Here is a 56,781-nt window from a genome sequence, read left to right as displayed (position 1 = left end):
TGGCCGCTCCTCGTCCGAAGGCACGATCACGCCGTCGCGCAGCGCGATCACGCGGTCGGCCCGCCGTGTCAGGCGCTCGTCGTGGCTGGCGATCAGGAAGGCGGCGCCATGCTTGTGCGCGCTGGCCCGCATCAGGTCCAGCATCTGCCCGGCCGTGACCGTGTCGAGGCTGGCCGTCGGTTCGTCGGCGATCACCAGCGCCGGCTGCTTGACCAGCGCCCGCGCGATGGCCACGCGCTGCCGCTGGCCGCCCGACAGCGCGTCCGGCCGGTGGCGCGCATGCTCGCCCAGGCCGACTTCCTCCAGTATCGTCAGCACGCGCGCGCGCCGTTCCCCGCTGGGCACGCCGGCCACGAACAGCGGATATTCAACATTCTCAAAGACATTCATCACTGGTACGAGATTAAAATTCTGGAATACGAAACCGATGCCGTCGCGCCGCCGCAGCGTGGCCGCGATCACGTCGTTGACGTCCACGTGCTCGCCCTGGAACAACACCTGTCCGGCATCGGGCGCGTCGATCAGGCCGCAGATGTTGAGCAGGGTGCTCTTGCCGCTGCCGGACGGCCCCGTCAGCGCCAGCAACTGGCCCTGACGCACCTGCAAATCGACCCCCTGCAAGGCCGGGATCACGTGCTGGCCCATGCGGTAGGTCTTGCGCACCTGGCTCAGGGTGAGCGGCAAACCTGGTCCGCCCATGTCAGTGTCCCAGTTGCTTCAACAGCGCCTGCGCCTCGCCGGCCTGGGGCAGCTTGTTGCTGATCACGGCCTGCGCGTACTGGCGGGCCTGCTCGGTGCGCTTGCTTTGCCGGGCCTGAGTCGCGGCGCGCATCAGCAAGTTGGCCTGGAACGCGGGCGAGGCTTTGGCGAAAGCGGGACTGCGGATCGCGTCATCGAGCAGCCTGGCGCCGCGCGGCCCCTTGTGGAACGCTTCGGGCAAGCTCAGGAACGTGTTGGCCGCCGTGAAACGCACCAGCAGACTGGCCGGATCGCCGCCATAGCTGGGCGCGTCGTGGACCGGCTTCAGCATCGCCAGCGCCTTCTCGATCTGGGCCACGCCATCATCGACCAGGCCCAGCGAGGCCATCGGGTCGGTGGCCGTGGTGGCCATCCAGGCATGGGCGGCGCCCGTGTAGGCCAGCAGCACGGGATCGCCCGGCTCGGCCGCGCGCAGGGAGTCGAAGGCCTGGTAGGCTTGCTTGATCTCCGCATTGTCGTGTTCGGCCGCCGAGAAATGCCGGAACGCGGCCTGGTACTGGGCTTCCGTGGCCGCCTGGGCGCCGTACATGACGCCGCCGAAGGTCAGGGCCAGGACGGTGGCGGCGGCAAGCTTGCGGTGCATTGGAAAAGAATAGGGCATGGTATTAGTCCTCAGTGAGAATGGCAGGGGCGGGGTGGGCGGACGCCGGCCGGCGCCCGCAGTGTTGTCCAATGAAGGACGTAATCAGCGGCAGGAAGGGATTGCCGTCCAGCAGCACATCGAGGTGGTTGCCGCTGTCGAACTCGTGCAGGCTGGCCCGCGGCAGCAGCTGCGCCAGCCGGCGCGACTGCTCGGGATGGACCATGCGGTCGGCGCTGGTGGTCAGGATGCGCGTGGCACAGGCGAGGCGCGGCGCCACCGTCCTGGCATCGAAACTGGTGGCCGCGCTGTGGACCAGCGCATGGCGGCGCAGCAGCGCGAAGCGGGTGTACGGATGCAGGATGAACGGCGCCAGCTCGGCCGGCAAGCTCATGGCGAAGCCCGGTTCCAGCAAGGTGGCATGCAGCGTGCGCGCCTGCGCCTCGCTGGCGCAAATATCCTGCAACATGGTGTTGTATTGCTGCTCGAACGGCGTGGCCGGATCGTGGTCGCCGACCTTGACGGCGGCGTGGCAGATCGTCAGCGACCCCAGTTGCGGGCCCAGCGTCGCCGCCGCCACCAGCGCCGGCGCCGTCGCCGCGCAGATCGCCACCAGGTGCACCCGCTCCAGCCGGCGGGCCCGGATCACCGCCACCACCTCCCCGGCCAGCGCGCCCACCGGGTCGGCGGCGATGCGCGCCAGCGGATCGTCGCCGAACAGTGCGGGCGACTCCCAGCACAAGGTCGTGTGCTGGCGCGCGAGCGCGCGCATCACGGGCCGCAACGCGGCCATCGGCACGCCGCACAGGGGCACGAGCACGATGGTGGGCGCGTCCGGCGCCGGGCGCGGCGCGGGCCACGTTTCCAGCCGCGCCGGCCCGCCGCCGGTGGCGATGGTCTCGACCACCGGACTGCAAGCCGTCAGGCGCCATTGCGCCACCACGGCCCGCGCCTGGGCCGGCTCCGGCAACGCCAGGTCCGGGCCGAACGCCAGATAGCGGCTCAGGGCGAGATCGAGGCTGTTGACGTCGGACGGGCGGCGCGCGCAGCACCGGAACGGCGGCAACGCCAGCGCCTCGCACAGGGCCGCCAGCGCCCGCTCGGCCGCATCGAACGCCGCCTCGTCCATGGGCGCGCGCGAAAACACGCGCGGCGGCTGCTCGCAGGACGCGAGGAAGCCGCGGCAATCGTCGAGCTGCTGGACCAGGCGCATGGTCCGGGCGTGCGCGGGCACGCCGGCCGGGGACATGGAAAAGTCAGCCATGGCGCGTCACCGTGTCACCTGATCCGGCCCGCGCTGCTCGCGTATCGCCTGCGCCACCACGTTGATGGTGACGGGCGTTTCGTACACGTCGAGGATCAGCTTGACGCCGTACAGCGCATGCACGGCGCCCAGCATCTTCACCAGCGTGATGGAGGTGCCGCCCAGGGCGAAGAAGTTGTCGTCGTCGCCGATCCGCCCGCAGCCCAGGATGTGCGACCAGATATTGCGCAGCAAGCCATGCAGGGCGGCGTCGCCGTCCGGCCCCGGCGTGCGCGCCGCTTGCGGCGCGCGCACGCAGGCGGCGATGTCCAGCTTGCCGTTCTCGTTCATGGGGAACTGCCGCACCAGGTAGAAATGTGACGGGAGCATATAGTCCGGCAACTGCGCCGCCAGCGCCGCGCGCAGCCGCTGTTCCATGGCCAGCGGATCGCGCAGCCCCGCCTCGGTCGCGATCACGCAGGCGACCAGGCGGCGTTCGTGGTCGGGGAAATCGGCGGCCGTGGCGATGCAGTCCACCACCTCCGCGCAGGCCCGCAACGCTTGCTCGATCTCTCCCGGCTCGATCCGGTAGCCGCGAATCTTCAGCTGGCGGTCGGCGCGCGATACGTAGGCGAACGCGTTGGGCGCGATCCGCATGCCGACGTCGCCCGTGTCGTACCAGCGCAGCAGGGTGCCGTCGCCGTCGGGCGCCGTGTAGAAATGGGCCGCCGTCAGGGCTTGCGCGCCCAGATAGCCGGCCGCGACGCCCGGACCGCCCACGTGGATCATGCCCGGGGTGTCGAGCGGGGCGTCGCTGCCATCGGGCAGCACGATGCGCATGCGTAAATCGCCGATGGGCGCACCGATGGGGTTGGGGCCATCGCCATCCAGGTCGCGCTCGGTGACCAGGTGGTGGGTCGCGACGATGGTCGTTTCCGTCGGCCCGAACATATTGACCAGCGCCGGCCGCCGCAGGCCCACTTGCGCGGCCCAGGGGCGCAGCGCCTGGAAGTCCAGCTTCTCGCCGCAGAACACGATCATGCGCAGGCTGGCCGGACATCCGGCCGACAGCAAGGCCGGCATCAGGTTGCGGAACGCGGACGGCGTCTGGATCAGCTGGGTGACCTGTTCCCGATGCAGCAGTGCGGCGAAGCGTTCGGGATCGCGGGCCACGTCGCGCGGCGTCACCACATGACGGCCGCCATGTAACAGGGCCCCCCAGATTTCCCACCCCGACAGGTCGAACGATGGCGAATGGAAGCCGCACCAGACGTCGCTGGCCGCGATGCCGAATTCGTCACGGGTCGATGCGAACAGGCGCAGCACATTGGCGTGCGTGACCATCACACCCTTGGGCTTGCCGGTCGAACCCGAGGTGTACATCACGTACAGCAGGCGGCCGGCGCCGGCCGGCAGCACGGGGCGGCGCGACGGCTGCAGGGGCCGCACGGCCACGCCCGCGCCGTCGGCCACCACGGCGGCGCTGGCGCCGCAATCGCCGAGGATGTAGTCGCGCCGGCTGGCCGGATAACGGGGATCGATGGGCACGTAGGCCGCGCCGGTACGCACGATGGCCAGCATGGCCACGATCAGATTGATGCCCCGTTCGAGCGTCAGGGCCACGAAGTCGCCACTGCGCACGCCCGCCTGTTCCAGCGCGCAGGCGAGGCGCTCTGCGCGCAGCGCCAACTGGGCGTAGCTCACGCTTTGCTGGCCTTCCACCAGCGCGACGGCGTGCGGCCGGGCGGCCACGGCGAGCGCGAAACGCTGTCCAACCGTCTCGGCCTGCTCCCCTGTCACGTCATGATGATCGCGACGGTACTGCTCCTGACTGCATTGCGGTCCGACGCCAGCGGCGCCCGGATCGGTAAGATGACTGTATTCCAAACCTGCCTCTTTCAACAACGAAGTTGTACATCGAATTTGTTGCGGCCGGTCCGGGCCGCGCCGGCGCGGCCCGGACGCAACGCACCTCAGCCCAGCTCGTCCAGCAATTTCCGGGCGCCGTCCACGTTCCCCTTCAGCATGCCGGGCTGCTTGAGAAAGCGCTCCAGCAACTGCCTGGCCTTGTGCTTGTCGCCCTTGCCCGCATACGCCTCGCCCAGGCGCTGGTCGATGGGCAGCGTCGGCGCGCCGGCGAGGTTGCCGGCCTGGTCCAGTTGCGCGATCGCGGCATCGAACTGTTTCGCTTGCAGCGCGCAGCGGCCCAGGCCATAAAACCCTTCGGCACGGTCGGGGAAATCCTTGCTGAGCTCCGCGAACACGGCGCGGGCCCGCTCGCCCTGCCCATCCTCCATCAGGGCCAGGCCGAAATCCATGCGCGCCAAACGCAGGCGACGCGCCAGGTGCGCATCGTCGCCCGCGTTAACACTGCGGAATTCCTTGAGCGCCTGGTCGAACTGGTCGTCATGGGCGGCGATCTGGCCGCGCAGGATCTTGGCGTACTGGGCCTGTTCGGGCGGGGTCGCCGCGGCGGCGGCGCGCGCCTTGTCGGCGCCGCCGCCGACGATGCGCGGTGCGTTCAGATAAAACGCGACCAGGGCCGCGCGGGCCGGCAGATAGGCGGGCTGCGCCTGTACGGCCTGCGCGAAGGCCTGGCCGATGGCCGCGCCGTAACGGACGGCCGTCAGCGGGCTGCCGTTGGCGACCTGCTGGCTCATCAGCATGCCCAGCGCGAGCTGGCAGGGTGCGCCCTGGGGCTGCTGGTCGACGCAGCTGCGCGCCTGCGTCAGCGCCACCTCGCCCTGGTCCGCGTCCGCCTCGGCGGCCAGCGCCAGCGCCAGCACGGCATCGGGGTCATGGCGATGCGCAGCCAGATGCGTGCGCGCCTGACGTTGCAGTTGCGCCAGCTGGTCGGCCTCATACAGCGCCTGCCACTGGGGATGGGCCAGCTCCGTCACCTGGGCGTGCGCGCCGGTGGCCAGGGCGCCCAGCAAACACCAGCTCATACGATGCAATTTCATGCTCTTCACTCCCTTCATCCTGTGTTCAGGCGCGGCGCTGCAAGCCGAGCACAAAGCGGCTGCCGCCGGCGCTGTCCATGTTGAACAGCAGTAGCGCGCGCTGCGTGGCCCCGCTCAGCAACTGCTGCATGGCCAGCGGCAGCAGGGCCGCCGTCAAGTTGTTCATCGCGTTGGGCAGATTGATGGCGAGCCGCGCCGCATCGTCCCAGTCGCCGGGCAGCTCGATGGCCTCGCCTGCGGCGGCCTGCGCGCAGATCGCCAGTTGCCAGTGCTCCGATGCGGCCAGCGGCGCGCGCGTGAGGACCATGCCCGCCGCCCCGCTCACGCGAGGGCGGCCATCGCCCAGCGCCTCGAGCGCTTGCGCGTGCACGGGGCAGATCTCGTCGGCGCCGATCACGAGGAAGGCATCGGCGCGGCCGTGCAGGAACGACAGATACGCATACTCGAGCGCGGCGCACATGCCGCGCGCGCCATCGTCGAACGCGATGGCGGCCGCATGGGTGTCGAAGACGGCCGAGGTTTGCGTCGTGATGGCGCTCGGTATGGAACTGGGCAGCAGCATGGTGTCCGTCCGGTGCCAGCCATCGCGCACGCCCACCGTCTCGAACTCCAGCGAGATCCCGGTGGTGTCGGAGGTGGCGGCGATGGCCACGCCCAGGCGCTGGCCGTCGATGTGGGATGCGGCCAGGGTCTGGAGCAGGCATTTGCCCACCATGGCCGCGTACACCGTGCTTTTGGCGGCCGAACGGGAGCGCGCCACGCCGCTGCCACGGGCCACGGCGGGCGGCAGGTCGTCCGGCAGGCGCGGGCCGGGCCGCAGCGCATAGGCGCCGGCGCCGTCGAACACGACCGGATTGTCCGTGCCTTGCCAGGCCTCGCCCAGCGTGCGCGCGACGACGCGGTAGTCATGCTGGAGCCATCCCAGGGCATGCAGGTAAGGCCCATTGTGCAAAAGTTGCGCCTTCATTGAAGCTCCTGTACGGGAAAGATGACGGCGGCGGCATTGATGCCGCCAAAGCCCAGGGCGGTGATCAGCATGGGACCCGGTTCGATCGCCTGGGGCTGGCCCAGCACGAGCGACAGATTGGCGTACTCGGGACGGGTGGTGCCGGCCACGTGGGGTAGCACTTGCTGCCGGTTGGCCTCGCACGCGGCCAGCACGTTGAAGCCGCTCGACGCGCCCATGGTGTGGCCCAGCGATCCCTTGGTCGAGGTGCAGGGCGGCGAGCGGTCGCCAAACACCAGTTGCGCGACGGCCGCTTCGGTCTTGTCGTTCTGCCGCGTGCCGGTGCCATGCCAGAAGATGGCCCGCACGTCGGACGGTTGCAGGCGTGCCTGTTCGAGCGCGGCGAAGACGGCTTGCGACACCCCTTGCGGATTGGGTTCGACCATGTGCGCCGCATCGCAATTGGTGGCCGTGCCGGCGACGATGCCCTGCACCCCGCTGTGCGCCAGCAGGCTGCGGCGCGCGACCAGCATGGCGACGGCGCCCTCGCCCACGGTGGTGCCGTCGCGCTCGACGTCATAGGGCGTGCAGCCGCGCTCGGACATGGCGCCCAGGTTGCTGAAGCCGACCGAGGCCACGCGCGACAGCACGTCTATGCCAACGAGCAAGACCGCATCGCACAGGCCGGCATTGATGCGGTCGGCCGCATACGACAGGGCCACCAGCGACGAGGCGCACGCGGCCGACACGTCGATGCCCGGCAGCTGCCGTTCCAGTCCGGCGTTGATGGCCTCGGCCAGGCGCACGCTCAGCACGCCTTCCCAGGTGGGCGCCGCGAGGTCGGCGTCGGCGCGCTGCGCATGGCGGTGGTCGACGAGGGCCGACAAGGGGCCGGGGTCGAAATGGGAACTGGCGATCATCAAGGTGAGCCGGGCCTGCCGATGGTGGGCGCAAAACGCATCGACCGCCGCTTTCATTTGCTGGCCAACCACCGTGGCCAGGGTCCGGGCCCGGTACTCGTAGGCGGGCTGGCCCGGCAGGCCGGGGAAGGCGCCGATGGCCGACAGCGGCGGCGTGTCCGGCCACGCGCCGAGGATGTCCTTGCCGGCGACAAAGTTGCGCTGGCCCGCCAGCAGGGCCTGCCAGCATGCGGGCCAGGAGTCGCCGATATTGGCGATGGCGTAACATGGTCGCGCGATGGCGATTTCTTCACGATACTGTTCGATCATGGCGCTATCCCGCTGCAGCTGGTTGAGCAACGACGGACGGGCTCAGCGTGGCGCCTATGCCCGACACCTTGCACACCAGGCGCTCCCCGGCCTTGACGATGCCGTCGTAGATGGTCTTGCCGGCGATCTTGTCGCTGATGGTCACTTCCGCCGTGATGACTTCGCCGATGTAGGCGGGCGAGATGAATTCACCCTTGCAGCGGGCCAGCACGTCGGTCGCATGCTCGGCCGGCGCGGCCCCGGGCGCGTCCTGCCTGGCGCCCGTGAGCACGCCCAGCAGCATGGCGGCCTGGCCGACCAGTTCGATGTACAGCACGCCCGGCATGATGGACGGCCCGTCGGACAGGTGGGCCGCCATCATGGGGTCGGCGCCGGAAATGGCTTTTTGCACGACGATGTGCTTGTCGTCCCAGCGCAGCACCCGGTCCAGCAGCAGCCAGGGCGAGCGGTAGGGAACCAGGCGCACGATCTGGTGGTAGTCCAGCGTTTGCGGCAAGTTCTCCATGCGCATCACGCGGCCACCTCGTGCAGCGTCGCCGCGCCGCGCAGTTCGGCGACGATGGCGGCCAGCTGCTCGCCGGTGCGTACCTGCGGCATGCGCTCGTCGGGGATGCGCACGTCGCAGCGCTTCTGCACTTCCACCACGAGGGCGACGGCGCCCAGCGAATCCATCATGTATGCTTCGTAAAAATCGGCCGCCATCGAAAACGCGTCCAGTTCACGGTCCAGGGCGTATTCGACGATTTCCTTAATTTGAGCGATTGCGAGTTCCAATTCTTTTTCCTTCACGGTTATCTAGTGCGCCGTCAGGCCGCCATCGACCTGGATGGTCTGGCCGGTGATGTATTTGCCCCCTTCGTCGAGCAGGAAGCGCACCAGGCTGGCCACCTCGGCCGGCTTGCCCAGGCGCCGCAGCGGCGTGTTGCCGACCAGCCTGTCGATCGATGCCGTGGCCGTGTCATCGACCATCTTGCTGTCGATCACGCCCGGCGACACCACGTTGCAATTGATGCCGAAGCGGCCCAGCTCGACGGCGGCGACCCGGCACATGCCTTCCAGCCCCGCCTTGGCGGCCGCGTAGGCGAGCTGCCCGGGATTGCCTTTGCTGCCGGTGACCGAGCCGATCAGCACGATGCGGCCATCGCCGGCCAGCATCAGTGGTCGCGTCACGGCCCTGACGAAATGAAAGGCGCCAGTCAGATTGGTCTGGATCACCTGCGCCCATTCGTCGTCGGACAACAGGGGGATGGAGCGGTCGCGCGTGATGCCGGCGCAATAGACCAGGTCCGGCGGTGTGCCAAAGTCGCGCTCCACTTGCGCCACCAGCGCGGTCACGGCCGCGCTGTCGCAGACGTCGACCGCGTACCAGCGGGCGTTGGCTTCCTCGCCGGGATCAAGACGCGGCGCTTCGGTGCGGGGCGAATGCGTCATGGCGACGCGCCGCCCGCCGTGCAGCAATGCCTGCGCAATGCTTGCCCCTATATTTCCGCTGGCTCCCACCACCAGACAACAACGTGCCGACATGGCATCTCCTCAACGTTCGCAACAAGGTCTGATATGTTTTGATTGACGCCCTGGCAGGCGCCGCCCGTCGCCGGGCGGCGCCTGGATCAGCAAGTGGCGTCAGCCACCGGCATTACTTGGCGCTGGCGCAGCAACGGCTGCACGAGGTGGCCACCATTTCCAGACGGGTTTCCAGTTCCTCGATCGACAGCGCCTGGGACACGGCTTGCTCGTCGGCCTTGACTTCCAGGATCTCGACTTTCGCGACTTCGTTTTGCATTACAATCTCCTTGTTGGTAAATACCACTGGTCGTGGCTGGCAATTGCCCGGATAGCGCCGGGCAAATTGCCGGGTTATCGGGCCCCTGTGCGCTCGCATGGAAGGCCCGATGGTTGCATGCTCCCGTTCGCTATCACGCGAACGACGCGGCTGGCGGCGGGATGAGCGTTCCTGGGGCGATGTGTTCGGACATCGTGTTCAGGAGCGCAACCACCGCAGCCTCATTATTTGGAGCTGTTGGCGCAGCAGCGGCTGCACGAGGCGGCAACCATTTCCAGGCGGGTTTCCAGTTCTTCGATCGACAGCAGCTCCGAGACGGCTTGCTCGTCGGCCTTGACTTCCACGATCTCGACTTTCGACACTTCGTTTTTCATTGCAATCTCCTGATTGATAAATACCACTGGCCGTGGCCGGCAAATACCCGGGTGGCCCGGGTAAATTCTTACGCCAGCTGCCTGCAGCGTGTCCGCTGGCAGCGCAGCTGGCTGGAACAGCATGTTCGGTATTACGTGGCCATGGCGCTGGAGCGGGGCACGAGCGCGCCCAGCCTGACCAGTTCAGCGATCGCCTGCGGAGCAGCCAGCGCCGCCGCGTCGACCGGGCCGTGGAACGCGCGCTCGAGCACCGCGACGGCCGCCTTCGACACCAGCTGGTAACTGAGCCGGCGCTTGCACATCAACACGGTGGCGCCGGGATAGGGCAGCAGCGTGTAGGCACGGTGGGCAAACACCAGCGGCTCGCCGGCGGCCCAGGGGGCGCGCTGTTGCGGGGCAATGGACGGCCCCGTGTGCGCGCCATCGGCGCCGCCCTGCCCCGCTGCGGGCGGCAATTGCTCGACGAAGCGGTTCACGTACAGCCAGCCTTCCCAGCTGGCCGGTTGGCGCCGTATGCGCTGCTCGAGGATGGCGTACAACTGCCGCGTCGTCTCGATCTGCGCCGCGCGCGAGCCCTGGGCCGGCGGCGCCAGTTCCGGCAGGCAGTGCAGGCGGCGGCAGCCGTTGTCCAGGTTCTCGACGTACAGCGGTACGATGGGCATGGCCAGGCGCGAGGCGAGCTGCGCCACGCCAAGGCGGGCCATGATCTGACCGCCCAGGAATGGAATCCGGGCCATGCTTTTGTGGCGCGCGGCCATGCCGCCGAAGCCCGAGTTGCCGTCGATATAAATGACCAACAAGCCGCCCTTGCCAAGAAAGCGCAAGGCATCGCCCAGGCCCTCGAACGATTCCGCGTCGAACAGCCGGACATCGGTCCGTTCGGGTGCGCCCGGCAAGGCGGACGCGCCGATGGCATTGATTTGATCGCGCTGCGCGGCGATCACGTCCGGCGTCACCAGCAAGCCCACCGGCCGTTCGCACTGGATGCGCAGATAGGCGATCAGCAAGCGGTAGGAATCGAGGTGGAAGGCGCAGTAGAGCGCCCGTTTGCCCAGCGAGGACGCCAGCCGGCCGGCCGGCTCCACCTGGATCAGCTGGTCCAGCAAATCCGGGTAATCCTCGCCGAGCTCCACCGACGCTTCATAGGCGGCGCATTCCTGGTTGCGGAAAACGTTATCGACGATGGGGCCGAGGTCGGCACCGCGCAATTCGGGCAAGAAATATTCGAGCATCAGCGCCGTCAGGCGCTCGAGCCGGGTGCGCATGTGGGGGTCGCCTGCCACGTCCGTGTATTTGCTGGCAACCTGGCTGGCCACGGCCGTGTCGCGGGCCAGGAGGTAGTCGGCTAACCGGATCGTCATGCTGCCTCCACAAAGCCGGGGAGCAGCGACAACAGATGGGCCGCGCCATGCATGGTGACACCTCTGGCGTCGGCGCTGGGGTCAAGCTCGACCAAGTCCATGCCGATCACGCGCTTGTTGCGCAACAGCTTGCCGAGCGCGAGGAAGAGCTGCTCCCACGTGATGCCGCCGGGGATAGGACTGCCCGTGCCGGGCGCGATACTGGGGTCCAGCACATCGATATCGATCGTCACGTACACGGGCAGCGCGTCCGGCAATTCGGCAAGCTGATCGGTCTGCAACAGGTGGATCAGTTCGCCGGCGGGGCGGCTGACGACGCGCGCCGGCAGCACGGCGCCCAGGTTGTTGACCCCACGTATCCCCCATTGGTAGGCTTGCCGGATGCCACTGCATTGCGCCAGCGCGCTCGACAGGAAATTGCCGTGGTGATTGTTCGACACCGGCGCGAACAAGGCATCGATCGCCGTGTGATAGCAGTCGTTGTGCGCGTCGAAGTGCAGCACGCAAAACGCCCCCCATTGCGCGCTCAGCCCCTTGAGGATGGGACAGGTGATCGAATGGTCGCCGCCGATGAACACGGGAACGACGCCCCGGCGCGCCAGGACCGCCGCCAGTTTTTCCAGGCGGGCGAAGACGGCCACCGGGTTCTCATAGGGATAGATGTACAGGTCGCCCAGGTCCTTGACGCGCTGCTGCTGGTGCAGCGCACGCAGGTTCCGGGCGCGCGCCCCCAGCGCCGGGGGAAAGTAGCCGGCGATGTTGGGTTCGTTCAGGATGTTTTCCCGGCTCAGGCGATGCGTGCGCAGCCAGTTGCGCACGGCCATGGGCGCATCCTTGGTGGCGGCGGACACGCCATTGCCATAGCCATAGGGCACGCCGACGTAGCACACATCGGCCGGCTGGCACGTCGGCAGCGTGGCCGACTGGCCCCAGCAAGGCGCGCCCGCTTCGATCAGCAGGTAGTCGGCCGCGACCGCATGATCCCGGTCCACCACAATATTCTTGTCGCGCAAAAAGCCCAGCACGCTGGCGACGAAGGCCGGGTCGATGCCGGCGTGGCCGCCGGACTCCAGCGGCGCCCCCGCTTGCATGGCATGGACGACCCGGCTTTCCTTGCTGCCCAGTTTGTAGGAACGTTCGCTGATCATATGCTTGAGCACGGTTCCGCCATCGGGCGTGGGGGTCAGCTGTACGGCCTCGGACAACTTGTACAGGTGCAGTTCGCCGGCATCGGCCGGCGCCGCGACATATGGCTGATTCATTGCTGGCGCGCTCCGTCGTGTCCGTAACGCCAGGCTGAGACGAGGAACGACAGCGTGCGGCGGGCGATCATCGCAAAGGCGAACAGCAGGAAGCATTGATAGGCAAGATGCGTGAACGCATCCACGTTGCCCCAGATGTCATTGCTCTGGCGCATGGCCCCGGTCAGTTCATCCCACTTGCCCGGGAAGTCGACCAGGAACTGGAGCAGGAACTGCGCCAGCATGCAGGCGAAATAGGTCAGGAACAGCGTGGCGCCCACCACATAGGCGGCCAGCCCCGCATTGGCCTGCCAGGCGGCGCGATAGATGGCGATCCATTTACCTGGCGCGCTGTGCATGAACTGTCCCAGCAATTTAAGATGTTGCTGGCGCAAATTAATAATATCGAAATAGTCGCCGTACACCCAATATCCATCGAATTTCAAAAATGGATTCAGATTAACCAGAATAATATACAGCGAGGTATAAAACGCATACATCACCAGCGGTGATGCCGAATACTGCGCGAACAATAAAAGCGCGATTGTGTAAATAAACTGGAAATACATGCCGCCGAGATTAACGACAATACGCTGGCGCGCCGAAAGTTTCCAGGTGTTCGACATATTGACGTAAAACACCGGGAAAATAAGATAGGCCCCGACGTTGATACGGTCAATTTCGCAATTGAACCGCTTGGCCGCGGATAAATGGCCGAGCTCGTGAATCACCGCGGCCGCGAATAGGATCAGATACAATTGCCCGTATTGGGCGGCGGTGAAACTGGCCGGCGCCGCGATCATGCTTTCGAGCGCGAGCAGGCTGAGTTTGCCCGTCGTCAACGCGACGGCCAGGATGGCCAGCGCGGCCAGCAGCGTCACGGCTGCGGCCGGCCTGGAAAACAGGGCGGCCGCGCCGCCAGCGAGCCGCCCGGCCAGTGCGCGCGGCATCAGGTGAAACAGGAAGGTAATCGATTCGGGATCGGCCGGGGAGGCGCGCATGCCGGCCGGATGGGGCGATTGCAATACCCCCATGGCGGGTAGTTTCACATTAAGTAACTCATCGAATGCTTCCCGCGTGATACGGAATTGGCGCGTAACGCTCCCGAATATGTCATCCGGATCCTGATTCGATTGCAGTCCGGCGACGATATCACCGACGGCGGCATCCACGTAATACTGGCGTCCATTCGTGCTCAGCAAATACCGACGTTTTTCCGAACTCGGGCTATTCGTCAGTTCCAGCGTCACCGTCGGATTCAAGCAATAAGTCGAAGCCATGTCACTGCCCCCGCAAACTTAATATAGGATTAAACTTATTTAAACTATAAGGTTGCAAGGATGGTACTGTTGAAAATTATTTATTGTCAAGCATTTTTCCTAACATTTTTCGCAACTTTCCTTGCGCTGTTGTTATAAGGTTGCACAGCGGCAAAAACGCCCCGTTTCGGTGCAAAAATGCCTTGATCGTCCTGCCCGACGCCGGAAAATGCAGCGTAAAGCGCGTCACCCCGTCCGTGTTGGTGGCGCCCCAGCGCCCCTGTTGCAGCGCCCTGATGCTGCGCACGAGACTAGCCCAGTCCACTTGGCACTGGCGAGCCGATACGCGCCGCGTCGGCGCGATGGAAGCGGTTGAACAGGCGGCTCAGATGGTGTGGCGGGATGGTGGCGCCGCGGCCGGCCCAGCATGGCGTTGAAGCCATCGATCAACGGCGGCAATGCCTTCGGCGCGCCGCCTTTGTCGATCCGTCCGTTGTACCAGGCCACGCCAACGGTGGCGATGACGGCGAACGACAGCAGGGCAAACAGCAAGGCCAGGGCGCGGCCAGCGAAAGGCGGCCCATGGCTAGCCTTCGCAACGGGAGCCTACACCATGGACCGTATGGATCAGGCGGCTGGCAAACGGTTCGTCTACCTTCTGGCGCAGGCGGCGCACGGCCATGTCGACGACGTCGCCCGCCTCGGACAGGCCATTGCGCAAATAATCCCCGGCCTTGGGTTCATCTTGGATTACCATCCACATCATGCAGCGGCCAGTCCCGCGTTGCCTTGCTTGCCTTCACCGGCGCACGCCCTGCCGACACCGGCGAGCGACAACGCACTCACCAGCCAACCATCAAGGAGATTTTCATGCTGAACATCCGACATCCGGCCATGGCCATCCTGTTGGCAAGCCTGGCAAGCAGCGCCGCCATTTGCCAGGCCCACGCTTCGGGCTACACCGGCACCAGCGCCGACTACGGCAGCCAGGTCCCGACGGCCGGTGCCGTGCGCACCATCGTCATCACCCCGGACACCAGGTGGATCAACGTCACCAATGGCGAAACCATCCGCTTTAGCGTCGGTGACCAGAACTTTACCTGGCACTTCGATACCTTGCAGGGCGAGATCACGTTCGAGCTGGCCAGGATCGCGCCGGCCGGCGTCAATGTCGGCACGGTGCGCACCTACGTCACCGCCAATCCCCAGTATCACGGCTAAGCGCCCGCCCCGGCCGGCGCACCACGCGTGACGCCGCCCCCCCCACTTCCAGGCACGGGAATTGTCATTTTTTGTAATGACTCCGTCAGCGCGCCGTTCGCATAAGGATCGCAGCGTCGCCTGGCGGGCACATTGCCGGCCAGCGCCGCCGCCTGCACCGGGTCCCCCCGGCGGCGCGCCGTCAGGACGGCAGTTGCAGCCGGTAGCCGACGGCCGTTTCCGTCAGCAGGTAGCGGGGCTGGGTAGGGTCGTCCTCCAGCTTGTGGCGCAAGTGGCCCATGTAGATGCGCAGGTAGTGGCCATTCTCGGCCTGCGACGGCCCCCACACGGCGCGCAGCAGCTGGGGGTTGGTCATCACGCGTCCCGCGTTGGCCACCAGCACGGCCAGCAGCCGGTATTCGGTCGGCGTCAGGTGCACGTGCTGGCCGGCGCGCGTGACGCGCCGGTTCGGCAAATCCACTTCCACCGCGCCAAAGCGCACCGGTCCCGCGTTGCCGGCGGCGGGCTGGCGCTGGCGGCGCAGCGTGGCGCGCACCCGGGCCAGCAATTCGCCCACGCCGAACGGCTTGGTCAGGTAGTCGTCGGCGCCCGCGTCCAGGGCGCGGATCTTGTCGGCCTCGTTGGCGCGGGCCGACAGCACGATCACCGGCACGGCCGACCATTTGCGCAAGTCGGCGATCAGGTCCACGCCGTCGCCATCGGGCAGGCCCAGGTCCAGCACCACCAGGTCGGGCTTGCGGGTGCCGGCGTCGATCAGGCCGCGTTGCAGCGTGGCCGCCTCGTGCACCTGCCAGCCCTCGTCCTCCAGCGCGCCGCGCACGAAGCGGCGGATCTGCGGTTCGTCCTCGACCAGCAGCGCGGTCGGCATCGGTTCATTCATCGCTATGTCCTTGTCGTTCGGGTTCCGGCTCGGGCAACGGCGGCGGGCTGCCCACGGGCAGCGAGAACACGAAGGCGGCGCCGCCGGCCGGCGAGGGCGCTGCGTTGATCCTGCCGCCGTGCGCCTCGACGATGGCGCGGCAGATGGCCAGCCCCAGTCCCACGCCCGGCTTGGCCGACTCGCGTTCGCCGCGGGTGAATTTCTCGAAGATGGCTTCCTCGCGCCCATGCGGCAGGCCCGGGCCGTCATCATAGACCATCACGTCCACCCACGTGCCGCGCGGCTCGGCGGCCACCGTCACGTGCGAACCGGGCGGCGTGTACTTGGCCGCGTTCTCCAGCAGGTTGCACAGCACGCGTTCGATCAGCACGGCGTCGAAGCGCAGCAGCGGCAGGTCCGGCGCCAGCCTGGTGGCCACCACGTGCGACTTGAGTTGCGCGCCGCTGGCGCGCAGCGCGCTGCCCACCACCTCCTCCAGCGGCTGCCATTGCAGGTTGAAGGTCACTTCTCCGCTCTGGATGCGGGCCATGTCGAGCAGGTTGGAGACGAGCGCGCTCATGCGCCGGGCCTCGTCGTGCAGCGCGTTGGCCTGCGCCAGCTGGGCGGGCGCCAGCGGCGGACGCGAGCCGGCCAGCGATTCGGACATGCCCACCAGCGACGTGAGCGGCGTGCGCAAATCGTGCGACAGGGCCGCCAGCAGCGAATTGCGCAGCCGTTCCGATTCCATGTCCACCAGCGCCTCCTGCGCCACTTCGATGTAGTGCACCCGTTCCAGCGCGATGGCGGCCAGCGTCGCGAAGGTGTCCAGGTGCTGGCGCTGTTCGGGAATCATGATCCAGCGCCGGTGCTCGGGCTGGATCGCCAGCACGCCGCGGGTGCGCATGGGCGCCACCAGCGGCAGGTAGAAGATGCGGCTGGCCGGCAGCGTGTCCGTGCCCAGGCCCGCGCATTCGGCATGGTCGAAGGCCCACTGGGCGATGCCGGCGTCGAAGACGGCCATGTGGGCCATGGCCGCCGCGTCGGATGGGTCCTGCGGCGGCAGCTTGAGGCGGCCGTCCGGGTCCGGCACCAGCAGCGTGGCGCGGGCCCGGAACGCGCCCTGGATGAAGCGCTGGGTGATCTCGAAGATCTGCTCCGTCTGCAGCGCACCGGACAGCTCGCGCGCATACTCGTACAGCGCGCGCGAACGCGCTTCGCGGCGCGAGGCCACGTGGGCCTGGAAGCGCAGGCCGGCCGTCAGGTGGCCCGTGATCAGGCCCACGGCCAGCATGACGGCGAACGAGACCAGGTATTGCAGGTCGGAGATGGCGAACGTGAAGCGCGGCGGCACGAAGAAGAAGTCGAAGCAGGCCACGCTGACGCAGGTGGCCACCACGGACGGACCGCGCCCGAAGCGCACGGCCACCAGCAGCACGGCCAGCAGGAACAGCATGGCGATGTTGGCCAGGTCCAGGTAGGCCAGCATGGGTGTGGCCAGCAGCGCCGTGGCCAGGCTGGCGGCGCCGGCCCACAGGTAACCGGCCAGGCGCTTGCTGTCGTCCTCCTCGCCGTCGCCGTCCGGCTCCGGGCGGGCGCGCGCGGGCGCGCCCTGCTCATCCTCGTTCGGCATGCCGATCTCGATCAGGTCGATTTCGGGCGCATGTTCGGCCACGCGGCGCAACTGGGGGCGGCGCCACGGGCGGCGGCGCCGTCTGGCGCGCGCCATGACGATCTTGGACAGGTTATGGCCGCGCGCGTAATCCGCTACGGCCACGGCCACATCATCGCCGGTCACCACTGCCGTGGTGGCGCCCAGGCTGTCGGCCAGCTTGAGCGTGTTCAGTATCCGTTCGCGCTCGGCTGCCGGCAAGCGTTGCAGGGCCGGCGTCTCCACGTACACGGCATGCCAGGCCGAACCGAGCTGGCTGGCCAGGCGCGCCGTGCTGCGCACGATATGCTCGGCGCCCGGGCGCGGCCCCACGCAGGCCAGCAGCGTGGCGCCCGTCTTCCAGATGTCCCCGATCGACTGCTCGACGCGATAGGCCCGCACGTCGTCCTCGATGCGGTCGGCCGTGCGGCGCAGCGCCAGTTCGCGCAGCGCGATCAGGTTCCCCTTGCGGAAAAAATTCTTCGACGCGCGCTCGGCCTGCTGTTGCTGGTACACCTTGCCACCCTTGAGGCGGGCCAGCAGTTCGTCAGCCGGCAAGTCCACCAGCACCACTTCGTCGGCCTCGTCGAACACGGTGTCGGGCAGCGTTTCGGCCACGCGGATGCCGGTGATGCCGCCCACCACGTCGTTCAGGCTTTCCAGGTGCTGCACATTGACGGTGGTGAGCACGTCGATGCCCGCGTCCAGCAATTCCTCCACGTCCTGCCAGCGCTTGGGGTGGCGCGAGCCGGGCGCGTTGGAGTGGGCCAGTTCGTCGATCAGGATCAGGGGTGGACGGCGCGCCAGCGCCGTATCGATATCGAATTCGCCCAGTTGCTTGCCGCGATAGTCGACCTGGCGCAACGGCAGCACGTCCAGCCCTTCGAGCATGGCGGCCGTCTCGCTGCGGCCGTGGGTTTCGATCACGCCCACCAGCACGGGCTGGCCGTCGGCCTGCAGCTTGCGGGCGGCCGCCAGCATGGCGTAGGTCTTGCCTACGCCAGCGGAAGCGCCGAAATAGATGCGCAGCTTGCCCCGCGCCGCCTTGCGTTCCTGGGCCTGTACCTGCGCCAGCAAGGCGTCCGGGTCGGGTCGTTCGCTATCATTGGGGAACATGGATACCTATTGAAATGGCAAGCAGTGCCCAGTTTAACGCTTCTGGCCCTGCTTCTGGCCCGACTCCGCGTCCAGCGCCAGGTTCAGCGCCAGCACGTTGACGCGCGGCTCGCCGAAAAAGCCCAGATACTGGTTCCGGCGGTGGGCCGCGACCAGGGCGAACACGCGCTCGGGGCTCAACTGGCGGGCGGCGGCCACGCGGCGCGCCTGGTACTGGGCGGCGGCCACGCTGATCTCGGGATCGAGGCCGCTGCCGGAAGCCGTCACCAGGTCGACCGGAATCGGCAATGGGTTGGCGGGATCGGCGGCGCGCAAGGCGGCGATGCGCCCCTTGACGGCGTCAATCTGGGCCGGGTTGTTGGGGCCCAGATTGGCGCCGCCGGAGCCGGTGCCGTTGTTGGGCATGGGGCTGGTGGCCGAGGGACGGCCCCAGAAATAGCTGGGCGACGAGAATGCCTGGCCGATCAGTTCCGAGCCGACGGGCTTGCCGCCGGCTTCGATGATGCTGCCGCTGGCCTGGGCCGGGAAAACGACGGCGCCCACGCCCGTCACGGCCAGCGGGTAGAGCACGCCGCAAATGATGGTCAGGGCGCCGAACAGGACGACGGCGGGACGGATAGTCGAAAAGGTGTGGGAAGACACGATGACTCCAGAGTGTGAGTGCGCCGGCCCCGCCCGAGTGCAGACACGGGCGCGGGACGGCGCGAACCGGTTAAACGAGATGGAACATGGCCAATACCATGTCGATCAACTTGATGCCCGCGAACGGCAGGATGACGCCGCCCACGCCGTAGATCCAGATGTTCCGGCGCAGCAGCGCGGCGGCGCCGATGGCGCGGTAGCGCACGCCCTTGAGCGCCAGCGGGATCAGGAACACGATGATCAGCGCGTTGAAGATCACGGCCGACATGATGGCCGAATTGGGGCTGGCCAGGTGCATCACGTCGAGCGCCTTCAGGGCCGGATAGGTGCCCACGAAGGCGGCCGGGATGATGGCGAAGTACTTGGCGATGTCGTTGGCGATCGAGAAGGTGGTGAGCGAGCCGCGCGTCATCAGCATCTGCTTGCCGATCTCTACGATCTCGAGCAGCTTGGTGGGGTTGGAGTCGAGGTCCACCATGTTGCCCGCCTCCTTGGCGGCCTGGGTGCCCGAGTTCATGGCCACGGCCACGTCGGCCTGGGCCAGCGCGGGGGCGTCGTTGGTGCCGTCGCCCGTCATGGCCACCAGCCGGCCTTCGGACTGGTAGCTGCGGATCAGCTTGAGCTTGTCCTCCGGCGTGGCTTCGGCCAGGAAGTCGTCCACCCCAGCTTCGGCCGCGATGGCGGCCGCCGTCAGCTTGTTGTCGCCCGTGATCATCACGGTCTTGATGCCCATGCGGCGCAGCTCCGCGAAGCGCTCCTTGATGCCGCCCTTGACGATGTCCTTCAATTCGACCACGCCCATCACGCGGCCGTCGTCCACCACCACCAGCGGCGTGCTGCCGCGGCGCGACACGTCGTCCACGGCGCGCGTCACTTCGGCCGGATAGGGCTGCCCCAGCGCCTCCACGTGCTTCCTGACCGTGTCGGCCGCGCCTTTGCGCACGGCGCGCGCGCCGATGTCCACGCCGCTCATGCGGGTGTTGGCGGAAAACGGCACGAAGGTGGCGTGCAGCGCACCCATCTCGCGTTCGCGGATGTTGAAGCGCTGCTTGGCCAGCACCACGATGCTGCGCCCTTCCGGCGTTTCGTCGGCCAGCGAAGCCAGTTGCGCCACGTCGGCCAGCTGCTGCTCCATCACGCCGGGCGCGGGGAAGAAGGCCGAGGCCTGGCGGTTGCCCAGGGTGATGGTGCCCGTCTTATCGAGCAGCAGCACGTCCACGTCGCCGGCCGCCTCCACGGCGCGGCCCGAGGTAGCGATCACGTTGGCCTGCATCATGCGGCTCATGCCGGCCACGCCGATGGCCGACAGCAGGCCGCCGATGGTGGTGGGGATCAGGCACACCAGCAGTGCGATCAGCACCGTGATGGAAATCGGGCTGCTGGCGATACCGGCGGCCCTGGCCGCGTCCACCGAGAACAGCGAGAATGGCAGCAGCGTCACCGTCACCACCAGGAACACGATGGTGAGCGCCACCAGCAGGATGGTCAGCGCGATCTCGTTGGGGGTCTTCTGGCGCTTGGCGCCTTCCACCATGGAGATCATGCGGTCGAGGAAGGTCTCACCGGGGTTGACGGTCACCTTCACCACCAGCCAGTCCGACAGCACGCGGGTGCCGCCGGTGACGGACGAGAAGTCGCCACCCGATTCGCGGATCACGGGCGCCGATTCGCCCGTGATGGCGCTCTCGTCGACCGAGGCCACGCCCTCCACCACTTCGCCGTCGATGGGGATCACGTCGCCCGCTTCGACCAGGATGGTGTTCCCCTTGCGCAGTTCAGTCGCAGCGAGCGGGGCCCACGTGCTGCCGTAACGGGGACTGGCCAGTTTCTTGGCCGTGACGGTCTGCTTCAGGCTGCGCAGCGAGGCCGCCTGCGCCTTGCTGCGGCCTTCGGCCAGCGCTTCGGCGAAGTTCGCGAACAGCACCGTGAACCACAGCCAGATCGAGGTCGCCAGGATGAAGCCGGACGGCGCCTCGCCCTGCCCCACCAGCGACTGCGCGTACAGCAGCGTGGTGATGATGCTGCCCACGTAGACGACGAACATCACGGGGCTGCGCAGCTGGGTGCGCGGACTGAGTTTTTTGAACGAATCCACGATGGCCGGCATCACCAGCTCGGAATCGAGCAGCTTGAGCTTCCTGGCGGGCGGATGGGTAAAGATCGTCATCCCTTGTTGAGATGTTTGCGTATGTGACATCTTGACCTCCTGAGATTAACGAACGAACTGCGGAGCGAACAGCTGCAAGTGTTCAACCACGGGGCCGAGCGCCAGCGCTGGTACGTAATTGAGCACGCCCACCAGGGCCACCACGCTCACCAGCAGGCCGATGAAGATGGGGCCGTGGGTAGGCATGGTGCCGGCGTTGGCTTCGAGCCGCTTCTTGCCGGCCAGCGAACCGGCCACGGCCAGGATGGGTACGATCATGGCGAAGCGGCCGAACCACATGGCGATGGCCAGCATGGTGTTGTAGAACGGCGTGTTGGCGGACAGGCCGGCGAACGCACTGCCGTTGTTGTTGGCGGCCGAGCTGAACGCGTACAGGATCTCCGAGAAGCCGTGCGCGCCGGGGTTGGCGATGCCGGCCTTGCCCGCGTCCATCAGCACGGCGATAGCGGTACCGGCCAGCACCAGCGTGGGCGTGACGAGGATGGCGATCGAGGTCATCTTCATTTCATACGACTGGATTTTCTTGCCCAGGTATTCCGGGGTGCGGCCTATCATCAGGCCGGCGATGAACACGGCCAGGATGGCGAAGATCAGCATGCCGTACAGGCCCGAGCCGACGCCGCCGAAGATCACTTCGCCGAACTGGATCAGCAGCATGGGGATCATGCCGCCCAGCGGCATGAACGAGTCGTGCATGGCATTGACGGCGCCGCAGGAGGCGGCCGTGGTGACGGCGGCGAACAGTGTGGAGGCGCTGATGCCGAAGCGGGTTTCCTTGCCTTCCATGTTGCCGCCGGCCTGCAGGGTGCTCATTTGCTGGTCCACGCCCAGCGCCTGCAGCGCCGGGTGGGCTTGCTGCTCGGCGCTCATCACCGACACGGTGCAGACGACGAACAGCAGCGCCATCGCGGCCAGCACGGCCCAGCCCTGGCGCTGGTCGCCCACCATGCGGCCGAACGCGAAGCACAGGCCGGCCGGGATGACGAAGATGGCGATCATCTGGAAGAAGTTCGACAACGCCGTCGGGTTTTCATACGGGTGGGCCGAGTTGGCGTTGAAGAAGCCGCCGCCATTGGTGCCCAACATCTTGATCGCTTCCTGCGACGCGACCGGGCCCATGGCGATGGTCTGCGTGGTGGCCGTCAGCGTTTCCGTGACCGGCTCACCATTCGCATCCTTCAGCGGCTGGCCATCGGCGCCCACCTTCGGCTGGGTGTAGGTGACAGGGTCGAGCAAGGTCACTTCCTTGTAGGCCGAGAAGTTCTGGATCGCGCCCTGCCCCACCAGGAACACGGCGAACACCAGCGACAACGGCAGCAGCACGTACAGCGTGGAACGGGTGATGTCGACCCAGAAGTTGCCGATGGATCTGGCCGAGCGCGACGAGAAGCCGCGGATCAGCGCATAGGCGACGGCGATGCCGGTGGCGGCCGAGAAGAAATTCTGGCCGGCCAGCGCCAGCATCTGGGTCAGGTAGCTCATGGCCTGTTCGCCCGAGTAGCCTTGCCAGTTGGTGTTGGAGACGAAACTGACGGCCGTGTTGAAGGCCGAATCCGGGCTGATATTGGCCATGGCCTGCGGATTCAGGGGCAGCCATTGCTGCACGCGCTGCAGGCCATACACGGCCAGCGCGCCCAAGGCGTTAAACGCCAGCAGGGCCACGGCGTAGACTTTCCAGTTTTGGCCTTCGGCCTTGCCGTCTTTTCCGGCGATGCCGGCGGCGCGGTACAGCAGATGCTCCACCTTGCCCAGCCAGCCCAGGCCGGGCACGGCCGAGCCGTCGCCCACGCGCGCCAGCACCATGCCCAGCGGGTAGGCCAGCGCCAGCAGCACGACGAGGAACAGCGCCAGCAACATGAACGATTGCATGGTCATCACAGTTCCTCCGCCTTGAGCAGCGCCAGCACCAGATAGACCAGCAGACCGGCCGAGGCCAACGCCCCGATCACATAGAAGGTGTTCATTGCTGGCCTCCCAGCTTGTCGCAGCCGGCGGCAAAGGCCACCGTCACGGCCAGGAAGGCCACGAGCGCACCAATAAAAACGATATCCATTTCGCCCCTCACGAGTCTTGTTTTGACAGTGAGAAGGTTATCGGGAGCGGTCTAAAAGTGGTGTAAAGACTCAGGGAACGGGTGTAAACAAGCCGTAAAAACGGCGACTGCTAGGCGTCCTTCTCGACGAAGCGCTTGAGGCGGAACAGTGCCTGCTCCCATTCGCGGCCGATGGCGTCAAGCGCGTGCCTGGCGTCGTTGATGCTGGACGGGTCCAACTGCCACAAACGTTCGCGGCCCAGACGGATATCGCTCACGACGCCCGCCTCGGCCAGCACGTTCAAGTGCTTGGTGACCCCCTGGCGGCTGATGGCTGTGCCCTGGGTCAGCTGCGCGATCGACAGCGCGCCGCCGGCGCTGAGCGCGGACACCAGTTTCAAACGGGTGGGATCACCAAGCGCGGCGAACACGTGGGCCAGCGAGGGCGCAGGCGCGGAGGTGCCGCCTCCGCTTGCCTTGTCGTGGTGATGCGTACTATTGCGTGACATAGCGTTCCACATTCTTGAGCTGGTACTCCCAGCCGCCCGAATGCATCTCGAACGCCTTGCGCCGGCGATGCTGCGGGATGTTGTCGAAGCCCGTCTCGACCACCGTCAGCAGGATACCCTTGCCGGGGGCGTCCTTGAGTGTGAACGTGACCAACGTGGGCTGCTCCTGCGTGTAGTCGATGCTCTGGTCCATTGGATAGGGATGCCAGTGGAACGACAGCAGCTCTTGTGGCTCGATGCGGTCGATTACCACGTCCAGGAAGATGTGCTGCATGTCTTCCATGGTCATGCGCCCCCGCGCGCGCTGGCCGGGCTTGAAGCTCTGGCCCGCCATGTCGGCGCCGAACCAGACGCCGAATTGCTCGGCGTCCGACAGGGCGCGCCATACGCTCGCGCGGCTGGCGTTGATCAGGATACTGCGTTCGATACGGTCGGTTTCCGTTGCGGTAGTCATGCTGCGGTTCTCCTTTCCATTCGTCTGCGGTTATGCAACCACATGGTTGCCAGATCAGGATAGGACACGCACCGGAGAAATGCAACCATTTAGTTGCACATTATGAGCACGGCGCGCATGCGGCCCGCGACGGCCGCACGGGTGCCGCTCAGGTCAGAAGGTCTTGCTGATGGAGGCGACCAGCGCCGTCTTGCCGAGGAACTTGCCGTTGGCCGACGAAGCGTAGGCCGTTTCGTTGGCATTGGTGCCGATCACGGCCAGCGCGCCGCTGACCATGCCGAAGTCCTTGGACACGCCCAGCTTCCAGTCCGTGTAGCTGGCCACGTCCGTGCCTTTGACTTTCTGGTGGCCCGCGTGCAGGTTGATGGTCCAGCCCTCGCCCGCGTCGATGTTGGCGCCCAGGTCCAGGTAGCCGCTGTTCTTGCTGTCGACGAAGCCGAACAGGTTGGTCAGCGCGTGCGAATACTTCACGTAGGCCGGTCCATAGCCAAGCTGGCCGTACATCTCCGTCGTGTTGGCGTTGGCGAGGCCGGCCACGTGGCCCAGGTCGTTCGATGGGTAGACGTAGCTCAGCACACCCACGTCATACGACACGGCCTCCGTCACCTGGCCCCGCTTGCCCGCGTACAGGTCCCATTCGATATCGCCGCTGCCGCCCGCGTCCTTGGTCCACTTGATGGTCGACAGCCAGGTACCGGCATAGAAGCCCGTGGGATTGCTGGTGTAGTCGAAACCGCCCTGCAGCGCGGGCTGCAAACGGGTTTGCGAGATGCCGCGATAACGGTAGTCCGACACGACGGCGGCGTTGAAACTCGTCTCGTTATCGGGCCTGGCGGCCGGCGCGGCATCCTCCGCGCGGACGGCGCCGCCGGCGAAGGCGGTCAGGATGGCGGTGGCAAGCATCAGTTTCTTCATATTCTGGTTCTCTCGGTATGGGATGATGAGGCGCGCATCCGTGCAGGGCGGCATGCGGCCCGATGGTCGCGCCGCACGGCTGCGCGGCGATGGCAACCAGCTTAAAGAGGGTCGTGTAAAAACGGGCTAAAAAGGCGGGAGCGTGATGTAAACGCCGTGTATAAATCCACGGCTGGCCATTCAGGCCATGCCCATCAGCTTCTTGATGGTCGCGCGCAGCAGCGGGTCCGTCACCGGCAGGTCGAGCAAGCCTTCGGCGCCCGCGTCACTGCCCTTGCGCGCGTCGTACACGAACGGCGGCGCCACCAGCAGCACCACGGCCGGCTGCAGCGGCCCGCCGCTGGCCCGCAGTTCGGCGCACAGCAAATACGGATCGAGATGCATGGCCGTATGGATCAGCGCCACGGACACGGCCCGCGCGCCGCAGGTGAGCACGGCCTCCTTCTCGCTGCCGGCCCATTCCACGGGGATACCCAGCGGTTGCAGCAGCTTGCCCAGGTGGGTGGCGAAGGTGGCGTTGTGGTCGACCACCAGCACCGTACCGCGCGCGGGGCGGCGGCGCATGGCCGCGTAGTCGGCCGGATCCGTCAGGTCCAGGTCCAGCCGTTCGCGCCGGCGCCGCTCGGGCAGCGGCGGCATGCCGGCCGCCGTCAGCTTGGCCATGGCGTCGGCCCGGCGCGCCACCAGTTGCGCCAGCTCCGCGTACACGGCGTCCCAGTCCAGCGGCCGCTCCAGGTTCAGATAAGGCAGGGCCAGCGCCGGCCGGCCCAGGATCAGGGCCGGACGCAGGGCGCCGGCCGTTAATGCCGACAGCGCGGCCAGCGCCTTGAGGTCGTCCCCATTGGCGATCAACAGGTCGGGCTCTTGCAAACTGTGTTCGGACAGGCAAAAATACGCCGGCCCCGGGCCGGGCGCGCACGCCAGCTGGGCCGCCAGGATCTGCGCCTCGTCCGGCGCGAAGCCGAGCAGACGCACGGCGAAGGGGAAATGCTCGGTTGCCATAGGAATTGGAGCGCTTTTTTCCTATTTAACCACAGTTTGTGCCCCATCCCGGCCGCGTGAATACCACCTTGGCGGCCCGTTGAGGATAGAATACGCAGGCGTTTGCATAAACCTGTACATAAACCCAGTATCGAATTGACAAGCCTGACCACGTATGGCCACTAAAAAACCCGCATCCGACTACAGCGAATCATCGATTCGCGTCCTCAAGGGCCTGGAGCCCGTCAAGCAGCGCCCGGGCATGTACACCCGTACCGAGAATCCGCTGCACATCATCCAGGAGGTGATCGACAACGCCTCCGATGAGGCGCTCGGCGGCCATTGCAAGAACATCGTCGTGACCCAGAACGCGGACGGCAGCATCACCGTGGAGGACGACGGCCGCGGCATCCCCGTCGGCCTGCACCCGGAGGAAGGCGTGCCGACCGTGGAAATCGTGTTCACCCGCCTGCACGCGGGCGGCAAATTCGACAAGGGCTCGGGAGGCGCCTACGCGTTCTCGGGCGGCCTGCACGGGGTGGGCGTGTCGGTCACCAACGCGCTGTCCAAGCGGCTGGAAATCACCGTGTGGCGCAAGGAGCCGGACGGTAACGGCCTGCACAAGCTGGCCTTCGAACACGGTGACGTGGTCGAGCCGCTGTCGTCGGCGCCCGCGCCGCGCGACGGCAAGAAGTCCGGCACCCGCGTCACGGCCTGGCCCGATCCAAAATACTTCGATTCGCCGCTGATCTCGCAGGTCGAGCTGCAACGGCTGCTGCGCTCCAAGGCCGTGCTGCTGCCCGGCGTGTCCGTCACGCTGACCAACGCCAAGACCGGCGACACCCAGACCTGGCAATACAACGAGGGCTTGCGCGGCTACCTGACGGAAGCGTTGGCCCAATGCTCGAATGGCGAAACCGTGATCCCCCTGTTCGAAGGCGCGCAGTTCGCCGGCCCGGACGCGGAAGGCTTCGCCGAGGGCGAAGGCGCGGCCTGGGTGGTGGCGTGGACCGAGGAAGGCGCCGTGGTGCGCGAATCGTATGTGAACCTGATCCCCACCCCGAACGGCGGCACCCACGAATCGGGCCTGCGCGAAGGCTTGTTCGGCGCCGTGAAGAACTTCGTCGAGATGCACTCACTGCTGCCCAAGGGCGTCAAGCTGCTGCCCGAGGACGTGTTCGCACGCGTCTCGTTCGTGCTGTCGGCCAAGGTGCTGGACCCGCAGTTCCAGGGCCAGATCAAGGAGCGCCTGAACTCGCGCGACGCGGTGCGCCTGGTCTCGACCTTCGCCAAGCCGCCGCTGGAACTGTGGCTGAACCAGCACGTCGAATATGGCAAGAAGCTGGCCGAACTGGTCATCAAGCAGGCCCAGTCCCGTCTGCGCTCGCTGCAGAAGGTGGAGAAGAAAAAATCGTCCGGCGTGGCTGTGTTGCCGGGCAAACTGACGGACTGCGAATCGTCGGACGTGCAGCGCAATGAACTGTTCCTGGTCGAGGGCGACTCGGCGGGCGGCTCGGCCAAGATGGGCCGCGACAAGGAATTCCAGGCCATCCTGCCGCTGCGCGGCAAGGTGCTCAATTCGTGGGAGACGGACCGCGACCGCCTGTACGCCAACAACGAGATCCACGACATCGCCGTGGCCATCGGCGTCGATCCGCACACGGCCGAGGACACGCCCGACCTGTCCGGCCTGCGCTACGGGAAAATCTGCATCCTGTCCGATGCGGACGTGGACGGCTCGCACATCCAGGTGCTGCTGCTCACGCTGTTCTTCCGCCACTTCCCGGCGCTGATCGCCAAGGGCCATATCTGCATCGCCCGTCCGCCCCTGTACCGGGTGGACGCGCCGGCGCGGGGCAAGAAGCCGATCCAGAAGCTGTACGCGCTCGACGATGGCGAACTGGTGGCCATCGAGGACAAGCTGCGCAAGGATGGCGTCAAGGATGGCGCCTGGGCCATCTCCCGCTTCAAGGGCCTGGGCGAGATGAACGCCGAGCAGCTGTGGGAAACCACCATGAACCCGGACACGCGCCGCCTGCTGCCGGTGGCGCTGGGTGAATACGCGCACACGGAATCGGCCGCCCGCTTCAACATGCTGATGGGGAAAGGCGAAGCGGCAGCCCGCCGCGCCTGGATCGAGGAACACGGCAACGAAGCCGAAGCCGACATCTGATCCCCCGAGAATACCTAACGACTAGACCATGACTCAAGCTAATCTCTTTGACGATCCCCTGCCGGAGCCGGATGACGCGGGCACGCCCGGCGGCCCCACCGACGGCGGCGAAACGCTGACCCTGTCCACCTTCGCAGAACGGGCCTACCTCGATTACGCCATCTCCGTCGTCAAGGGCCGCGCCCTGCCCGACGTGTGCGACGGCCAGAAGCCCGTGCAGCGCCGCATCCTGTACTCGATGAATGAGCTGGGGCTGAACGCCACGGCCAAGCCGCGCAAGTCGGCCACCGTGGTCGGCGACGTGCTCGGTAAGCTGCACCCGCACGGCGACCAGTCCGTGTACGACGCGCTGGTACGCATGGCGCAGGACTTCTCGCTGCGCTACCCGCTGATCGACGGCCAGGGTAACTTCGGCTCGCGCGACGGCGACGGCGCGGCCGCCATGCGATACACGGAAGCCCGCCTGACCCCGATCGCCCGCCTGCTGCTCGACGAAATCGATTTGGGCACGGTCGACTTCCAGCCCAACTACGACGGTTCGTCCGAGGAACCGTCGCTGCTGCCGGCGCGCCTGCCGATGGTGCTGTTGAACGGCGCCTCCGGTATCGCCGTCGGCCTGGCCACGGAAATCCCGTCGCACAACCTGACCGAGGTGGCGCAAGCCACCGTGGCCATGATCCGCAATCCCAAGATCAGCCATGATGAGCTGATGGCGCTGATCCCCGGCCCGGACTTCCCCGGCGGCGGCCAGATCATCACCCCGCCGTCGCAGATCCGGGAGATGTACGCCGCCGGCCGCGGCAGCATGAAAGTGCGGGCCCGCTGGAAGATCGAGGAACTGGCGCGCGGCCAGTGGCAGGCCGTGGTCACGGAACTGCCGCCCGGCACCTCGTCGCAAAAGGTGCTGGAGGAGATCGAGGAACTGACCAATCCCAAGGTCAAGCTGGGCAAGAAGGCGCTGTCGCCGGAACAGCTGGCGCTCAAGTCGCTGATCCTCAATTCGCTCGACACCATCCGCGACGAATCGGGCCGCGCCGCGCCCGTGCGCCTCGTGTTCGAGCCGAAGTCGAAGAACCAGGACCAGACGGAATTCATGCTGATGCTGCTGGCCCATACGTCGCTGGAAACGTCGGCCTCGATCAACCTGGTGATGATAGGCGGCGATGGCCGTCCACGCCAGAAGGGCCTGGGCGAGATCCTGCAGGAGTGGATCGATTTCCGTTTCGAGACGGTGACCCGGCGCAGCAAGTTCAAGCTGGGCAAGGTGGACGACCGCATCCACATCCTGGAAGGCCGCGAGACCATCCTGCTCAACATCGATGAAGTGATCCACATCATCCGCAATTCGGACGAACCGAAGGCGGCCCTGATCGAGCGCTTCAAGCTGTCGGAGCGCCAGGCCGAAGACATCCTGGAAATCCGCCTGCGCCAGCTGGCCCGCCTGGAAGCGATCAAGATCCAGCAGGAACTGGCCGATCTGCGCAAGGAAAAACAGACGCTGCAAGACCTGCTGGACAACCCGTCGTCGATGAAGCGCCTGATCATCCGCGAGATCGAAGCGGACGCCAAGCAGTATGGCGACGCGCGCCGCACGCTGATCGAGGAAGCGCAGAAGGCCGTGGCCGAGCAGAAGGTGGTGGACGAACCGGTCACCGTCATCATTTCGGAAAAAGGCTGGGTACGCGCGCGCACCGGCATCGGCCACGACGCCACCCAGTTCACCTTCAAGGCCGGCGACGCGCTGTACGGCGCGTTCGAATGCCGCACGGTCGACACCCTGCTCGGCTTCGGCAACAACGGCAAGGTGTATTCCGTGCCGGTGGCCGCGCTGCCCAACGCGCGCGGCGACGGCGTGCCGATCACCACGCTGGTGGACTTGTCCGGCGGTGCGCGGATCCAGCACTACTACGCGGGACCGGCCACCACCCAGCTGATGCTGGCCACCACGGCCGGTTACGGTTTCCTGGCCAAGGCCGGCGACATGGTCAGCCGCATCAAGGGCGGCAAGGCCTTCATCACGCTCGACGAAGGCGACCTGCCGCTGCCGCCGGCCGTGGTGCCGGCCACGGCCAGCGCCGTGGCGGTGGTATCGGAAGGGGCGCGCCTGCTGGTGTTCGGCCTGGACGAGATGAAGACGCTGGCCAATGGCGGCCGCGGCGTGATCCTGATGGAGCTGGACGCCAAGGAAAACCTGGTGGCGGCCCGTCCGATCAGCCAGAAGGGCGTGCTGGTGAACGGCATCGGCCGTGGCGCCAAGCCGCAAGAACTGCGCATTGTCGGTGAAACGCTGCTGGGCCACATCGGCAAGCGGGCCCGCAAGGGCAAGCCGCTGGCCTCGAAGATCAAGCCGGAGACGCTGACGGCCATCGCCTGACCGGCCACCGGCCACCGAACGTCAATGGGGACGTAGCACAATTTTAAATTGTGCTACGTCCCCATTTAGTTTGGCCAGTGGCGCTTACTTCATCGTGTCTGGCTGCTCGGCCTTGGCGACTTTGGTGCGGTGATGCCTGGCCTTGGGCTTGGCCTTGGCCTGCTGCGCTTGCGCGCCGTCCGGCTTGGCGTCCATGGCTGGCTGTTCGGCTGCCGCAGCGGCTTTCATGTCGGTCGCGTCGGCCTTGACGGCGGCCGCGTTGGCGTCCGCTTGCGCGGCGGCCGGTGCTGCTTGCGCTTCGGTGGCCGGGGCCATGGGGGCGGCGGGCGCCATCGGCGCTGCGGCTGCCGGCGCGGCAGTTTGCGCGGCGTCCGTTTGCGGTGCGGCGGGTGCCTGGGCGCAGGCGGCGGTGGCCAGCACGGAGGCCAGCAGGGCGGTCATCAGTTTGGTCATCATTACTCCTTTTTAAGGTTCAGTTAAGCGAAGTGCAGATTAAGGGGCGCACCGTAGCCGCTCTGTGCGATACCTAACCAAGCTCGACAATTTCCTGCTGGCACCCTCCCCTTCGTTTAGCGCGGCGCCGGCCGCGAATACAGGTCGATGATGGTGCTGATGGCGTCCTGGCACACGGTGCAGAATTGTTCGCTGCGGTCGAACATCATGCACTGCAACTGCGGCCGGTAGTAGCCGGTCGCTTCGTAATTGGCGCCTTCGAATGCGCCCACCGCGTGCCGGGTGGGCACGCGCGAGAACATCTCCTCCTCGTGCGCCAGCTCGCGCCTGAACAGCGCGCTCATCTCGGACTCCGGCCGTTGCGCCTTGCGCAGCGCCACCCGCTGCTGCTGGGTGTCGCGCGAATAGGCTTCGAACTCCGCCTTCGGCCACGGCGTGGGCAGCGCCGTCCCAGGCGCCACGAACTTTTTCCACTTCACGTTGGCCGGATCGCGCAGGGCCGTGGCGTTGGGCTCCCACGGCTCGACCCGCGTACCGCCGGGCTGGTACACGGCCGGCGAGGTGTAGTACTCGTCGGCCAGGCCCGCGAAGTGATGGCCGAATTCGTGGATGAACAGATACTTGGCCCAGTCGCTGTTGGCCGCCGCCGTGCTGAACTGGCCGAAGATGCCACCGCCGCCGTAGGTGTCGTTGTTGACGATGATCTCGATGAATTCGTAGGGCGCGTTCTGCGCCAGCTCGCGCAACGCGCGGTTGTCGGTGGCCAGCACATAGCGCTCGCTGCCGAAGATGTCATAGCGCGTGCCGAGGCGCGAGGCGTGATGCACGCCCGTGGACGGGCGCGACACGCCCGATTCCGGCGTCGGCGCGGCCAGCGCCCAGACGTTGAAGTCATTGGCCCGCTCGCGGAACGGCGACACGGAAAACAGCTGGCCGGCCATGCGACGCGCCGTGGCCTCGAACTTCTTCATTTCGCCGGCCGTGTAGCCGTCGCCCAGGATCAGCAGGTCGACCTTGTCGGGCGAGGGGCCGCTCACGTGGATGGGAATCGGGCGCAGCGCCGACGGTTGCTGCTTGCGCACCACGTCCGGCGCCTCCGGGTCCAGCTCCGTGCTCCAGGCCAGCGTGAACGCGTTGTGCTCGTCGCGCTTGAGGATGCGCACGGTGACGGCGTGTTCCGGTTTGGGGAAGCGCACGGATTCCTCGAAGCCGCGGCTGGCCTTCTCCGCCTCGGCCGTGCTGCGCCACTCGTTGAACACGGTGGAAAAGCCGCGCGAATACAGCAGCTTGCCGCTGGCCTGGTCCACCACTTCCACCTTGTTCACGCCACGGTCCGTGTCATCCACCGTGCGCGCCATATTGCCCGGCCATGGCAGCGGTTCGACCACGACCCGTTCGATCGCGTATTGCTCGGCGGTGGCGTCGCCAGTGTGCAGGTAGTCGAGGCGCATGGTGGCGGGCGCCGGCGCGGCGGCATAAGCGGGCAGCGTGGCGGCGCAGATCAGCGCGGCGCCCAGCAACCGGCGTGCGGCGGGATAGGACAGGCAAGACTTCATGGCGGCTCCTGGAAACGGAATCAATCGGCAAGTGGGCCGTATTGTAGATCCGTCATTCCGTTCCGGATACCGGAGGGGCAAGAAAAAGCGGGCAGCCCAGGTTGGCCGCGCCCGGTTACTTGTATTGGTACAGCGGCAGCTGCAAGTGTATCGGCCGGATATCGAGCCGCAGGTTGTAGATCGAATAGGCCTCGGCCATGGACGACTGGTAGCCCACGCTGTCGGCCGTCTTGGTGAACTTGAACTCGAAGCCCAGGTCCGGCGACGCCTCGCCCGGCGGCGACAGGGCCAGTCCCAGCGCCTCCTCCTGACTGTTGTCGATCAGCTTTTCCATCAGCTGGACGACGGCGTTGCTGCCCAGGATGTCGCCGCTGAACACGGGCATCTTCGAGAAGGGGCGGTTGGGATCGAGCTTGCCGGCCGCCTTGTCGGGCGCGGGCGTGTAGCGGCGCGTGGCCAGGTTGTACTTGTCGCCGTGGTCCAGGTAGCTGATCACGACATTCTTGACGTTGAATTCGGCCGCCGCCTCGTCCGTCGTGGCGCGCGACAAATCGATCAGCAGCGCCCCCGTGTAGCCGACGATCTCCACCTCGCGCCGGCTGTCGATCACCATGGCCGTGTTCTCGTCCACCCCCAGCCCGATCTGGTAGCCCTTCTTGAGCATGGCCGGGATCATGCGCGCGAAGCGCCCGCGCACCAGCAGGTGCTGGTCGACGAACACGTCGTCGCCGATGAAACCGAGGCCCGGCGCGATCTCGCGCCCCTCCGTCACGCCCTGCTTGAGCGTGGCCAGCACGGTCTTCGGTTCGTAGAACATGGTGCTGCTCATGATGGCGGCGCCGGCGCTGGTGCCGGCGATCACGCCGCCGCGCCGGTACACTTCCCACACGGCGTCCAGGATGGCGCTGCGCTGGCCATCCTCGCGCAGCAGGGCGCGCGTGATGCGGCCCTGGTCGCCGCCGGCGAAGAACACGCCACCGGCCTGGCGCACGGCGTCGGCCAGGCCGGCGTCGTCGGCGGCCTTGCGGAAATCGCTGTCGGCCAGCTTGACGGCCACCGGCACCAGGAAGGCGTCGGCGCCATACTGGTCGAGGCGCTGGATAATGGACAGCCCGGCCTGTTCGGGATAGGCCGAGGCGGACGGGAACACGGCAATACGGGCGCCCGGCCCGCCGGCCAGCTGCACGATGCGCTGCCACACTTCAGCGTTATCGCCCCGCAGGCCGCCGCCGATGATCACCAGCGAGCCCTTGGGCGCCGGCGCCTCGTCGGCGTACAGGTTGCCCGTCGCGCAGCACAACAGCACCACGCTCCCCAGATAAGCCAGCAAAGTCTTGAGCACTCGCATATCTCGTCCGATCCAGGAAAAACAGGCCGGGCCAGAATACTCCCGCCTCAGGAGACAATATACCTGATTTGACTGCTGGGTTTATGAGCGCGCAAATATATCCCTGTTTCCGCTCATGCGTGGCGACGCAGGATGGCCTTGCGGCCATGCTGTGCGCCCCGGTCCTGGACGAATTGTCGCCATTTGCCCCCGCCGCGGCCCCCAATCGCACCCGATCCGGCCCTATTTATGCTGTGGCGGGCCATCCTTGTTTATAATCAATCAAATCATCCGGTCCACCTAGCCTCTTCTTATCACCATGACAGCACAACTCTCCAAAAAAGCCGAAGCCTGGTCGGCGCGTTTCTCCGAACCGGTCTCCGACCTGGTCAAGCGCTACACGGCCTCCGTCTTCTTCGACAAACGCCTGGCCAAGGCCGACATCCAGGGCTCGCTGGCCCACGCTGAAATGCTGGCCGCGCAAGGCATCATCAGCGCCGCCGACCGCGCCGAGATCGAGCGCGGCATGGCGCAGATCGCCCAGGAAATCGACGCCGGCCAGTTCGAATGGCTGCTGGACCTGGAGGACGTGCACCTGAATATCGAAAAACGCCTGACCGAACTGGTGGGCGACGCCGGCAAGCGATTGCACACGGGCCGCTCGCGCAACGACCAGGTGGCCACCGACATCCGCCTGTACGTGCGCTCGGCCATCGACGACATCCTGGCCCTCCTGGCCTCCCTGCGCGGCGCCCTGACCGACCTGGCCGAGGACAATGCCGACACCATCCTGCCCGGTTTCACCCACATGCAGGTGGCCCAGCCCATCACCTTCGGCCACCACATGCTGGCCTACGTGGAAATGTTCGGCCGCGACGCCGAGCGCATGGCCGACTGCCGCAAGCGCGTCAACCGCCTGCCGCTGGGCGCGGCCGCGCTGGCCGGCACCACCTTCCCGATCGACCGCGTGCGCGTGGCCAAGACCCTGGGCTTCGACGACGTCTGCCACAACTCGCTGGACGCCGTCTCGGACCGCGATTTCGCCATCGAATTCACGGCCGCCGCCTCGCTGATCATGACCCACGTGTCGCGCATGTCGGAGGAACTGGTGATCTGGATGAGCCCACGGGTGGGCTTCATCGACATCGCCGACCGCTTCTGCACCGGCTCGTCCATCATGCCGCAGAAGAAAAACCCGGACGTGCCGGAACTGGCGCGCGGCAAGACCGGCCGCGTGTACGGCCACCTGATGGGCCTGTTGACCCTGATGAAAGGCCAGCCGCTGGCCTACAACAAGGACAACCAGGAAGACAAGGAACCGCTGTTCGACACCGTCGACACGGTGGTCGACACGCTGCGCATCTTCGCCGACATGGCCGGCGGCATCAGCGTCAAGCCCGACGCCATGCGCGGCGCCGCCCTGCAAGGCTACGCCACGGCCACCGACCTGGCCGACTACCTGGTCAAGAAAGGCCTGCCGTTCCGCGACGCGCACGAAGCCGTGGCGCGCGCCGTGCGCGCCTGCGTGGACCAGGGCTGCGACCTGGCCGACCTGTCGCTGGAGCAGCTGCGCGCCTTCTCCGACCTGATCACGGACGACGTGTTCGGCGTGCTCACGCTGGAAGGCTCCGTGGCCGCGCGCGACCACGTGGGCGGCACCGCGCCCAACCAGGTGCGCGCCGCCATCGCCCGCGTGCGCGCCCAGCTGGCCGCCGGTTAAGCGCGCCGCGCGGCGCGTGTCCGCACCGCATGCCACCCGCACCACGGGCGGCATGCAAAACCTTCCCCCCAGGGCGCCAACGCAGCGCCCCGGTAGTAACACCTACACGAGAACGAGGAGACCGGAATGTTTATGTCGATATCGCGGGCCATCGACCTGCTCAACGAAAAAGTGGCGAACGCCGTGGCTTATGCGCTGCTGGCGGCCGTCACCATCTGCACCGTCAACGCCCTGGTGCGCTACATCTTCAACGCCAGCTCCAACGCCTGGCTGGAAATCCAGTGGTATCTGTTCGCGGCCATGTTCATGCTCGCCTCCAGCCACACCCTCAAGCGCGACGAGCACGTGCGCATCGACGTGATCGCGGGCCGCTTCTCCAAACGCACCCAGGTCTGGATCGACCTGTTCGGCTTTGTGTTCTTCCTGATGCCCATCTCGCTGGTGATCCTGTACTTCGGCGTGCCGTTCGCGATCAATTCGATCCAGAGCGGCGAAATGTCGAGCAACGCCGGCGGCCTGATCGTGTGGCCGGCCAAGCTGCTGGTGCCCGCCGGCTTCGTGCTGATGGTGCTGCAGGGCGTGTCCGAGATCATCAAGCGCATCGCCTTCCTGGCCGGCAAGATCGACGGCCATGAATTCGCCAAGCACGTGGCCACGCCCGAGGAAGAAATCGCGGCCATCAAGGCCGCCAACAAGCTGCAGTAATCCCCCTACCCACACAAGAGCGGAACGCGAGACATGGAATTATTCTTGACAGCGAATCTGGCGCCCATCATGTTCGGCGCCCTGGTGATCTTCCTGCTATCGGGCTTCCCGGTGGCGTTTTCCCTGGCCGCCAACGGCCTGTTCTTCGGCCTGGTGGGCATCGAGCTGGGCCTGCTCAACATCGAGCTGCTGCAGGCGCTGCCGAACCGCATCTTCGGCATCATGGCCAATGACACGCTGCTGGCCATCCCCTTCTTCACCTTCATGGGCCTGGTGCTGGAACGCTCCGGCATGGCCGAGGACTTGCTCGACACCATAGGCCAGCTGTTCGGCCCCATCCGCGGCGGCGTGGCCTATGCCGTGATCTTCGTGGGCGCCCTGCTGGCCGCCACCACGGGCGTGGTGGCCGCTTCCGTGATCTCGATGGGCCTGATCTCGCTGCCCGTGATGCTGCGCTACGGTTACGACAAGCGCCTGGCCTCGGGCGTGATCGCCGCTTCCGGCACGCTGGCCCAGATCATCCCGCCGTCGCTGGTGCTGATCGTGATGGCCGACCAGCTGGGCCGCTCCGTGGGCGACATGTACAAGGCCGCCTTCGTGCCCGGCCTGCTGCTGACCGTGATGTACGCCGGCTTCGTGCTGCTGGTCTCGATCTTCTGGCCCAAGATGGTGCCGGCGCTGCCGCTGGAGGCGCGCAACCTGCGCCAGCCGAACGGCGATTCCGGCGTGCGTTCGCTGCTGGCCCTGCTGGTGGGCGCGGTCGGCGCCTCGTATGCGTTCGCCCGCTACTACGGCGCCAGCCACCCAACGCTGGCGGCCGATGAACTGGGCATCTTCTCGGCCGCCGTGGGCATCGTCGGTTCCTTCCTGTTCGCGCTGCTCAATCGCCACCTGAAACTGGGCCTGCTGTCGCGCATGGCCGAACGGGTGGTGTTCGTCATGATCCCGCCGCTGGCCCTGATCTTCCTGGTGCTGGGCACCATCTTCGTCGGCCTGGCCACGCCCACCGAGGGCGGCGGCATGGGCGCCATGGGCGCCATCATCCTGGCCATGCTCAACGGCCGCCTGTCGTGGAGCCTGACGCGCCAGGCCATGCACTCGACCACGCGCCTGGCCTGCTTCGTGATCTTCATCCTGATCGGCTCGACCGTGTTCTCGCTGGTGTTCCGCGGCGTGAACGGCGACCTGTGGGTGGAGCACCTGCTGTCGTCCCTGCCCGGCGGCAGCACCGGCTTCCTGATCGTCGTCAACCTGATGTTCTTCCTGCTGGCCTTCTTCCTCGACTTCTTCGAGCTGGCCTTCATCCTGGTGCCGCTGGTCGGTCCCGTGGCCGACAAGCTCGGTATCGACCTGATCTGGTTCGGCGTGCTGCTGGGGGTGAACATGCAGACCTCGTTCATGCACCCGCCGTTCGGCTTCGCCCTGTTCTACCTGCGCTCGGTGGCCTCGAAGGAAGTCAAGACGTCCGACATTTACTGGGGCGCCATCCCGTTCGTGCTGATCCAGATCATCATGGTGGCCTTGATCATCAGCTTCCCGCGCCTGGTGTCGGTGGAGAAGAAGGTCGACATGCACGAACAGCTGGAACTGAAGATCGACACCCCGTCCAGCGAGGAAAGCGCACCGCCGCCGGCCGAACCGAAGCAGGATGACGAGGCGCCGCAGCTGAACTTCTCGACCGACACGGACAAGAAGTGATGCGCGACCTCCGCTCCCCCGCGCCCGCACCGGCCCGCCGCCCCACCCTCACCTATCGCAAGCCCCAGCTGGGGCGCGACTACTGGGTGGCCGACGGCATCCTGCCCAACGCGGACACCGTCTCGCAGCGCTGCTTCGGCAAACAGGAGTGGGAACTGGGCGCGCCGCACCGCCCCGAACCCTGGCCCGGCATGCGCAGCGCCGGCGCGCTGCTGCCCGACGAACTGGCGCAGGTGGAAGCGTGGGTCAAAAAGGTGACGGGCGCCAGGCGGCTGTGGCAGGAAGCCACGCCCCAGGGCAGCACGCTCAATCACAACTACGTGCAACTGGTGGGCGGCATCGAATCGGGCGCGCGGCCGCACACGGATTCGACCAAGTTGTGCCGCTATGCGGCCGTGATCTATCTGTCGCCCGATCCGCTGCCGGCGGCCGGCACCTCGTTCTACCGGCTGCGCTACCCGGACGGCACGCTGGGCGGCAATGTCTGCAGCCCGCCGCACGCCAATTTACGCGAGGCGCTCGGTGTCACCAGCCTGCCGCCGCAGGCCTGGCACGAGGAACTGCGGGTCGATAACGTCTACAACCGCATCCTGCTGTACAAGGCCAACCTGGTGCACTCGGCCAGCGGCTACTTCGGCTGCGACCATGCCGACAAGCGCATGACGGCCGTGTTCTTCTGGATGGCTTAAAAGGGAAGCCCAGGGCAATGCCCGCCGGCGATGGCGGGCCGGCGGCGCGCCCGCCTGCTTAGCGCGCCAGTCCCGGCCGGGACGGCGCCACGATCTTCGACAGCACGGAAAACGCAGCCCCGGTCTGGCTCTGCTCGAGCAGCAGCGTCAATTCCGTGTAGGTGCAGATCATGTTGACCAGGCTGATCTTGTCCCACGCCAGCTGCTTGAGCACGGCGTGGTAGATGCCCGGCGTGCGGCACGTTTCCGGGTTCAGGTGCAGCGTCACCGCATTGAGGTTTTCCAGCCGCGCCAGCAGGCGCTCGCCGGCGAACACCTGCTCCACCACCCCGGTCAGGGGCCGGCTGCAGATCACCATCACCTCGTTCACCCCGCGCGTGACGGTCATGAAGGCGCCGCGCACCGGCTCCGTCAGCGCCAGCAACTGGCGGTGGCATTCATGCGTGTGCTCCGAATAGCGGAACGTGAATTCCGTCAGCTCGGTGCGGGTGGTGAGCTCGCCCGTCTTCGGCGCCAGCACGATCTGGCTCTCGCGCACGGGCGGCAGGCGCTCGGACACGCGCCGCAGCGCCATCACCACGGCCGCCTGGCCGACCGGCTTCCACAAATCGCTCTCCAGCTGCGGCTGCAGCTGGCGCGCCAGTTCCGATAAATTGATCAGGCCACGGCCCAGCCCTTCGGTCAAGAACGCCGACTCCATGACGATGCGCTCTACTTTGGTAGCTATCGACAGCATAGTGAACTCCCACTTGCGTCGCCGACGCAGCGCGGCCGGCACCTGGCCCGCGCCCGACGGCGAACATATCCACTGAAATGACAAGGGCGCCATGCACCCGGGCTGGGTGGGCATGGCGCTGGCGCCGCGCGCGCGGCGCGGACAGGGACGGCTTATGTGGGAGGGGGCAGCGCGGCGCTGATCACGTTGCGGGATAAGCGATAGTGTCTGGACAGACGTGGGTGAGCAGTCATGTTTTTCTTCCTGTGGTTCCCGATATGCGCGATGTGCCGAGGGTCGTGCCCCGCGCTTTTTGTATGTCGGCCGGAATGGTATTCCGCCCGCGTTGCAACCTAGTGTAAATCGCAATATTAAAAATTCGCAACCTTTACCTCGCGTTAAGGCAGCCGAAGTGTTGCGTATGGCACAAATTTAGAGTGTTACACCTATTTCGTGGCGCAATTCACACAAAACCGCCCTATCGTGCGCGATTCCCACGCCAATTTGCGGTAAAAGCGGCGCCGTTGATGCTTTTGAGAATGTCCCATTTTTAACATTTTTGCGCTGTGCGACCAATTTCCCAAGTTTTTTGACTTGGCCCCGGCCAACAGCATAGTGTGCCCCTGCCCGCTGTTTTCGCTCCATCCAGCGCCTGTCCGGCCACCCCGCCAGGCGGACGTGGAAAACGCCGGGCTGGCCACCGTTACCCCCGGCCAGACCTTCAATCGAACGAACATACCCCATGGAGAAGAGATGAATTTACGTAAGACCTTACTTGCCGCATCCATCGCCGCCCTGCCGGTGATGGCGTCCACCGCCGCCCACGCGGCCGGTCCCCTGATGGCGGCTCCCGTCGCCCTGGCTTCTCCACAAGAGAGCGCCAGCCTGGTGGCCAAGCTGAGCGCCAAGGACAGCGCGCTGGGCCTGGGTGCGCAACACAGCTTCCAGATCGCCAGCCAGCATCCTGGCGTGGCCGGCACCAAGATCGTGCGCCTGAACCACACCTACAACGGCCTGCGCGTGTTCGGCTCGGAAGCCGTGGTCGTCACCAACGCGGCCGGCGACATCGTCAGCCAGTCCGTGTCCGAGCGCCGTCCCGGCGTGCATGTGGCCGACGCGCGGGGTCGCGTGGCCATGGCCACCCCGGCCGCACCGGACCTGACGCCCACCCTGAGCGGCAGCGACGCCATCGCGCTGGTGGTCAAGCAGGTGGCGCCGCGTGGCGTGCACCGCTGGATGCCCACCTCGGAACTGCTGGTCTATCCCGTCATGAAATCGGTGCGCGTGGCCTCGGCCCTGAACAAGGCTGAATCGGAGCTCAACGCGCTCGACCTGGAACAGGTGATCGACCACTACGAGCTGGCCTACCTGGTCCACACCCGCATGGCCGATGGCAAGCGCCTGGTCTACCATGACACCGTGGTCAACGCCAAGACGGGCGCCGTGATCGCCCAGTGGAAGGCGCTGCAGACCGTGGTCGGCACCGGCAACAGCCAGTACAGCGGCTCCGTGCCCATCAACACCACCCTGAGCGGCAGCACCTACTCGATGAAGGACGCCACGCGCGGCGTGGGCGGCACCTACGGCGGCATGGCCATCACCAACGCCAACCACAGCTCGGCCAGCAGCCCCAGCGCCGGCAGCATCTACACCAACACCAGCAACACCTGGGGCGATGGCCAGAACTACAGCGGCGGCAGCACCACCAGCGCCAACGGCCAGACGGCCGCCGTCGATTCGCTGTGGGGCTTGATGAACACCTACGACGGCATGAAGAACGTCCTGGGCTGGTCCAGCCTGGACGGCAACAACACGGCCACCTACATCGCCGTCCACGTCGACAATTCCTACGACAACGCGTTCTACGATTCGGGCTGCAAGTGCATGTACATCGGCGACGGCAGCAGCTTCAAGAGCCTCGATTCGATCGATGTGATCGGCCACGAGATGTCGCACGGCGTGACGGACTCCACCTCCAACCTGAACTACTCGGGTGAATCCGGTGGCCTGAACGAATCGAACTCCGACATCGGCGGCGAAATGATCGAAGCCTACGCCCACGGCGGCGGCACCGGCACCGTGGTGCCGGCCACCGGCAACGACTGGATGATGGGCAAGGACATCTCCAAGGACGGCCAGCCGCTGCGCTGGATGTACAAGCCGAGCAAGGACGGCAGCAGCCCTGACGCGTGGAGCAGCTCCATCTCCAACCTGGACGTGCACTACAGCTCCGGCCCGAACAACCGCATGTTCTACTTCCTGTCGCAAGGCTCGAGCGCCGATTCCACCAGCGACTACTACAGCCGCTACCTGGTCAAGAGCCCGGCCAACATGACCGGCATCGGCAACGACAAGGCATGGCGCATCTGGTTCAAGGCCAACACCACCAAGTTCACCTCCACCACCAACTACGCGGACGCCCGTTCCAAGGTGCTCGCGTCGGCCGAGGAACTGTATGGCGTGGGCAGCAAGGAGGCGATCGCCGTGCAGCGCGCCTACGCGGCCATCAACGTGGGCAGTGACGTCGATGAAGCGGCCGGTGGCGGTGGCGTGACCATCAGCACCCAGCCGGCCAGCATCACCGTGGCGGCCGGTTCCACGGCATCGTTCGCCGTCGGCGCCACGGGCGGCACCGCGCCTTACACCTACAAGTGGTACCGCAACGGCGCCCTGATCAGCGGCGCCGGCGCGGCCACCTACAGCTTCACGGCCCAGAGCACCGACAACGGCGCCGTGTTCAACGCCACCGTGACCGATTCGTCGGCCACGCCGGTGACGGCCACCTCGGGCAACGCCACGCTGACCGTCAGCAGCACCGGCGGCACCACCGAGCGCGTCACCAACGGCGGCTTCGAGTCCGGCACCACGGGCTGGAGCGGCAACACGGGCGACATCGGCTCCTTCAGCGGCGAGACGGCCTACGAAGGCAGCAAGTTCGCCTGGATGGGCGGTAACGGCAGCGCCGTCACCGAGAAGCTGACCCAGGCCGTGGTGATCCCATCGACGGCCACCAGCGCCACGCTGAGCTTCGCACTGCACATCGACACGGCCGAAAGCGGCAGCACCGCCTACGACAAGCTGACGGTGAGCGTGAAGAACAGCGCCGGCACCACGCTGGCCACGCTGGCCACCTACAGCAACGTGAACGCGGCCTCGGGCTACCAGCTCCACAGCTTCAACCTGCTGCCCTACAAGGGCCAGACCGTGACGCTGTCGTTCTCGGAGACGGAGGACTCGTCGCTGCAAACGTCGTTCGTGCTCGACAAGGTCAGCGTGCTGACCCAGTAATCGCGTAAAGCAGTCATGCCGGCGGCGCTGTTGTATCGGTGTCGCCGGCAGCATGACAACATTGCATTTTTTGCAGCAGCGATCTAAGGTAGCGCAGGGCTGCCCCGACCGCTGAGATTTTTTCGATTGTGAACCACCGATGCGTACACCGAATTTTCCCTCCGTGCCCTCCCCCGCGCCGTTGCAACACGCCCGGGCCCGGACCTGACATGCGGTTCCAGTTGCAGGTGCAAGGCGCCGGCGCCGCCCGCCACAGCGTGGCGCTGGAGGCGGCCAGCGAAGCCGAAGCGATCCGGCTGGCGGCACGCCAGGGCTGGCGCGTGCTGGCCGTCGCGAGCGCCGGCACGACGGGCACCGTGGGCGCCGACGACGCGCGCGGCGCCGTCGCGGGCCGCGCCCAACCCTTCCCCCTGCTGCAATTCAGCCAGGAGCTGCTGGCCCTGCTCGAAGCGGGCCTGAATTTGGGCGAAGCCATCGCCACCTTGCGCAACAAGGAAGATCGCCCCGGCGCGCGCGCCACGCTGGTGGCCATCGAACGCGCGCTGCAGCAGGGCCAGAGCTTTTCCGACACCCTGGCCGGCCTGCCAGCGATCTTCCCCGACATCTACGTGGCCACCGTGCATGCGGCCGAACGCTCGGGCAACCTGCCCGAAGCGCTGGCCCGCTACGTGGCCTACCAATTGCAGTTCGACGCCATCCGCAAGAAGCTGGTATCGGCCGCCATCTACCCGGCCATGCTGCTGGTAGTGGGCACCCTCGTCACGCTGTTCCTGCTCGGCTACGTGGTGCCGCGCTTTAGCGTCGTGTATGAAAGTTCGGGCCGCGAGATCCCGTTCATGTCGCAGCTGCTGCTGGGCTTTGGCCGCACGCTGGCGGGCCACCCGTGGCTGTGCCTGGGCGCGCTGGGCGGCGCCGTGGGCGGCGCGGCGCTGGCCCTGGGCCACCCGCAATTGCGCGCCCGCCTGATCCTGGCCGTGCTGCGCCTGCCCGTGCTGGCCGCGCGCGCGGCCGAATTCCGGCTGGCGCGCTGCTACCGCGCCCTGAGCCTGTTGCTGCACGCGGGCATCCCGCTGGCCAAGGCGCTGGCCATGACCAACGCCATGCTGCTGCCGGCCCAGCAGGAACAACTGGCGCTGACCCGGCGCGCCGTCGAACAGGGCTTGCCGTTCTCCGTCGCGCTGGAACAGCATGGCCTGGCCACGCCCGTGGCCCAGTCGCTGCTCAAGGTGGGCGAGAACACGGGCCGCCTGGGCGACATGCTGGAGCGCTCGGCCAAATTCCACGACGAGCAATTCGCGCGCTGGGTGGACTGGGCCTCGCGCCTGATCGAACCGCTGCTGATGACGGTGATCGGCGTCGTGATCGGCGGGGTGGTGGTGCTGATGTACATGCCGATCTTCGAACTGGCCGGGAGCCTGTCATGAACGCGCGCGAACCGTCCATCCTCGGCCCCGCCCTGCTGCAGGCGGCGCGCGCGGCGGCCATGGAACAGGGCCGGCCGCAGCTGGCCGTGCTGCAGGAGCTGGCCGGCCTTACGCCGGAGGAATTCACGCGCCAGCTGGCAGCGCTGTTCCACTACCCGGCCTGGCCCATGGCCCGGCTGCAAGCGGCCCGGCCGGCGTTCGACCTGCTGCCCTACACGGACTGCGCCCAGCGCGACTGCGTGCTGCTGCACGAAGCCGGCCATGGCGGTGCGCCCGTGCTGGTGATCGCCGATCCGCTGGCCGAGGACGTGCTGCAATGGGCCGGCTACGCCGTGCCGGTCGGGTTCACGGTGGCGCTGGCCCATGGGGACGACCTGGCCGCCTACCTGGCCCAGCTCGAATCGGCCCAGCAAGCCATGGCCGGCATGCTGGGCGAGGATGGCGCCGGGCCGGGCGACGATACGGACGTGGAGGACATTTCGCTGATCCGCATCAGCGAGGACAGCAGCCCCGTCGTCAAGCTGGTCAACTCCACCATCTACGACGCGCTCAAGTTCCAGGCCAGCGACATCCACCTCGAATGCGACGTGGCCAGCCTCGTCATCAAGTACCGGGTGGACGGGGTGCTGGTGCAGGCCGGCCAGGTGCAGGGCCTGCAGATGGCCGAGCAGGTGATCTCGCGCATCAAGGTGCTGGCCGAACTCGATATCGCCGAGCGCCGCGTGCCCCAGGATGGCCGCTTCAAGGTGCGCGTGAAAGGCAGCGAGATCGACTTTCGCGTCTCCATCATGCCCAACATCTTCGGCGAGGACGCCGTGCTGCGCCTGCTGGACCGGCGCGCGCTGACGGAGGCGGCCCAGTCGCTGCGGCTGGAAAGCCTGGGCCTGAACGAGGACGCCATCGCCCACATCCGGCGCCTGGCCGCCAAGCCGCACGGCATGCTGCTGGTGACCGGACCCACCGGCTCGGGCAAGACCACCACGCTGTACGCGGCCCTGACGGAAATTAACACGGGGCGCGACAAGGTGGTCACCATCGAAGACCCGGTCGAATACCGGCTGCCGCGCGTGCTGCAGATACCCGTCAACGAGAAGAAGGGCCTGACCTTCGCGCGCGGGCTGCGCTCCATCCTGCGCCACGATCCGGACAAGATCATGATCGGCGAGATCCGCGACGACGAGACGGCGCAGATCGCCGTGCAAGCCTCGCTGACGGGCCACCTGGTGTTCACCACGGTCCACGCCAACAACGTGTTCGACGTGGTGGGCCGCTTCCTGCACATGGGGGTGGACCCGTACAGCTTCGCGGCCGCGCTGAATGGCATCGTGGCCCAGCGCCTGCTGCGCCTGAACTGCGAACACTGCGCGGTGGAGGTGGCGCCCGACCCGCAAGACCTGCGCGACAGCGGCCTGACGCCGCAGCAGGTGCAGGGCTGGCGCTTCAAGGCCGGCGCCGGCTGCGGCCACTGCCGCGGCACCGGCTACAAGGGCCGCAAGGCCGTGGCCGAAGTGCTGATCCTGAACGACGCCATGCGCGAAATGATCTGCACCCGCGCGCCCGTGGGCCGCATGAAGGAGGAAGCGGCCACGATGGCATTCCGGCCCGCGCGCGAGGCGGCGCTGGACCTGGTGCGGCTGGGGGAAACGACTTTAACGGAGCTCAATCGTGTCACTTATTGACGGGCTAAGCATGTGGCTTAACGCGCGCCGCTATGGGCGCCACCGTGGCGGCCCGCACGATGGCGCCAGTGCCAGCCAGGGTGCGGGCTTAGGCGCGGGCCTGGGGAAGCGCGCGGGCACCGGCCTGGGCGCAGGCTTGGGTGCGCGCACGCTGCGCGTGCACCTGGCGCCCCAGCAGTTACTGGCGGTGGTCTGCCGCGGCGGCCGGCCACTGGATGCCAGCGCCGTGCGCGTGGCGATCGACAATCCGGCTGGCCACTGGCAGCCTGCCGTGGACGCGCTGCGCGCATGGCTGGCCCGGTCCGGTCAGATCGGCGCCGGCTTGCCGCTGGAACTGAGCCTGGCGGGGCGCTGGTGCCAGATGCTGGTGGCGCCGTGGAGCGACGCCTTGCTGGCCGAGCCGGGCGCCACCCGCTTCCTGCAATCGCAACTGGCGGCCCTGTACGGCGAGGCGGCGCGCGGCTGGAGCGTGGCGGCCGACGACGCCCCCTATGGCCAGCCACGTCTCGCGTGCGGCATCGACCCGGCCTTGCTGGCCGACCTTCGGGTGGCGGCCGGTGAGCGCTGCCGCGCCATCGAGCCGGCCATCAGCGTGGCGCTGCGCGCGCTGCTGGCCTCGCGCCCGCAGGCACTGGCCGTGGTGGAGGCGGGCCGGCTGACGCTGGCCGCGCTGGCCGGCGGCCGCGTCACGGCCATCGCGGCCCAGCCCTGCGGCGCGGCCTGGCACGGCGAGCTGGTACCAGCCTGGCAGCGCTGGACGCTGCGCGCGCCAGAACTGGCGCAGCTGAACGACGTCGCCGTGGTCGACCTGAGCGGCGCCAGCCTGCGCCTGGCCCGCGCGGCCGGTGCCGACGTGCTGCCGCCGCCATTCCGGCTGGCCGACAGTCCGTTCGGCACCGTGCAGGCGCCGGGTGCGGCCCAGGAGGCGGCATGAATTTCAACCACGAGCCACCGGCGCACCTGCCGCCCGGCCCTCCCGGCGCGCCGCCCGGACCGCCACCGGGATCGCCGCCGCCATCGGCCATGGTACGCCTGCGCCACCGGCTGGCGCGGCTGCTGCCGCCGCCCGCCGGCCACGTCAGCCGCGTCAACTTCCTGCCCGCCGGCGTTCCGCTGTCGGGCTGGCGCCTGGTCCTGCTCGCAGCGGGTTTGCTCGCACTGGCGCCGGCCGCCATCAACTGGAGCGCCCGCCAGCAGGCCGTATCCCGCCTCGAAAGCCAGTTGGCCCAGGCCCGCCCACGTCCGATCGCCCGCCCCGCGCGCGCGCCGGCCGAGCAGCGCGCGCTGGAACAGCAGGTGAAGGCGGTGGCGGCGGCCGTGCGCCAGCTCAACCTGCCCGTGGCGCGCCTGATCAAGACCGTGCAGCCCCCGCGCGACGTGCGCGTGGCCCTGCTGGCGCTGGACCTGAACAGCCAGCCCGCTGCCGACGCCGGCGCCGGCACATCCACGACGCCCGCCGGGGCGCTGAAGATCGCGGCCGAGGCGGAAACCATGCAGGACATGATCAACTACCTGGCCTTCCTCAACCAGCAACCGCTATTCCAGTCGGTCTACCTGGTCAAGCATGAAATGAACGCGAACGCACCGGATCACCCCTACCGCTTCCAGATGGAGGCCCAATGGCATCAATGAGCACACCGAAACTGGCGTTGCCGCCCAACCTGTCGGCCCGTCTCGCATGGCAGACGCGCCGCGCGCTGCGCCGCACCGGCCTGCCTGCCATCGCCGGCGCCGCCAGCCTGTCCCTCGCCGCGCTGGCGTACTGGCATGGCGCGCAACTCGAACAACGCCAGGCTACCCTGAGCCGCCAGCTGGCCGTCGCCGCCCGCGCGGGCGCCACGCCCGCCATCCCCGTGGCCACGGAAGCGGACGGCGTGGCCGCGTTCTACGCCTACCTCCCCGCGCACGACACCATTCCCGACCAGTTGAGCGCATTGGCCAAGGTGGCCCAGGACAGCGGCGTCACGCTGGCCAAGGCCGAGTACAAGGCCGAGCAGGACAGCCAGGCATCGTTCCTGCGCTACCAGATCACGCTGCCGGTGCGGGCCGACTATGCCAGCGTGCAGAACTTCATCGTGGGCGCGCTGCAGGCCGTGCCGGCGCTGACGCTCGATTCGGTGGCCTTCAAGCGCGAACAGATCGAGAGCGGCGAGGTGGAAGCGCGCATCCAGTTTGTGCTGCTGGTGCGGCTGCGGGGAGCGCGCCGATGAGAAAAATGGTACTCGGCGTGGCCGCCGCCGCCACCTTGCTGGCAGCATGGTTCGCGCCCGACCAGGACGGTGGCGTGGTCGGGCCGGCCGCCGCCACTACGCGTGAACCGGCTGCTGCCACCACTGCCCGTCCCGCCAGCGACGCTGGCGCTAACGCGGCCGCTGGCAACAACGGCGCGGCAGCCGGCGCAGCGCACGGCGCCGGCACCAATATGGCGGGCGCGCCTGCCGATGCCAATGGCGGCCCCGCCCCCCAACCATGGCTGGACCTGCAAATTCATCCCCGTGTGAGCGACGATGAACTGGGCAACCTGTTCGCCAAGCAGAGCTGGCAGCCGGACGCGCCCAAGAAGGTGCTGCCGCCGCAAGTACCCGAAGCGGCGCAACCGGCGCGCGCGGCAGCTGCGCCAACGGGCGCGCCGCCGCTGCCGTTCCAGTTCATGGGCCGCTTCGTCGAGGATGGCAAGAGCGCCTGGTTCCTGCAGCAGGACGGGCGCAACGTGGTGGCCCGTCCCGGCGAAAAGATCGACGACAACTACCTGCTCGAAAGCGCCGCCAATGGCGTGCTCCAATTCATCTACCTGCCGCTCAACGAGCGCCAGACCTTAGCCGTAGGGGACAACAATTGAACCATCACGCCGCCTTCGCCGTCCTGTCGCTGAGCGCCCTGCTGTGCGGCTGCGCCGGTAGTCCCAGCTACAAGGAAGGCAACGCCTTGCTTGACGCGGGCCAGGTCGACCAGGGCATCGCCAAGCTGGAACAGGCCGTGCGCGACGATCCGCACAACGCCGAATACCGCATGGTGCTGCTGAACCGCAAACTGAAGATCGTCAACAGCTACAACGCCCGCGCCGAACTGCAACGCGAACAGGGTGATGCGGCAGGCGCCGAACAAAGCTTCCGCCAGGCGCTGTCGGTCGATCCGGCCAACAGCGTGGCGCGCCAGGGCCTGGCCGCGCTGGCGCAGGACGTGCGCCACCGCCAGATCATGGCCGAGGCGGAACAACTGCTGGCCAAGGGCGGCGACGCCAACCTCGCGCAAGCGCAGGACGTGCTGCGCCCGCTGCTGCTGGAGCGCCCCAACCAGCGCGACGCGCTGCGCCTGAAGACCCGCATCGCCGACGCCCAGACCCGCTTGCACCCGGCCGGCGGCCGGCTGGCGGCCGCCTACCGCAAGCCCGTCACGCTTGAATTTCGCGACGCGCCGCTGCGCTCCGTGTTCGACTTCATCGGCAAGGTGTCGGGTCTGAACTTCGTGTTCGACCGCGACGTCGATCCTAACCTGCGCGCCACCATCTCGGTGCGCGACGCCAGCATCGAGCAAGCCATCTCCATGCTGCTGGGCGCCAACCAGCTGGAGCAGACGGTGACGGGCGAGCGCGCCATCACCATCTACCCCAACACGCCGCAGAAGGTGAAGGACTACCAGCAGCTGGTGGTGCGCAGCTTCTTCCTGGCCAATGCCGACGTGAAGACGGTGGCCTTCACGCTCAAGACCCTGCTCAAGGCACGCGACATCGTCACGGACGAGCGGATCGGCATGATCATGATGCGCGACACGCCGGAAATGGTGCGCATGGCCGAGCGCATCATCGCCGTGCAGGACGTGGCCGACCCCGAAGTGATGCTGGAGGTCGAGGTGCTGGAGGTCAAGCGCACGCGTGGCCAGGAGCTGGGCATACGCTGGCCCGACGGCGCCGGCCTGACCCTGCTCGGCCAGGGCAACAGCCTGCCGGGCAGCCTGAAGCTGGCTGACCTGCACCGCATCAACGGCGAGAACATCGCGCTTGGCCTGGGCTCCGTCACGCTCAACGCCACCGGCACGGACACCGACAGCAATATCCTGGCCAACCCGCGCATCCGGGTGCGCAACAAGGACAAGGCCAAGGTGCTGATCGGCGACCGGGTGCCCGTCATCACCGTCACCACCAACCAGGGCGTGAGCTCGGACAGCGTCAACTACGTGGACGTGGGCCTGAAGCTGGACGTGGAACCGAACGTCTACCTGGACGACGAAGTGGCCATCAAGATCAACCTCGAAGTGAGCAGCGTGGTCAAGGACATCACCAGCAAATCCGGCACCCAGGCCTACCAGATCGGCACCCGCAGCGCCGCCACCGTGCTGCGCCTGCACGATGGCGAAACCCAGGTGCTGGCGGGCCTGATCAACGACGAGGACCGCAAGACGGCCTACAAGGTGCCGGGCCTGGGCGAGGCGCCCGTGCTGAACCGCCTGTTCGGCAGCCAGAAGGACGACAGCACCCGCAGCGAGATCGTGCTGTCGATCACGCCGCACGTGCTGCGCGCCATCCAGCGCCCGGAAATGAGCGCGGCCGAATTCAACTCCGGCACCGAGACCGACATCGGCGGACGCGGCGCGGCCGGCCTGGTGTTGGCTTCGGCCGGCGCCGGCGCAGGGGCCGGCCAGCCCGCGCCCGCGCGCGTTGCCACGGCCATGACGGGTGGCGCCGCCGCGGCCGAAGCCGATGCGCCCATGTCGCCCCCGACCGAACCACCAGCCGCTCCCGACAGCGACAACAACGTGGCGCCGTCCGCGTCATCGTCCGCCAAGCCGATACCGCCGGGCGGCATCCCCTACGCGCCGAAGAAAGGACAATGACCGTGACGCCCCGTCCCGCGCGCCAGCGCGGCTTCACCTTCATCGAGCTGATGATCACGCTCACCATCATGGCCACGCTGGCCACGGTGGCCGTGCCGATGGCGCAGGTGGCCCTGCAGCGCGACAAGGAGCGCCAGCTGCGCGCCGCCCTGATCGAGCTGCGCGAGGCGATCGACGCCTACAAGCGGGCCGCCGACAACGGCCACATCAAGCCCGGCCTGGGTGAATCGGGCTATCCGAAAAAGCTGGAAGACCTGGTGGACGGCGTGCCCGACCAGCGCAGCCCGCGCAAGCAGAACATGTACTTCCTGCGGCGCCTGCCGCGCGACCCGTTCGCGCCGCCCGGCACCAGCGCGGCGGCCAGCTGGGCCAGGCGCAGCTACGCCTCGCCGCCGGACAACCCCACCGAAGGCGAGGACGTGTTCGACGTGGCCTCGCGCTCGGACGCGGTGGGCCTGAACGGCGTGCCGCTCAAGCAATGGTGACGGCCATGCGCAAGCTCAAAAGCGCCCAGGGCGGCTTCACGCTGATCGAACTGCTGGTGGTGTTGGCCATCATCTCGCTGCTGCTGACCATCGCCCTGCCGCGCTATTTCGGTTCGGTGGAAAAGTCGAAGGAAGTGGCGCTCAAGGAGAACCTGCAAGTGCTGCGCAGCGGGATCGACAAATACTACGCCGACAAGGGCGAATACCCGTCCGCGCTGGCCGACCTGGTGGCGCAGCACTACTTCCGCACGGTGCCGCTGGACCCGGTGACGGAGTCGTCGTCCACCTGGCAGCTGCTGCCCTCGCCCGACGTGGACAAGCCGGGCGTGGCCGACGTGCGCAGCGGCGCCAAGGGCAGCACGCGCGAGGGAGTACCGTATGGCCAGCTGTAACGCGGCGCGGAGGCGGCGGCGCATAAACGGCTTCGCCTATTTGTGGACGCTGCTGATGGTGGCCTTCATGGGCGTAGGCTTGACCATCGCCGGCGACCTGTACGCGACTGCGGCGCGGCGCGACCAGGAGCGCGAGCTGCTGTTCATCGGCCACGAATTCCGCAACGCCATCGCCAGCTACTACAAGGCCAACGGGCGTAACCAATATCCGCAAACGCTGGACGAACTGCTCAAGGACCCGCGCTTCGCCGGCGCCACGCGCCACCTGCGCCGCCTGTACACCGATCCCGTCACGGGCAAGGCGGAATGGGCGCTGGTGCTGGTGCAGGGCCGCATCGTGGGCGTGCATTCGCTGTCGGCCCGGCAGCCCATCAAGCAGGACAATTTCGACGACGACGACGCCGGGCTGCGGCAAAAAGGCCATTACGCCGACTGGGTGTTCACCTACCCGCACGACCTGTTCATCCCGCCCCAGAATGGCGCCGGCCCCGGGCCCGGCCCCCTGCCCAATGCCGCGCCGGGCGGTTCGCCCATGCGGGGAGGATAAAATAGGCCCCCATGAGCCTGAAAATTTCCCGTATCCTGCACGCCGGTTATGTATTCGAATCCGGCGCCACGCGCATCGCCTTCGACCCCATCTTCGAAAATCCGTTCAGCCGCAACTGCCACGCCTTTCCCGACGTGCGCTTCGACCTTGAGCAGATCAGGCGACAGCACTTCGACGCTGTCTTCATCTCGCACTTCCACGACGACCACTGCTCGCTCGAGAGCCTGGACCTGCTGGACCGCGACACGCCGATCTACCTGTACTGCCTGTTCGAGGAACTGTTCGCCATGCTGCGCGAACTGGGCTTCCGCCACGTGCATGCGCTGCGCATCGACGAGGCGGTCGCCATCGGCGCCATGGAAGTGACCCCGCGCGAAGCCATCGATGCCGACGTGGATTCCATGTTCCAGGTACGGGCCGGGGGAATGAATGTGCTCAATGTGGTCGACGCCTGGATCGCCCCCGTCACGCTGGGCGTGCTGGCGCGCGAAGGGCCGTGGGACATGGTGCTGTGGCCGTTCCAGACCATGCGCGAGGTGGAGGTGCTGATGCCGTCGCGGTCTGAAATCGACCCGGTGGAGGTTCCGGCCGAGTGGCTGGACCAGCTCAAGGTGCTCAATCCCCGCTACGTGGTGCCCAGCTCCTGCCAGTTCCGGCAGGAGCCATGGTCGTGGTACAACCGCGCCTTCTTCCCGCTCACCTACCGGCTGTTCCAGCAGACGGTGGAGGCGGCGCTGCCGCAGGCGCGCGTGGTGCGCCTGAACCCGTCCGTATCGGTGGAATTGGACGCGACGTCACTGCGGCCCTCGGCGCCACTGCCGTGGGTGATCCCCGTCGGCGAACAGGATGTCGATTACCAGTACGATGGCCACGCGGCGCCGCCAACGACGGCCGACATCGCGCGCCACTTCGCGCCGCTGACGGCGCAGCAGGCGCAAACGGTGTTCGATTACTGCCACGCGGGACTGCTGGAGAAATACGCGGGGATGGCGCTGGAACCGGGCGGCTATTTCGACCAGCCGCGCGTGTGGCGCCTGTCGCTGTACGATCATGACGGCACGGTCAGCCACTTGCGCTACCGGGTGCATGGCGACGGCATCGCGCGCCTGCCCGATGACGACAACAGCCCGCTGGGCTGGACGACGGAAGCGCCGCTGGCCAAGGTGTATGCGGCGCTGGCGTTGGGCGAATCGCTGACGTCGATGTACATGCGCATCAACGATGCACGCTTCGACGCGGTGACAGAGGAGGAGATCGCGGACGCGGAGATCGTGGACGATCCCCTGATCCGCTGCCTGTTCAACGACGCCTTTGGCGCCTACCAGGCCGCCCAGTTGCGTCGTTTGAAGGAAGGGAAAAACTAAGCACCGCCCCGGCCGTGGCGGCCGGGGCGGCGGGTGCGACGGCTTACTTCTCGACGAAAGCGCGTTCGACCACGTAGCTGCCCTGGTTGTTCATGTTGCCTTCCTTGAAGCCCTTGGCCTTAAGCATCTCGGACAGGTCATGCAGCATGGCGGGGTTGCCGCAGATCATCACGCGGTCTTGCTCCGGGTCCAGCTGCTCCAGGCCGAATTCGGCCGCCAGCGCGCCCGTTTCCAGCAGTTCGGGAATGCGGCCCGAGCGCACGAACGGTTCGCGGCTGGCCACGGGGCAGTAGATCAGCTTGTCCTTGATCAGCTCGCCCAGGTATTCATGGTCGTGCAGCTCGGCCTCGATGAAGTCCTTGTAGCCAAATTCGCTCACGAAACGCACGCCGTGCACCAGCACGATGTGCTCGTAATCGTCGTAGTACTCGGGGTCGCGGATGATGCTCATGAACGGCGCCAGGCCCGTGCCCGTGCTCAGCAGGTACAGGTTGCGGCCCTTCAACAGGTTATCCTTGATCAGGGTGCCGGTCGGCTTTTTGCCCACCAGCACGGTGTCGCCCACCTTCAGGTGCTGCAGGCGCGACGTCAGCGGGCCGTTCGGCACCTTGATGCTGTAGAACTCCAGCAAATCGTCGTAATGGGGGCTCACGATACTGTAGGCGCGCACCAGCGGACGGCCCTCCACTTCCAGGCCCATCATCACAAACTGGCCGGACAGGAAACGCAAGCCAGCGTTGCGCGTGGTTTTGAAGCTGAACAGCGTGTCGTTCCAGTGATGGACCTCGGTCACCGTTTCTGAGTAGTAATTCGGGAAATTGGCAGTGGTCATACAGGTAGAGGTTGCAAGTTGATGGAGTTGCATCTAAAGCATGGCGATGGGGCGCCGGAGGGGCAATTGTACATCTTCCACCACTTGCCTGCATTTTGGGCGGCCCCAGGCCACCGCCGCCACGGCTGAAACTGCTATCATCGACGCAGCGCAGACACGACGCTCCGCGCTCCCAGGACACACCCACAGGAGACAATATGACCATCGGCGGCAGCACCATCGACCAGGCATTGGCCACCCTTTCCGACATGACAACGGGCGCCGTCCCGATCGGCAAGGATGAATACCAGCAACGCATCCTCAAGGCGCAAGCCTATATGCGCGACCAGGGCATCGCGGCCATTTACGTGAACGCCGGCGCCAATCTCACCTACTTCACCGGCACCCGCTGGTCGGCCAGCGAGCGTATGGTGGGCGCCATTTTGCCGGCCTACGGCGCGCTCGAATACATCGCCCCCGCCTTCGAGGAAGGCACGATCAAGGACTTCATGCAGGTCGAAGGCCACGTCAACTGCTGGCAGGAGCATGAAAGCCCCTACCACCTGTTCATCGCCACCTTGCGCCGCATGGGCGTGGCGCCGGACGCGGACCGCCCGCCGCGCGTGGGCATCTGCGAAAGCGCCGCCTTCTTCATCGTCGATGGCATCCGCCCGCTGGCGGCCGGCTACACGCTGGAAAACGCCCGCACCGTGACGGCCTGGTGCCGCAGCCGCAAGTCGGCCGCCGAAATCGCCCTGATGCAGCGCGCCAAGGACATGACGCTGGCCGTGCACGTGGCCACGGCCAGCATCCTGCGCGAAGGAATCACGACGGTGGAGGTGGAGCAGTTCATCGAGCGCGCACACCGCAAGGTGGGCGCCTCGGGTTCCTACTTCTGCATCGTGCTGTTCGGGGAAGCGACGGCCTACCCGCATGGCGTGAGCTACGTGCAGACGCTCAAGCGGGGCGACACGGTGCTGATCGACACGGGTTGCAAGCTGCACAATTACATTTCCGACATCACGCGCACCTACGTGTACGGCCAGCCCAGCGAGCACCAGCGGGCCGTGTGGGCCAGCGAGCAGAAAGCGCAACTGGCCGCCTTCAACGCGGCCAGGCTGGGCGTGCCGTGCGAGGACGTGGACCGCGCCGCCCGCCGCGCGCTCGAGGAGGATGGCTATGGCCCCGGCTACAAGCTGCCCGGCCTGCCCCACCGCACCGGCCACGGCATCGGCCTGGACATCCACGAATGGCCCTACCTGGTGGGCGGCGACGAGACCCCGCTGGACGTGGGCATGTGCTTCTCGAACGAGCCGATGATCTGCATCCCCGGCCACTTCGGCGTGCGCCATGAAGATCACTTCTACATGACGGAAACGGGGCCCAAATGGTTCACGCAGCCGGCCTACAGCATCGACGATCCGTTCCGCCTGCAACGCAAGTAGTGCCCGACGGCGACGGCCGCGGCCGCCGATTCCTGCCGCAAGTCAATGCCGGGTGAAACTTCGGTGGCAGGCGCGCCAACAGGGAAGCCCAAGTGACTGTCACGATGCTATAGTCGTCAGGGATGCCGCCCGCCTGATGGGCGGCGTTCCCGACAATCTGTTTCATCATGGCAACGACCGACGCTACCGGATTCGCGCGCTACGCCTGGCTGACGGCCGGCCTGTCGTTGCTGTTCTGCGCCGCGTTCACACTGTATGTGTGGAGCGAGAAGCGGATCGACCGCGCCAACGACCTGCGCCACGAGAGCGAGCTGCTGTCGGAGGAGCTGCGCCAGTCGTCGGACGACCTGACCCACATGGCGCGCAGCTACGCGGCCACGGGCGAACCGGCCTTCCGCCGCCATTACGACACCATCCTGGCCATCCGCGACGGCCGCGCCCCCCGCCCGCTCGACTACCACATCATCTACTGGGACCTGGTGCCGGCCGACGGCCATGCGCCACGCGCCGACGGCCCGGCCGTGCCGCTGCTGACGCTGATGCGCCAGGCCGGCATCACGCCGGCCGAACTGGCGCTGCTGGCCCAATCGAAAGCCAGTTCCGACCGCCTGACGGGCATCGAGCAATCGGCCATGGCGCTGGCCGCCCCGCACGCCGACGCGGCGGTTCGCGCGCAGGCCAGCCGCATGCTGAACGATGCCACCTACCACCAGGCCAAGGCCGACATCATGCGCCCCATCATGCAATTCCAGCTCCGGCTCGAACAGCGCACCGACGCCAGCGTGCGCGATGCGAAACAGCGGGCCGTGTGGGCGCGCCATGCC

The 56,781-nt window shown here is 67.0% G+C and carries 53 protein-coding genes (3 of these 53 only partly in view); 22 read left to right on the top strand and 31 right to left on the bottom strand.

Annotation, left to right across the window (positions count from 1 at the left end):
• A protein-coding gene (locus H3H36_RS14530) for an ABC transporter permease (protein ID WP_220459741.1) crosses the window boundary here: on the bottom strand, position 1 shows a 1-nt sliver of it. Its footprint begins 1,268 nt before the window's first position; only 1 of the gene's 1,269 nt is visible here; the start codon is cut by the window's left edge — 1 of its three bases falls inside, at position 1; its stop codon lies beyond the left edge, outside the window.
• Positions 1-699 carry the 5' portion of an ABC transporter ATP-binding protein gene (locus tag H3H36_RS14525; protein ID WP_182218792.1) on the bottom strand. 12 nt of this gene lie to the left of the window's left edge, so 699 of the gene's 711 nt are visible here — the first part of the coding sequence; its start codon is at positions 697-699; the stop codon falls past the left edge of the window. The genes H3H36_RS14530 and H3H36_RS14525 overlap by 13 nt, the downstream gene beginning before the upstream one ends.
• Before the next feature lies 1 nt (position 700).
• Positions 701-1,360 (bottom strand): hypothetical protein, encoded by a 660-nt coding sequence (locus H3H36_RS14520; protein WP_182218790.1) that lies wholly within the window; start codon positions 1,358-1,360, stop codon positions 701-703.
• Positions 1,361-1,364: 4 nt separating this feature from the next.
• On the bottom strand, positions 1,365-2,603 hold the full coding sequence (locus H3H36_RS14515) for an alpha/beta fold hydrolase (RefSeq protein ID WP_182218787.1): 1,239 nt from the start codon (positions 2,601-2,603) through the stop codon (positions 1,365-1,367).
• A gap of 6 nt (positions 2,604-2,609) precedes the next feature.
• Entirely contained in the window at positions 2,610-4,382 is a 1,773-nt protein-coding gene (locus tag H3H36_RS14510; RefSeq protein WP_182218785.1) for a non-ribosomal peptide synthetase, read from the bottom strand.
• A 173-nt stretch (positions 4,383-4,555) separates the two neighbouring features.
• On the bottom strand, positions 4,556-5,545 hold the full coding sequence (locus tag H3H36_RS14505; RefSeq protein ID WP_182218782.1) for a tetratricopeptide repeat protein: 990 nt from the start codon (positions 5,543-5,545) through the stop codon (positions 4,556-4,558).
• 25 nt (positions 5,546-5,570) lie between these two features.
• Entirely contained in the window at positions 5,571-6,512 is a 942-nt protein-coding gene (locus tag H3H36_RS14500) for a beta-ketoacyl-[acyl-carrier-protein] synthase family protein (protein WP_182218779.1), read from the bottom strand.
• The gene (locus H3H36_RS14495; RefSeq protein ID WP_182218776.1) at positions 6,509-7,720 is read right to left on the bottom strand and encodes a beta-ketoacyl synthase N-terminal-like domain-containing protein; all 1,212 of its coding nucleotides are present in this window, start codon (positions 7,718-7,720) and stop codon (positions 6,509-6,511) included. The genes H3H36_RS14500 and H3H36_RS14495 overlap by 4 nt, the downstream gene beginning before the upstream one ends.
• Positions 7,721-7,724: 4 nt before the next feature.
• Positions 7,725-8,231, bottom strand: coding sequence for a 3-hydroxyacyl-ACP dehydratase FabZ family protein (locus H3H36_RS14490; protein WP_182218774.1), 507 nt, complete (start codon positions 8,229-8,231; stop codon positions 7,725-7,727).
• Positions 8,231-8,494 carry an acyl carrier protein gene (locus H3H36_RS14485; protein WP_182218772.1) on the bottom strand — a complete coding sequence of 88 codons (264 nt, stop codon included), beginning with the start codon at positions 8,492-8,494 and terminating at the stop codon, positions 8,231-8,233. The genes H3H36_RS14490 and H3H36_RS14485 overlap by 1 nt, the downstream gene beginning before the upstream one ends.
• Before the next feature lie 21 nt (positions 8,495-8,515).
• Positions 8,516-9,244, bottom strand: coding sequence for an SDR family oxidoreductase (locus H3H36_RS14480; protein ID WP_182218770.1), 729 nt, complete (start codon positions 9,242-9,244; stop codon positions 8,516-8,518).
• A 112-nt stretch (positions 9,245-9,356) separates the two neighbouring features.
• Positions 9,357-9,503: a hypothetical protein gene (locus tag H3H36_RS14475; RefSeq protein ID WP_182218768.1), complete on the bottom strand. Its 147-nt coding sequence runs from the start codon at positions 9,501-9,503 to the stop codon at positions 9,357-9,359.
• Positions 9,504-9,727: 224 nt separating this feature from the next.
• A complete protein-coding gene (locus tag H3H36_RS14470) occupies positions 9,728-9,877 on the bottom strand; it encodes a hypothetical protein (protein WP_182218766.1) in 150 nt (49 codons plus the stop codon).
• A 131-nt stretch (positions 9,878-10,008) separates the two neighbouring features.
• A complete protein-coding gene (locus tag H3H36_RS14465) occupies positions 10,009-11,238 on the bottom strand; it encodes a lysophospholipid acyltransferase family protein (RefSeq protein WP_182218763.1) in 1,230 nt (409 codons plus the stop codon).
• On the bottom strand, positions 11,235-12,500 hold the full coding sequence (locus H3H36_RS14460) for an arginase family protein (protein WP_182218761.1): 1,266 nt from the start codon (positions 12,498-12,500) through the stop codon (positions 11,235-11,237). The genes H3H36_RS14465 and H3H36_RS14460 overlap by 4 nt, the downstream gene beginning before the upstream one ends.
• Positions 12,497-13,759, bottom strand: a complete 1,263-nt coding sequence (locus H3H36_RS14455) for a site-2 protease family protein (RefSeq protein ID WP_182218758.1) — start codon at positions 13,757-13,759, stop codon at positions 12,497-12,499. The genes H3H36_RS14460 and H3H36_RS14455 overlap by 4 nt, the downstream gene beginning before the upstream one ends.
• 406 nt (positions 13,760-14,165) lie before the next feature.
• Here H3H36_RS14455 and H3H36_RS27845 point away from each other — a divergent pair, with 406 nt between their 5' ends.
• Both H3H36_RS27845 and H3H36_RS14445 read left to right on the top strand, forming a co-directional pair.
• The gene (locus H3H36_RS27845) at positions 14,166-14,615 is read left to right on the top strand and encodes a hypothetical protein (RefSeq protein ID WP_446033177.1); all 450 of its coding nucleotides are present in this window, start codon (positions 14,166-14,168) and stop codon (positions 14,613-14,615) included.
• Positions 14,609-14,959 (top strand): CzcE family metal-binding protein, encoded by a 351-nt coding sequence (locus tag H3H36_RS14445; RefSeq protein ID WP_182218755.1) that lies wholly within the window; start codon positions 14,609-14,611, stop codon positions 14,957-14,959. The genes H3H36_RS27845 and H3H36_RS14445 overlap by 7 nt, the downstream gene beginning before the upstream one ends.
• A 181-nt stretch (positions 14,960-15,140) precedes the next feature.
• On the opposite strand, the gene kdpE is transcribed toward H3H36_RS14445, so the two are convergent.
• From kdpE to H3H36_RS14395, 10 genes are all read right to left on the bottom strand, one after another.
• Complete coding sequence (gene kdpE / locus H3H36_RS14440) at positions 15,141-15,839, bottom strand: two-component system response regulator KdpE (protein WP_182218752.1); 699 nt, start codon at positions 15,837-15,839, stop codon at positions 15,141-15,143.
• On the bottom strand, positions 15,832-18,582 hold the full coding sequence (gene kdpD / locus H3H36_RS14435) for a two-component system sensor histidine kinase KdpD (RefSeq protein ID WP_182218750.1): 2,751 nt from the start codon (positions 18,580-18,582) through the stop codon (positions 15,832-15,834). The genes kdpE and kdpD overlap by 8 nt, the downstream gene beginning before the upstream one ends.
• Before the next feature lie 33 nt (positions 18,583-18,615).
• Complete coding sequence (kdpC, locus tag H3H36_RS14430; protein WP_182218747.1) at positions 18,616-19,224, bottom strand: potassium-transporting ATPase subunit KdpC; 609 nt, start codon at positions 19,222-19,224, stop codon at positions 18,616-18,618.
• 70 nt (positions 19,225-19,294) lie between these two features.
• A complete protein-coding gene (gene kdpB / locus H3H36_RS14425) occupies positions 19,295-21,391 on the bottom strand; it encodes a potassium-transporting ATPase subunit KdpB (protein ID WP_182218745.1) in 2,097 nt (698 codons plus the stop codon).
• Positions 21,392-21,436: 45 nt separating this feature from the next.
• Positions 21,437-23,266: a potassium-transporting ATPase subunit KdpA gene (gene kdpA / locus H3H36_RS14420; RefSeq protein ID WP_182218743.1), complete on the bottom strand. Its 1,830-nt coding sequence runs from the start codon at positions 23,264-23,266 to the stop codon at positions 21,437-21,439.
• Positions 23,266-23,355, bottom strand: a complete 90-nt coding sequence (locus H3H36_RS14415) for a potassium-transporting ATPase subunit F (protein WP_182218741.1) — start codon at positions 23,353-23,355, stop codon at positions 23,266-23,268. The genes kdpA and H3H36_RS14415 overlap by 1 nt, the downstream gene beginning before the upstream one ends.
• 199 nt (positions 23,356-23,554) lie before the next feature.
• Positions 23,555-23,932, bottom strand: coding sequence for an ArsR/SmtB family transcription factor (locus tag H3H36_RS14410; protein WP_182218739.1), 378 nt, complete (start codon positions 23,930-23,932; stop codon positions 23,555-23,557).
• Positions 23,919-24,386 (bottom strand): SRPBCC family protein, encoded by a 468-nt coding sequence (locus H3H36_RS14405; protein WP_182218737.1) that lies wholly within the window; start codon positions 24,384-24,386, stop codon positions 23,919-23,921. Before H3H36_RS14405 ends, H3H36_RS14410 begins: the two co-directional genes overlap by 14 nt.
• A gap of 153 nt (positions 24,387-24,539) precedes the next feature.
• Positions 24,540-25,301: a TorF family putative porin gene (locus tag H3H36_RS14400; protein WP_182218735.1), complete on the bottom strand. Its 762-nt coding sequence runs from the start codon at positions 25,299-25,301 to the stop codon at positions 24,540-24,542.
• Positions 25,302-25,481: 180 nt separating this feature from the next.
• On the bottom strand, positions 25,482-26,303 hold the full coding sequence (locus tag H3H36_RS14395; RefSeq protein WP_182218732.1) for a response regulator: 822 nt from the start codon (positions 26,301-26,303) through the stop codon (positions 25,482-25,484).
• A 154-nt stretch (positions 26,304-26,457) separates the two neighbouring features.
• Between H3H36_RS14395 and H3H36_RS14390 the strand changes: the two genes are divergently transcribed.
• On the top strand, positions 26,458-28,455 hold the full coding sequence (locus tag H3H36_RS14390; protein ID WP_182218730.1) for a DNA topoisomerase IV subunit B: 1,998 nt from the start codon (positions 26,458-26,460) through the stop codon (positions 28,453-28,455).
• Positions 28,456-28,483: 28 nt separating this feature from the next.
• Complete coding sequence (parC, locus tag H3H36_RS14385; protein ID WP_182218727.1) at positions 28,484-30,829, top strand: DNA topoisomerase IV subunit A; 2,346 nt, start codon at positions 28,484-28,486, stop codon at positions 30,827-30,829.
• A gap of 84 nt (positions 30,830-30,913) precedes the next feature.
• Here the strand turns inward: parC and H3H36_RS14380 are convergent, their stop codons facing one another.
• The 3 genes from H3H36_RS14380 to H3H36_RS14370 form a co-directional block, all read right to left on the bottom strand.
• Positions 30,914-31,282 carry a hypothetical protein gene (locus tag H3H36_RS14380; RefSeq protein ID WP_182218725.1) on the bottom strand — a complete coding sequence of 123 codons (369 nt, stop codon included), beginning with the start codon at positions 31,280-31,282 and terminating at the stop codon, positions 30,914-30,916.
• A gap of 116 nt (positions 31,283-31,398) precedes the next feature.
• Entirely contained in the window at positions 31,399-32,838 is a 1,440-nt protein-coding gene (locus H3H36_RS14375) for an IgA Peptidase M64 (protein ID WP_182218722.1), read from the bottom strand.
• A 115-nt stretch (positions 32,839-32,953) separates the two neighbouring features.
• Positions 32,954-34,186 (bottom strand): cyanophycinase, encoded by a 1,233-nt coding sequence (locus tag H3H36_RS14370; protein WP_182218721.1) that lies wholly within the window; start codon positions 34,184-34,186, stop codon positions 32,954-32,956.
• A 298-nt stretch (positions 34,187-34,484) separates the two neighbouring features.
• Here H3H36_RS14370 and argH point away from each other — a divergent pair, with 298 nt between their 5' ends.
• The 4 genes from argH to H3H36_RS14350 all read left to right on the top strand — a co-directional run bounded on the left by argH (position 34,485) and on the right by H3H36_RS14350 (position 38,977).
• Positions 34,485-35,885: an argininosuccinate lyase gene (gene argH / locus H3H36_RS14365; RefSeq protein WP_182218718.1), complete on the top strand. Its 1,401-nt coding sequence runs from the start codon at positions 34,485-34,487 to the stop codon at positions 35,883-35,885.
• Between the two features lie 132 nt (positions 35,886-36,017).
• The gene (locus tag H3H36_RS14360; protein WP_182218839.1) at positions 36,018-36,590 is read left to right on the top strand and encodes a TRAP transporter small permease subunit; all 573 of its coding nucleotides are present in this window, start codon (positions 36,018-36,020) and stop codon (positions 36,588-36,590) included.
• 33 nt (positions 36,591-36,623) lie between these two features.
• The gene (locus tag H3H36_RS14355; RefSeq protein WP_182218717.1) at positions 36,624-38,288 is read left to right on the top strand and encodes a TRAP transporter large permease; all 1,665 of its coding nucleotides are present in this window, start codon (positions 36,624-36,626) and stop codon (positions 38,286-38,288) included.
• Positions 38,288-38,977: a DUF6445 family protein gene (locus tag H3H36_RS14350; protein ID WP_182218716.1), complete on the top strand. Its 690-nt coding sequence runs from the start codon at positions 38,288-38,290 to the stop codon at positions 38,975-38,977. The genes H3H36_RS14355 and H3H36_RS14350 overlap by 1 nt, the downstream gene beginning before the upstream one ends.
• A 58-nt stretch (positions 38,978-39,035) precedes the next feature.
• Here the strand turns inward: H3H36_RS14350 and H3H36_RS14345 are convergent, their stop codons facing one another.
• Positions 39,036-39,713 carry a hypothetical protein gene (locus H3H36_RS14345; RefSeq protein ID WP_182218715.1) on the bottom strand — a complete coding sequence of 226 codons (678 nt, stop codon included), beginning with the start codon at positions 39,711-39,713 and terminating at the stop codon, positions 39,036-39,038.
• A 732-nt stretch (positions 39,714-40,445) separates the two neighbouring features.
• Between H3H36_RS14345 and H3H36_RS14340 the strand changes: the two genes are divergently transcribed.
• The 12 genes from H3H36_RS14340 (at position 40,446) to H3H36_RS14285 (ending at position 53,701) form a co-directional block, all read left to right on the top strand.
• A complete protein-coding gene (locus tag H3H36_RS14340; protein WP_182218714.1) occupies positions 40,446-42,980 on the top strand; it encodes a M4 family metallopeptidase in 2,535 nt (844 codons plus the stop codon).
• A gap of 209 nt (positions 42,981-43,189) precedes the next feature.
• The gene (locus tag H3H36_RS14335) at positions 43,190-44,404 is read left to right on the top strand and encodes a type II secretion system F family protein (protein WP_182218713.1); all 1,215 of its coding nucleotides are present in this window, start codon (positions 43,190-43,192) and stop codon (positions 44,402-44,404) included.
• Complete coding sequence (locus H3H36_RS14330; protein WP_182218711.1) at positions 44,401-46,083, top strand: GspE/PulE family protein; 1,683 nt, start codon at positions 44,401-44,403, stop codon at positions 46,081-46,083. Before H3H36_RS14335 ends, H3H36_RS14330 begins: the two co-directional genes overlap by 4 nt.
• 10 nt (positions 46,084-46,093) lie before the next feature.
• Positions 46,094-47,017, top strand: a complete 924-nt coding sequence (locus tag H3H36_RS14325) for a hypothetical protein (RefSeq protein WP_182218709.1) — start codon at positions 46,094-46,096, stop codon at positions 47,015-47,017.
• Positions 47,014-47,715: a hypothetical protein gene (locus tag H3H36_RS14320; protein ID WP_229219916.1), complete on the top strand. Its 702-nt coding sequence runs from the start codon at positions 47,014-47,016 to the stop codon at positions 47,713-47,715. The genes H3H36_RS14325 and H3H36_RS14320 overlap by 4 nt, the downstream gene beginning before the upstream one ends.
• On the top strand, positions 47,712-48,293 hold the full coding sequence (locus H3H36_RS14315) for a hypothetical protein (protein ID WP_229219915.1): 582 nt from the start codon (positions 47,712-47,714) through the stop codon (positions 48,291-48,293). Before H3H36_RS14320 ends, H3H36_RS14315 begins: the two co-directional genes overlap by 4 nt.
• The gene (locus H3H36_RS14310; protein WP_182218704.1) at positions 48,290-48,922 is read left to right on the top strand and encodes a hypothetical protein; all 633 of its coding nucleotides are present in this window, start codon (positions 48,290-48,292) and stop codon (positions 48,920-48,922) included. Before H3H36_RS14315 ends, H3H36_RS14310 begins: the two co-directional genes overlap by 4 nt.
• Positions 48,919-50,913 (top strand): secretin GspD/PilQ domain-containing protein, encoded by a 1,995-nt coding sequence (locus H3H36_RS14305; protein WP_182218702.1) that lies wholly within the window; start codon positions 48,919-48,921, stop codon positions 50,911-50,913. The genes H3H36_RS14310 and H3H36_RS14305 overlap by 4 nt, the downstream gene beginning before the upstream one ends.
• Positions 50,910-51,398 (top strand): type II secretion system protein, encoded by a 489-nt coding sequence (locus H3H36_RS14300; protein ID WP_182218700.1) that lies wholly within the window; start codon positions 50,910-50,912, stop codon positions 51,396-51,398. The genes H3H36_RS14305 and H3H36_RS14300 overlap by 4 nt, the downstream gene beginning before the upstream one ends.
• On the top strand, positions 51,392-51,790 hold the full coding sequence (locus H3H36_RS14295; RefSeq protein WP_182218698.1) for a type II secretion system protein: 399 nt from the start codon (positions 51,392-51,394) through the stop codon (positions 51,788-51,790). Before H3H36_RS14300 ends, H3H36_RS14295 begins: the two co-directional genes overlap by 7 nt.
• Positions 51,777-52,337 (top strand): type II secretion system protein, encoded by a 561-nt coding sequence (locus tag H3H36_RS14290; protein WP_229219914.1) that lies wholly within the window; start codon positions 51,777-51,779, stop codon positions 52,335-52,337. The genes H3H36_RS14295 and H3H36_RS14290 overlap by 14 nt, the downstream gene beginning before the upstream one ends.
• A gap of 11 nt (positions 52,338-52,348) precedes the next feature.
• Positions 52,349-53,701 (top strand): MBL fold metallo-hydrolase, encoded by a 1,353-nt coding sequence (locus H3H36_RS14285; RefSeq protein WP_182218695.1) that lies wholly within the window; start codon positions 52,349-52,351, stop codon positions 53,699-53,701.
• Positions 53,702-53,744: 43 nt separating this feature from the next.
• On the opposite strand, the gene H3H36_RS14280 is transcribed toward H3H36_RS14285, so the two are convergent.
• A complete protein-coding gene (locus H3H36_RS14280) occupies positions 53,745-54,533 on the bottom strand; it encodes a ferredoxin--NADP reductase (protein WP_182218693.1) in 789 nt (262 codons plus the stop codon).
• 197 nt (positions 54,534-54,730) lie between these two features.
• On the opposite strand from H3H36_RS14280, the gene H3H36_RS14275 reads away from it, so the two are divergent.
• Positions 54,731-55,957 (top strand): M24 family metallopeptidase, encoded by a 1,227-nt coding sequence (locus H3H36_RS14275; protein ID WP_182218691.1) that lies wholly within the window; start codon positions 54,731-54,733, stop codon positions 55,955-55,957.
• 167 nt (positions 55,958-56,124) lie between these two features.
• A protein-coding gene (locus H3H36_RS14270; RefSeq protein ID WP_182218689.1) for a putative bifunctional diguanylate cyclase/phosphodiesterase crosses the window boundary here: on the top strand, positions 56,125-56,781 show its 5' portion. The gene runs 1,617 nt beyond the window's last position; only the first 657 of its 2,274 coding nucleotides appear in the window; the start codon lies at positions 56,125-56,127; its stop codon lies beyond the right edge, outside the window.

Source organism: Rugamonas fusca (genome assembly GCF_014042365.1).
In the GTDB taxonomy this organism is placed as follows: Bacteria; Pseudomonadota; Gammaproteobacteria; order Burkholderiales; family Burkholderiaceae_D; genus Rugamonas; species Rugamonas fusca.
This window is presented reverse-complemented; position numbering and strand designations above follow the sequence as displayed.

Excerpts from the sequence above, each read along its gene's own strand:
- H3H36_RS14520 (WP_182218790.1), bottom strand. The coding sequence starts at position 1,360 with ATGCCCTATTCTTTTCCAATGCACCGCAAGCTTGCCGCCGCCACCGTC.
- H3H36_RS14515 (WP_182218787.1), bottom strand. The coding sequence starts at position 2,603 with ATGGCTGACTTTTCCATGTCCCCGGCCGGCGTGCCCGCGCACGCCCGG.
- H3H36_RS14505 (WP_182218782.1), bottom strand. The coding sequence starts at position 5,545 with ATGAAATTGCATCGTATGAGCTGGTGTTTGCTGGGCGCCCTGGCCACC.
- H3H36_RS14500 (WP_182218779.1), bottom strand. The coding sequence starts at position 6,512 with ATGAAGGCGCAACTTTTGCACAATGGGCCTTACCTGCATGCCCTGGGA.
- H3H36_RS14495 (WP_182218776.1), bottom strand. The coding sequence starts at position 7,720 with ATGATCGAACAGTATCGTGAAGAAATCGCCATCGCGCGACCATGTTAC.
- H3H36_RS14490 (WP_182218774.1), bottom strand. The coding sequence starts at position 8,231 with ATGCGCATGGAGAACTTGCCGCAAACGCTGGACTACCACCAGATCGTG.
- H3H36_RS14480 (WP_182218770.1), bottom strand. The coding sequence starts at position 9,244 with ATGTCGGCACGTTGTTGTCTGGTGGTGGGAGCCAGCGGAAATATAGGG.
- H3H36_RS14475 (WP_182218768.1), bottom strand. The coding sequence starts at position 9,503 with ATGCAAAACGAAGTCGCGAAAGTCGAGATCCTGGAAGTCAAGGCCGAC.
- H3H36_RS14470 (WP_182218766.1), bottom strand. The coding sequence starts at position 9,877 with ATGAAAAACGAAGTGTCGAAAGTCGAGATCGTGGAAGTCAAGGCCGAC.
- H3H36_RS14465 (WP_182218763.1), bottom strand. The coding sequence starts at position 11,238 with ATGACGATCCGGTTAGCCGACTACCTCCTGGCCCGCGACACGGCCGTG.
- H3H36_RS14460 (WP_182218761.1), bottom strand. The coding sequence starts at position 12,500 with ATGAATCAGCCATATGTCGCGGCGCCGGCCGATGCCGGCGAACTGCAC.
- H3H36_RS14455 (WP_182218758.1), bottom strand. The coding sequence starts at position 13,759 with ATGGCTTCGACTTATTGCTTGAATCCGACGGTGACGCTGGAACTGACG.
- H3H36_RS27845 (WP_446033177.1), top strand. The coding sequence starts at position 14,166 with ATGGCGTTGAAGCCATCGATCAACGGCGGCAATGCCTTCGGCGCGCCG.
- H3H36_RS14445 (WP_182218755.1), top strand. The coding sequence starts at position 14,609 with ATGCTGAACATCCGACATCCGGCCATGGCCATCCTGTTGGCAAGCCTG.
- kdpE (WP_182218752.1), bottom strand. The coding sequence starts at position 15,839 with ATGAATGAACCGATGCCGACCGCGCTGCTGGTCGAGGACGAACCGCAG.
- kdpD (WP_182218750.1), bottom strand. The coding sequence starts at position 18,582 with ATGTTCCCCAATGATAGCGAACGACCCGACCCGGACGCCTTGCTGGCG.
- kdpB (WP_182218745.1), bottom strand. The coding sequence starts at position 21,391 with ATGACGATCTTTACCCATCCGCCCGCCAGGAAGCTCAAGCTGCTCGAT.
- kdpA (WP_182218743.1), bottom strand. The coding sequence starts at position 23,266 with ATGACCATGCAATCGTTCATGTTGCTGGCGCTGTTCCTCGTCGTGCTG.
- H3H36_RS14415 (WP_182218741.1), bottom strand. The coding sequence starts at position 23,355 with ATGAACACCTTCTATGTGATCGGGGCGTTGGCCTCGGCCGGTCTGCTG.
- H3H36_RS14410 (WP_182218739.1), bottom strand. The coding sequence starts at position 23,932 with ATGTCACGCAATAGTACGCATCACCACGACAAGGCAAGCGGAGGCGGC.
- H3H36_RS14405 (WP_182218737.1), bottom strand. The coding sequence starts at position 24,386 with ATGACTACCGCAACGGAAACCGACCGTATCGAACGCAGTATCCTGATC.
- H3H36_RS14400 (WP_182218735.1), bottom strand. The coding sequence starts at position 25,301 with ATGAAGAAACTGATGCTTGCCACCGCCATCCTGACCGCCTTCGCCGGC.
- H3H36_RS14395 (WP_182218732.1), bottom strand. The coding sequence starts at position 26,303 with ATGGCAACCGAGCATTTCCCCTTCGCCGTGCGTCTGCTCGGCTTCGCG.
- H3H36_RS14390 (WP_182218730.1), top strand. The coding sequence starts at position 26,458 with ATGGCCACTAAAAAACCCGCATCCGACTACAGCGAATCATCGATTCGC.
- parC (WP_182218727.1), top strand. The coding sequence starts at position 28,484 with ATGACTCAAGCTAATCTCTTTGACGATCCCCTGCCGGAGCCGGATGAC.
- H3H36_RS14380 (WP_182218725.1), bottom strand. The coding sequence starts at position 31,282 with ATGACCAAACTGATGACCGCCCTGCTGGCCTCCGTGCTGGCCACCGCC.
- H3H36_RS14375 (WP_182218722.1), bottom strand. The coding sequence starts at position 32,838 with ATGAAGTCTTGCCTGTCCTATCCCGCCGCACGCCGGTTGCTGGGCGCC.
- H3H36_RS14370 (WP_182218721.1), bottom strand. The coding sequence starts at position 34,186 with ATGCGAGTGCTCAAGACTTTGCTGGCTTATCTGGGGAGCGTGGTGCTG.
- argH (WP_182218718.1), top strand. The coding sequence starts at position 34,485 with ATGACAGCACAACTCTCCAAAAAAGCCGAAGCCTGGTCGGCGCGTTTC.
- H3H36_RS14360 (WP_182218839.1), top strand. The coding sequence starts at position 36,018 with ATGTCGATATCGCGGGCCATCGACCTGCTCAACGAAAAAGTGGCGAAC.
- H3H36_RS14355 (WP_182218717.1), top strand. The coding sequence starts at position 36,624 with ATGGAATTATTCTTGACAGCGAATCTGGCGCCCATCATGTTCGGCGCC.
- H3H36_RS14350 (WP_182218716.1), top strand. The coding sequence starts at position 38,288 with ATGCGCGACCTCCGCTCCCCCGCGCCCGCACCGGCCCGCCGCCCCACC.
- H3H36_RS14345 (WP_182218715.1), bottom strand. The coding sequence starts at position 39,713 with ATGCTGTCGATAGCTACCAAAGTAGAGCGCATCGTCATGGAGTCGGCG.
- H3H36_RS14340 (WP_182218714.1), top strand. The coding sequence starts at position 40,446 with ATGAATTTACGTAAGACCTTACTTGCCGCATCCATCGCCGCCCTGCCG.
- H3H36_RS14335 (WP_182218713.1), top strand. The coding sequence starts at position 43,190 with ATGCGGTTCCAGTTGCAGGTGCAAGGCGCCGGCGCCGCCCGCCACAGC.
- H3H36_RS14330 (WP_182218711.1), top strand. The coding sequence starts at position 44,401 with ATGAACGCGCGCGAACCGTCCATCCTCGGCCCCGCCCTGCTGCAGGCG.
- H3H36_RS14325 (WP_182218709.1), top strand. The coding sequence starts at position 46,094 with ATGTGGCTTAACGCGCGCCGCTATGGGCGCCACCGTGGCGGCCCGCAC.
- H3H36_RS14320 (WP_229219916.1), top strand. The coding sequence starts at position 47,014 with ATGAATTTCAACCACGAGCCACCGGCGCACCTGCCGCCCGGCCCTCCC.
- H3H36_RS14315 (WP_229219915.1), top strand. The coding sequence starts at position 47,712 with ATGAGCACACCGAAACTGGCGTTGCCGCCCAACCTGTCGGCCCGTCTC.
- H3H36_RS14310 (WP_182218704.1), top strand. The coding sequence starts at position 48,290 with ATGAGAAAAATGGTACTCGGCGTGGCCGCCGCCGCCACCTTGCTGGCA.
- H3H36_RS14300 (WP_182218700.1), top strand. The coding sequence starts at position 50,910 with ATGACCGTGACGCCCCGTCCCGCGCGCCAGCGCGGCTTCACCTTCATC.
- H3H36_RS14295 (WP_182218698.1), top strand. The coding sequence starts at position 51,392 with ATGGTGACGGCCATGCGCAAGCTCAAAAGCGCCCAGGGCGGCTTCACG.
- H3H36_RS14290 (WP_229219914.1), top strand. The coding sequence starts at position 51,777 with ATGGCCAGCTGTAACGCGGCGCGGAGGCGGCGGCGCATAAACGGCTTC.
- H3H36_RS14285 (WP_182218695.1), top strand. The coding sequence starts at position 52,349 with ATGAGCCTGAAAATTTCCCGTATCCTGCACGCCGGTTATGTATTCGAA.
- H3H36_RS14280 (WP_182218693.1), bottom strand. The coding sequence starts at position 54,533 with ATGACCACTGCCAATTTCCCGAATTACTACTCAGAAACGGTGACCGAG.
- H3H36_RS14275 (WP_182218691.1), top strand. The coding sequence starts at position 54,731 with ATGACCATCGGCGGCAGCACCATCGACCAGGCATTGGCCACCCTTTCC.